Source organism: Mesorhizobium sp. WSM4806, from assembly GCF_055811635.1.
In genome coordinates, this window is record NZ_JBVVQZ010000010.1 from 55,118 (window position 1) to 107,334 (window position 52,217).

Sequence of the window (52,217 nt, forward strand, 5' to 3'; positions counted from 1 at the left end):
CTCCACCAGTTCCTCGACGTCCGCAATCTGGCGATCATCTTTCTCATCGGGGTTCTGACGTCGGCGGTGACCGGCGGTCTCTGGCCGGCTTTGTATGCCTGCCTCATCAGCGCCATTGCCTTCAACTTTTTCTTCCTGGAACCACGCTACACGCTGACGATCCAGGACCCGGAGAGCATCGTGGCGCTGGCTGCCTTCCTGGTTGTTGCGGTCATTGCCAGCAATCTGACAGCGCGGGTGCAGCGACAGGCGGTCGCTGCCCGCGCGCGGGCACGCGCCACGGAAGATATCTATCTTTTCTCGAAGAAGCTCGCCGGCGCCGGCACGCTAGACGACGTGCTCTGGGCGACTGCCTTCCAGATCGCCTCGATGCTGAAGCTGCGCGTGGTGCTGCTGCTGCCGGAAGACGGCACGATCACCGTCAAGGCCGGTTACCCACCCGACGACACGCTGGCCGAGGCCGACATCGCGGCCGCCCGTTGGGCCTGGGAGCACGATCGCCCCGCAGGCCGCGGCGCAGACACGCTTCCCGGAGCAAGACGCCTGTATCTGCCGTTGCGGACCGGTCGCACCGCGGTCGGCGTCGTCGGCCTCGACAATGACAAGCAAGGCCCGTTGCTGACCCCCGAACAGAAGCGCCTGCTCGACGCGCTCGCGGATCAGGCGGCGGTCGCGATCGAGCGCATCCAGCTTGTTGCCGACGTCGACCGGGCCAGGCTCGAGGCCGAGGCGGACCGCCTGCGCTCGGCGCTGCTGACCTCGATTTCCCATGACCTGAAAACGCCGCTTGCCGCAATCATGGGCGCCGCCGGCACATTGCGGGAATTTGCGCCGGCGCTTCCCGAAACGGACCGGGCGGACCTGCTGTCGACCGTGCTCGACGAATCGGAGCGGCTGAACCGCTTCATCGCCAATCTGCTTGACATGACCAAGATCGAATCCGGTGCGATGGAGCCGAACTACGCGTTCCACTATGTCGGCGACATTGTCGGCACCGCCTTGCATCGAGCCAGAAAAATCATCGGCGAACACAAGACCGAAATGGACATTCCCACGGATCTGCCGATGCTGAGGGTCGACCCCGTCCTGTTCGAGCAAGCGCTGTTCAATCTCCTCGACAATGCCGCTAAATTTGCCCCGCCAGCTTCGACGATCCGCCTGCAGGGCTGGGCCGACAATGGTTCCGTCATGCTGCAGATCATGGACGAGGGGCCAGGCGTTCCGCCAGCGGATCTGGAGCGCATTTTCGACACGTTCCACCGGGTGCGCAAGGGCGATCAGGTCCGTGCCGGCACCGGGCTCGGGCTCTCGATCTGCCGTGGCTTCATCGAGGCGATGGGCGGGACCATTTCGGCGGCCAACAGGACCGACCGCCCGGGTGCGGTTTTTACCATCAGGATGCCGGTAGCGGCAGACCAACATGTGGGCGACCCCGGCATGGATGACCTGCCATGACGAACTTGCCATGACGAACCTGGACGTCAGGATTTTGGTCGTCGATGACGAACCGCCGATCCGCAAGCTGCTCCGCGTCGGCCTTGGCAGCCAGGGCTATGCGATCAGCGAGGCGCCGAACGCCAAGACGGCGATCGAACTCGTGGAGACGGAAAAGCCGGACCTGATCCTGCTCGATCTCGGCCTGCCCGGCATGGGCGGTCACGAATTGCTGCGCAAATGGCGGGACGACGGCCTGGATGTTCCCGTCGTCATCCTTTCCAGCCGCACCGACGAGGCCGGCATCGTCTCGGCACTTGATCTCGGCGCCGACGACTATATCACCAAGCCGTTCGGCATGAACGAGCTTGTCGCGCGCATCCGCGTGGCGCTCCGCCACAAGTTCCAGCAGCAAGGCGAGAAGCCGGTCTTCCACACCGGCGATCTCACGGTCGATCTGGTGAAGCGCATCGTCATGATCGAGGACAGGGAGATAAAGCTCTCGCCGAAGGAGTACGACATCCTGCGCATCCTCGTGCAGCACGCCGGCAAGGTTCTCACCCACCAGTTTCTTTTGAAGCAGGTCTGGGGCGATTCGACCGACGTGCAGTATCTCAGGGTCTATGTGCGGCAGCTCAGGCAAAAGATCGAGAAAACGCCCGACCAGCCGCGTTACATCACCACCGAAACCGGCGTAGGATACCGCCTGCGCGAAGTCGACTGAAGCGAGGGCCACGGGCGGGCCCGTCTAACCCCACTGAGGGGCGCGCGTCTACCATCAGCCGCCTGTTGCAGCTGATCCAGCGCTCCACAACCAAGCGTCCCGGTTGCACGGCGAAGCCGACTTGATCAGCTTTTCGTTTAACGATCTTGACAGCGATCGAGACGGCCCGGCCACACGGGTCCCTGATGTCCAAGATCGGCGAACAACCTTCGGTTAATGGCAATGGTCGACGCGAGGCGTTCGGGACCGGACCGGGCGCCGTCCCGATCTGGATGCCGGCGGCATGCGGGTAAAGGACGAGAGCCCGACCTCTTGCCGGCGGCATAGCCGCGGCCGCCACTCTCAACTCGTCACGGCCTGGCGCGCACGTCGCGCATCGCGAGAACGCGCATAATTGAATGTCACACTTGCTGGTTGCATTACAATATGAAATTTCGTGTTATCGCATCCCCACAAATTCTCTTTAACAAAATCATGGTTAACAGCTGCTTGCCGCAGGTTAGCCACAGTCGGCTTTTACCAAGCGTGATTGGGAAATTCTACAGCTTGGCGGGACCGTCCAAAAACGAAACAGTGGAGCGACGATCTAATGCCGCAACATAGCGCACATGAACAATATCTACTTGAACTTATCAACGCGGAGAGGGCTAAGGCCGGCGTGCAGCCGCTGGCCTTCGATAATGATCTCAGCGAGGCGGCTGAGGGGCACAGCAGATGGATGCTTGCAACCGACACCTTTTCTCACACGGGGTCGGGAGGGTCCTCGCCCACCCAGCGTATGAAGGCTGCCGGCTACACCCTAACGGGCTCCTGGGCGACAGGAGAGAACATCGCATGGGCTACGACCAGGTCACCGACGGGCTACAATGACGAGATTCTGCTCCTGCACAACAACCTGATGAACTCCCCGGGTCATCGTGCCAACATCCTCAACGGGAACTTCCGCGAGGTAGGTCTTGGATTCGAGGTTGGCGATTACCAGGGGCGCTCCAGCGGTTTCGTGGCGGAGAATTTCGCCAAGACCGGATCAGACCTGTTCCTGACCGGTGTGGCGATCGACGACAAGGACGGGGATAGGTTCTACGATCCCGGTGAAGGTCTATCCGGTCTCACCATCACAGCGAAGAGTTCGACGGGCGCGACGTTTACGACGAAGACCATGGGCGCCGGCGGCTACGACCTCGCGCTCAAGCCCGGCACCTACACAGTAACCTTCTCGGGGGCGGGCATCGAAGCTTCGACGCGCACCGTCTCTGTCGGGAGCAAGAACGTCAAACTCGATCTCGTCGATCCGAAGCAGGGAGCCGTCGCTGCCGTTCAGGATGAACCGGCGGCAGTTTCCGATCCGGCGCCGCAGCAGGAACCAACGCCAACGGCGCAAGCTGAGCCGGCCCCGACACCAACGGCGCAAGCTGAACCGGCCCCGACAACGCCGCCGGATTCTGGGCAGCCGAATTCTGGCTCCCAGTGGCTTGCAACCTTCTTCGGCAAACAGGGCGTAAACTTCCGGTCTGACCAGACCCTGGCCGAACATGAGGAGGCTGAAGGAACGCCTGGCACGGCTAAGGAGAGTGGTGCACAGGTGGCGCTTGACGGCGATAACATCGTGTTTCCACAACTCGGGAACGCTCGGGGCCAACTCGACGACGCTATCGAGCAGGTCCGGGACAATGCGTCGACCGCGCTAGCAAATGCGGGCGATCCGAGACCGGCTTTTGATTGGGCAGAGTATGCACATACGCAAGCGGGCGATGCCGACGCGCTGGCTGCGAAACTCATCGAGCAACTGTCTGCGCATAACAACAGCGTGATCGCCGATCAGGCCGCGTAGCCAATGCCGGACGATGCGGGCCTGCAGTTATGGGCCCGCATCGCCTGCTGACGCATGCGGTTGATCGAGGGGACATCAATGTCACAATCTGGTTCAGAGAAGCTCCGCCCGCCGAGGGCGAAGTCCGAATTGGCTGCCTGCCTGGCGCATTTCCGGCGCGCCTTTTTGGCGGTGGCGGCTTTCAGCGGCCTTATCAACGTGCTGATGTTGTCCGGCTCGGTGTTTATGCTGCAGGTCTACGACAGGGTCCTGCCCAGCCGTAGCGTGCCGACGCTGGTGGCTCTGGTCCTGCTGATTTCGATTCTATATGTTTTTCAAAGTGCACTCGACGCGATCCGCGGCCGGGTGCTGGCGCGTATCGGCAGCGGACTCGACGAGCGCCTGAGTGAGCGGACCTACCGCGTGATGTCGCAATTGCCCTTGGCCAGAGGCCGTTCGGGCGAGGGCATGCAGCCGGTGCGCGATCTCGATCAAATCGGCGGTTTCCTGGCCAGCGGTGGTCCCGCCACTCTTTTCGACCTGCCGTGGATGCCGCTTTATCTCGCGCTCTGTTTTGCCTTCCATCCTTGGCTCGGCCTGGCTGCGCTGATTGGGGCGATCCTGCTTTTGGCATTGACCGTGCTCACGGAGAAAACTGTCCGCCATCCAGCAACTGAAATGTCTGGATATGCCGGAGCGCGCAGCAATATCGCACTGGCAAGCATCCGCAATGCCGAGGTGCTCGAAGCGATGGGCATGAGATCCACGGTGGCCTCGCGCTGGGCGGAAGCAAACGGCAAATACAGGCGGGCGCAGATGCGCGCCAGCGATGTCACGGGTTCATTCGGCGCGCTCTCCCGCGGCTTTAGGATGCTGCTGCAATCAGTCGTTCTCGCGATCGGAGCGTATTTGGTGATCGGCCAGGAAGCCACGCCTGGCATCATCATCGCAAGTTCTATTCTCACCGCGCGAGCGCTGGCGCCAGTCGAACTCGCAATTGCGCACTGGAAGAACTTTCTTGCCGCTAGACAAGGCTGGCATCGGCTGAGCGAACTTTTCAGGGAGTTCCCCGCCACAGAGGATCGCTTGCAGCTGCCGCCGCCGCGGACCGAACTCTCGGTTGAAGGGATCGGCGTCGTTCCGCCAGGCGAGCGCCGTTTTGTTGTACAGGACATTACGTTTTCGCTGAGCGCCGGCTCCGCGCTCGGTGTCATCGGTCCGAGTGCATCGGGCAAATCGTCACTGGCGCGGGCGCTCGTCGGCGTCTGGCCGGCAGCGCGCGGCAAAATCCGCCTGGACGGCGCCGCCATCGAACAGTGGCCGGCTGAGGCACTGGGGGGGCACATCGGGTATCTGCCGCAAGATGTCGAACTTTTCGCAGGTACCATTGCTCAAAACATTGCCCGCTTTGATCCTTCTCCGGATCCGGCAACCATTATCGCGGCGGCCAAGACCGCGGGCATGCACGAAATGATCCTGCGCTTGCCTCGCGGATATCAGACCGAGATCGGCGAGGGCGGCGCATCGCTTTCAGCAGGACAGCGGCAGCGCATCGGACTGGCCCGCGCGCTTTATGGTGATCCTTTCCTCGTTGTTTTGGATGAACCGAACTCGAATCTGGACGCTGGAGGCGAGCAGGCTTTGACCCAGGCGATCCTTGCAGTCAAACAGCGGCACGGCGTGGTTGTCGTCATCGCCCATCGTCCAAGCGCCCTGGCGGCAGTGGACCTTTTACTTGTTCTCGACTCCGGCCGTCAGCACGCATTTGGGGCGAGGGATCTGGTCGTCGGGGGCACGACGCGGAGTGCCTCCGTGGGAACGCTTCAAGCAGTTGCCCCGGAGGAAAAGGCATCAGGATGACGTTATTTCATGATCGATCGTTCTTTGGCGCGCGTAACGGCGTGAGGGGGATGATTCCGCATATTCGTGCCGGAGCGAGCCATCTGGCCGGCGTCAAGGGCAAAATCGGCGGGCTGCTGTTCGTTCGGGCTAACCTCCCTACCGATGTGCGATCGCAGCCGACGCAGAACGACTTATCCCTTCGCCGGTATATGCTTCTTGGCGCCGCAACCGTGGCGCTGCTTGTCGGCGGCCTTGGTGCATGGGCCGCAACGACGGAATTGTCAGGCGCCGTCATCGCTACCGGCCATATCGCAGTGGAATCCAACGTCAAGGCGGTTCAGCATCCAAGTGGCGGCGTTGTGGGTGAGATCAACGTGCGCAACGGCGATGAAGTCAGAGCAGGCGATATTTTGCTCCGTCTCGACGACACGCTTACACGCGCCAATCTCGCCGTCATAACCAATACCCTGGACGAACTCTCGGCGCGGGAGGCACGCCTCACAGCGGAGCGTGAGGGTGCCGAGGCGATAGCCTTTTCCGAGGATCTCACCAGCCGCTCCTCTGTTGGACATGTGGCGCGTGTGATCGGCGGGGAGCAGAAACTTTTCGCTTTGCGCCGGGGAGCTTACCGTGCCCAAATCGAGCAACGCAGGCAACGGGTGAGCCAGCTCAAGGAGGAGATAGCGGGCCTCGAGGCACAAAGGGCGGCCAAGGAGCACGAGATTGCGTTGGTCCGCGACGAGATCAAGGGCGTCAGGGGCCTTTGGGAAAAGAAACTCGTCCAGCGGTCGCGACTCCTGGACCTGGAGCGGGGCGAGGCTCAGATCGAGGGAGGGCGCGGCCAACTCGTCGCTGCGATAGCCGAAGCGAACGGCAGAATCAGCGAAACAGAAATGGCCATCATCCAGATCCAGCAGGATTGGCGCAGCGAGGTCGCGAAAGAATTACGCGAAACGGAGGCTCGAACCACAGAATTGGCAGAGCGAAAGATCGCCGCGGAGGAATTGCTTAGACAGACCGATATTCGTTCACCCCAGAACGGACGGGTGCATCAGCTTGCGATCCATACGGTCGGCGGCGTCGTCACGACCGGCGAGCCAATTATGATGATTGTCCCGACCGCTGACGAATTGACTGTGGACGCACGCATCGCGCCTCAAGACATCGATCAGGTCCAGCCCGGCCAGCTTGTCCATCTGCGGCTGTCGGCGTTCAGCCAGCAGGTCACGCCGGAACTCGAAGGACATGTAGCAACGGTTTCTCCCGACCTCGTCGAAGACGAGCGGAACGGACTATCCTACTACAGCGTGCGGATCAGGCTTGACGAAGGCAAGCTTGGCTCGTTGGATCCGGAAAGCCTCAAGCCGGGCATGCCGGTGGAGGCGTTCATGCGCACGACCGATCGCACCGTCATCTCGTTTCTGATGAAGCCATTGACCGACCAGATCAGCCGCGCATTCCGCGAATAGTCGCGCAGCTGGGCTATCGCCGTGCCGTGGCCAAAGGCTCCGGGGAACGCAGCGCCGCCCGTGCCGCGATTTTCAACTGTGCGATGTTGCGGTTCAAATTATCCAATCCAGGCCTGAAAGGCATGGAACTGCAGGATGCCCTCCAGCTTCTTGTCGTCGGCCTCGTATTGGTGCCCTTTGCCAGCACACATCGGTCGACGGGCTTTGCGCCCTGACTGGCTAGTCAGCCAATTCCGCTCCGGCGTGGGGTTTTAATCCATGGCATCATCAGACAAACGCCCTATATAATCGCAAGGTTCTGTTTCGTAAGGGAATGGATGGATGTCGCCGCTTCGCCTTTCGACGATCTTGATGTCGGCAACCCTGGCAACAGCGATGCTGTCGGGCGCGGCTGTCTCCGCGCAGAACGTCGCTCCCGCCAATCGCAAAACCGTGGTCCTGCAAGGCGAATTGCAGATGCTGGAGAACAGGCTGCGACGGCAGCAATTTCAGCAGCAGCAACAGCAGTTCCGTGCCCAGGATCGCGTGGTCGTGCCGCAACGGCCAGATGTGCCGCAGATGGCGCCTACTTGCCAGTTGCGGCGATCGGGCAGCCGCTTCATCAGCGTCTGCCGCTGATGGCCCGGCGTTTTCATTTATTTAGCTGATATGCTTGAACGCCGCTCTACTTAAAGTAGCATCAAAGGCGGTTTTGATTTCGCAACGTGCCTTTGCGCTTGGGCACTGCCCTGATTGGATCGTCGGCAATGGCAGCCACCAAGAAGAAGGTCGTGCGCAAGGCGAGGAAGGGCGAGCGGATCCGCCAGGTCGCGGCAATTCCCTTTCGGCTGGGCAGGCATGGCGGCGTCGAGGTGATGCTGGTCACCTCGATATCGACAAGGCGCTTTATCGTGCCCAAGGGCTGGCCGATGAAGGGCAAGAGTGGGCGCAAGGCAGCCACCATCGAAGCGCGGGAGGAAGCCGGCGTCCTCGGCAAGACGCTGAAGCAGCCGGCCGGCACCTATTCCTACTGGAAGCGGCTGACGAACCGCTTCGTCCGCGTCGACGTCACCGTCTACCTGCTGGCGGTGACGGAGGAACTGGCCAACTGGCAGGAAGCCAAAAGGCGGCAGCGGGCATGGCTGGCGCCGGAAGACGCAGCCGTGCTTATCGACGAGCCCGAACTTTCAACGCTGCTGAAGAACTTGAAAATTCCCCAGCCAGCGCCCGCTGGCGAACTTGAACCAAGGTCTCATTTGGCGTCGTCCTCTCCCTGAGGGAAAGACCGGACCGGCGTGCCGGTATAGGCCCACAACCATTCGCGCGGCAGTGGTCCTTTGTTGCGGTCGCTCTGTTGCGACTGTTCCCACGCATGCGCCAAGATGCCGACCGAGCGCGACAGCACGAAAAGGCCACGTGTCAGCGGCGGCGGAAAGCCGAGCTCGCCATAGATGACGGCGGTGGCGCCGTCGATGTTGAGCGGGATCTTCTTGCCCTTGCGCCGCGCGACCTCGGCCTCAACAGCCTCGGCGATGTCGGCGAAACGTCCGCTGACGACGCCGCGCGCGGCAAAATCGCGGGTCAGCTCGATGAGACGCGGCGCCCGCGGATCGACCGGGTGGAAGCGATGGCCGAGCCCCGGCACATAGGATTTTTCCTCGGCGAAGAAGCGATCGAGCCGCGACGCGACGGCATCGGCAAGCGTCACGCCTGCGTCCAGTGCCGCGGCGATGTCGCCGTAGAAGGCAAGCGCCTGCTCGCCGGCGCCGCCATGCACGTCGCCAAGCACATTGATGGCTGAAGCCATGGCGCTGTTGATGCCGACGCCGCAGGTGGCCGCCATGCGGGCAATGGCGATCGACGGCGCCTGCGGCCCGTGGTCGACGGCCGCCCCCAGCGCGATACCGAGCAGCGCCGCCTGCTCCTCGCCAGGCAGTTCGCCGCGCAGCATCAGCCAGATCATCGCCGGAAAGCTGACGCGGCCGATCAGGTCCTGGATCTCATAGCCACGCAGCCGGATCACGCCAGGGCGCATTTCGATGATATCGGTCTGCCACCATTCCTCACCGCGCTCGCGGCCGGTTTTTTTCTCAACGTTGCTCATGTTCTCGCGTCGCTCATGCCTGCGCCCTTTTCTTGACGCGCGGCGGCAGACTGGCAAACACCTCGTCCATATGCTCGCCCAGCGCCGGCGGCGGCTTGGTCGGCAACGGTGCTGCACCATCGACCATGAACCCGCCGCGCACGACGGTCAGCGGTCGGTCGATGTTCGGCATGCTATCGAAACGGGTGGTCATGTCGCGCTCGATCACTTGCTGCTCGGCCAGCACCTGCGGGATCGTCAGCACCCTGCCCGCCGGCACGCCTGCGCGATTGAGCGTCTCCTCCCAGGCCGCGGCCGAGCTGTTCGCCAGGGCATCCTCGATCAGCGCCTTCAAGGCGATGCGGTTGCGCTTGCGCGTCTCGCGCTCGGCAAAGCGCGGGTCCGACGCCAGCTCCGGCAGCCCGACCAGCCGGCAGAGCGTGACGAACTGCTCCTGCTTGTTGGCGGCGATGTTGAGCAGACCGTCGCCGGTGCGAAACGTGCCGGAAGGTGCCGCCGTCATGTTCTCGTTGCCCATCGGCTGCGGCTCGACGCCTGCCGTCAGATAGTTGGAAACCGGCCAGCCCAGCGCGGAAAGCGTGCATTCGAGCATCGACACGTCGAGGAAAGCGCCCTCGCCTGTCGTCTTCTGCTTCACAAGTGCCGCCGTGATGGCGAACGCCCCGACCAGCCCACCCAGCGTGTCGGCGACGGGGTATCCGACACGCAGCGGCGCGGTCTGCGCTGTGCCGGTGATGCTCATGATGCCCGAAAGACCCTGGATGATCTGGTCGTAGGCCGGATTGTCGCGCATCGGCCCGGTCTGGCCGAAGCCCGAAATCGCGCAATAGACAAGACTGGGGCGGACCTCTTTCAGCCTGGCATAGCCGAGCCCCAGCCGATCCATCACGCCGGGGCGGAAATTCTCGACCAGCGCGTCGGCGGAGGCGACCAGATCGAGGAAGCGTTCGCGATCGGCCTCTTTCTTGAGATCGAGCACCACCGATCGTTTGCCGGCGTTCTGCGCCAGGAACGAAGCGCCCATGCCGGTGCTGTTGAGTTCCGGCGAGCCGCCGAGCTGGCGCGCCAGATCGCCGCCTTGCGGCGCCTCGACCTTGATCACATCGGCCCCGAGCAGCGCCAGCTGATAGGCACAGTAGGGGCCAGCCAGAACATTGGTCAGGTCGAGGACGCGGATGCCGGACAGCAGATCGGTCATGATGTCACAAACAGGTCAGGCATCGCCCGGCACGTGTTCCGGTCCACGCATGCGGCGGCGTTCGATGTAAGCGTAGACATGCGGCCCGATCAGCCCGATGAACGCCAGCGTCAGCAGTGTCAGCGACAGCGGATGTTTGTAGAACACCGACCAGTCGCCGTTCGAGATGGTCATCGCGCGGCGGAACTGCGTTTCGGCGAGCGGCCAGAGGATCATGCCGATGATGACCGGCGCCGTTGGAAAATCGAAGCGCCGCATCAGGAACCCGGCCCCGCCGAGCAGATAGAGGATCACGAGGTCGGTCGGCGATTGAGAAATACCGTAGGTGCCGACCGTGGCGAACACCAGGATGCCGGCATAGAGCTGCGGCGGCGGGATTTTCAGCAGCCGCACCCACAACCCGATCAGCGGCAGGTTGAGGATGACGAGAATGATGTTGGCGATGAACAGGCTGGCGATCAGCCCCCAGACCAGATTGGCCTGCGTCATGAACAGCATCGGCCCGGGATTGATGCCATAGCTTTGGAAGGCCGACAGCATGATCGCGGCCGTCGCCGAGGTCGGCAACCCAAGCGTCAGCATCGGCACCAGCACGCCGGCGGCCGATGCGTTGTTGGCGGCTTCCGGCCCGGCAACGCCTTCGATGGCGCCGACTGTGCCGAACTCCTCCTTGTGTTTGGAGAGCTTTTTCTCGATTGCATAGGACAGAAAGGTCGGGATTTCGGCGCCGCCGGCCGGCAGCGCGCCGATCGGGAAGCCGAGCAGGGCGCCGCGCAGCCAAGCCTTCCACGAGCGTGCCCATTCGGCCGCCGTCATATAGAGCGAGCCCTTCAGCGGCACGATCTCGTCCTTGCCGGCATAGCGGCGCGAGGCCATGTAGAACGTCTCGCCGACCGCAAAGAGGCCGACGGCGACGACGATCACGTCGACGCCATCGAGCAATTGGCTCATGCCGAAGGTGAAGCGCGGTTGCCCGGTCTGCAGGTCGACGCCGATCATGCCGATGACGAAGCCGATGAACAGGCTGGTCAGGCCACGAACCGACGACGAGCCGAGCACCGCCGAAACCGTGATGAAGGCCAGCACCATCAGCGAGAAATATTCGGCCGGGCCGAAAGACAGGGCGAATTTGACGACGACCGGGGCCAGGAAGGCGACGCCCAGCGTGCCGAGTGTACCGGCGACGAAGGAGCCGATCGCCGAAGTGGCAAGTGCCGCGCCGCCGCGGCCGGAACGGGCCATCCTGTTGCCTTCCAGCGCAGTGACGATGGTCGCGCTTTCACCCGGCGTGTTGAGCAGGATCGATGTCGTCGAACCGCCATACATGGCGCCGTAATAGATGCCGGCAAACAGGATGAAGGACGCTTCCGGCGCCACCTGGTAGGTGATCGGCAAAAGCAGCGCGATGGTCAGTGCCGGTCCGAGGCCGGGCAGCACACCGATCGCTGTCCCCAGTGTCGTACCGAGCAGGCACCACATGAGATTGACCGGCGTGAAAGCGACCGAAAATCCGTGCGCGAGATGGCCAAGCGTTTCCATGGCTTCAGCCTCTCAACATACGGATAATCGAATCGAGACCCGTGTTCAGCTGGTTCTCGATGAAGCCGGCGCCGATGTTGACGCCGAGCGCCCTGGCGAAGCCGAAATAGGCGGCAAGCGCCAGGATCAGGCCGAGCAGCACGTCACGGAGCGGATGTCTGCTGCCGAATCCGTGGCAGATGAGAACGAACATGATCACCGAGGCTGCGGTGAAGCCAAGCGGCTGGATCAGAACAAGATTCGCGACCAGTCCGACGGCGACGATGCCCATCGCCTTCCAGTCGGTCGGGGTTTCCTTTTCTTCTTCCGGCTGCCAGCCGCCCCGCAGTGCGGCGACGATCAGCAGCAGGGAAAGGATCGTCATGCCGACCATGGTGATGTAGGGGAAGACGGTCGGGCCGACCTTGGAGTAGAGCGGCGACACCGGAATCGACAGAGTCTGCCAGGCCACTGCGCCGGCGCAGGCAAGAAGCCCGATGCCGATCAGCAATTCGGGCACGGCAAGGCGCGGCCGCGCCGCCTGCTGGTCGCTGGTGCTCATGATCATCCTCCCTGGATAGCCGGTCTCCCACGGCCGACCTCATCGCAGTTTCACTCGCGCCGGATCGTATGTCCATGCGGCTGGCGAACATCGGAAAGGGGCAGTGCAGACCGCCCCTCTCCGGGGACATCAGGCAAGGCCGAGGTCCTTGAGGATGGCTGCGATCCTAGCCGTGTCTTCGGTGAGAAATTTCGCGTAGTCGTCGCCGGTGAGCAGGATCTGCGTCCAGTTGCGGTTTTTGCATTCGGTGGCCCAGGCTTCGCTTTTGGCCATCGTCTCGACCAGCGTGATCATCGCCGCCTTGTCGGCGTCGGAAACGCCCGGCGGTGCGAAGACGCCGCGCCAGTTGAACAGTTCAACATCGATGCCGGCTTCCTTCATCGTCGGTGCGTCGATGCCTTCCTGGCGCTTGTCCGCGGAAATGGCAAGCAGCCGAAGCGCGCCTGCCTTGACCTGTTCGGAGAACTCGCCGTAGCCGGAGATGCCGGCCGCGACCTGGTTGCCGAGAAGCGCCGACAATGCCTCGCCGCCGCCGGCGAACGGCACGTAGGAGAGGTTGGCTGCCGGAACACCGGCCGTCTTGGCGATAAGGCCGAACAATATGTGGTCCGAGCCGCCGGCCGAACCGCCAGCCACCGGCACTTTGGTCGGATCGGCCTTGAGGGCGGCGACGAAATCCGCTGCTGTCTTGAACGGCGAAGCCGCCGGCACCACCAGCGCCTCGAATTCGCCGGTGAGGCGGGCGATCGGCGTGACCTCGGTGAGATTATTGGCCGATTTGTTGGCGATGATGGCGCCAACCATGACCATGCCGGCAACCATCAGCGAATTGCCCTTGCCGTTCCACTGGCTGATGAATTGCGGCAGGCCGACTGTGCCGCCGGCGCCGCCGACATTGGTGATCTGCGAACCGGAGATCAGCCTCTCACTGCGCAGCACCTGGTCCATCGTGCGCGCCGTCTGGTCCCAGCCGCCGCCGGGCGCTGCCGGCACAAAGATCTGGATCTGCGGTGCGTCCTGCGCGAAAGCGGGCGAGAGATGCAACGCTGCGAAACCGGCGGCGCCGGCAGCGGCGGTGCTCGTTAAAAATCTGCGTCTGTTCAGCATGGGGTTCCTCCAATCACGACACCTCCTCCGGTGCCTGCCAGCAACGTAGCCTGAATTCAGACCCGCTCGACAAAAATTCATGCAGTCTTTGCATCGTTCTGTCAACCGGAATGGCATTCTGCTGGACAGAACTTTCCGGATGCGGCACAATTGTTCCGATCGGCCCTTCTGTCCAACTGGGAACGCAACGACGTGGTCAAGCGGACAACCGTAACACAATCCAAGCCTGCGTCGACCAACGGCGTTGCCGCGCTCGATCGTGCGATCGCCATCCTCGACGCTTTCGCTGCTGCCGAGCACTCGCTCAGCCTGGCCGAAATCGCGGCGCGCACCGGCCTCTACAAGAGCACGATCCTGAGGCTGGCGAACTCGTTGCTGCGCGGGCAATTGCTGGAGCGTCTCGACGACGGCCGCTACCGTGTCGGCCCTGCCACCTTTCGGCTGGGCGCCCTATACCAGCGTTCGGTGGTGGCGATCGACATCCTGCTGCCGATCATGCGCGATCTGGCCGAGCGAAGCTGGGAAAGCGTCGCTTTCTATGTCCGTTCGGGCGACGTGCGCACCTGTCTTTACCGCGTCGAGTCCAAGCATCCCATCCGCTACACCATCCGGGAAGGCGACGTGCTGCCCCTGCTGGCCGGCACAGGCGGCCGCGTGCTTGCGGCGTTTTCCGGTCAGCAGGGCGAACCATACGAGACGATCCGCAAAACCTACCATTGTTTGTCGGTCGGCGATCGCGACCCCGAGACGGCGGGCGTCTCGGCACCAGTGTTCGGGCCGGGGCACATCCTGCTCGGTGCGTTGACGCTGTCCGGCCCGAGCACGCGCGTCGACGCGGCCTTTCTGCAGCGCATGAAAAATCCGCTGATCGAGGCGGCCGCGCGCGCCACCCGCGCTTTCGGCGAAGACGCCTCGATGCTCGAACAGGCGGCCCTAAAGGCCGAAGCGGAAGGCCCGGTGCTGAAGCGGCAGGCCTAGAAAGCCTCGATTCGGCCCGATCAGAACCACCGGATGACAGGCCGCAACCCCCTAGGGCTGCCGTTCCAGCAGGATCGTCGCGTCGTCGTGATAGGTGGTCCGCAACACTTCGCTGTAGCCGCATTTGGCCGCGACGCTCAGCGAAGCGGAGTTTTCCGGATCGATGATGCAGACAGTCCTTGCACGCCCGAATGCCTCGTCGCCCCAGGCGAGAGCCCGTCCGACGACTTCGCTGGCGAACCCTTGGCCATGTGCGCTCGGGGCCAGCGCCCAACCGGCTTCAGGAACGCCTTCGATCGACGGCACCATGTCGCGCTTCAGATCGTGGAAACCGGCCTCGCCGATGAAACGGCCGGATGCCTTGTCCTCGATCGCCCAGAAGCCGTAGCCCAGCAGCGACCACAGGCCGGCATGACGCAGGAAGCGCATCCAGCTTTCCTCGCGCGTGCGCGGCTTGCCGCCGATGAAGCGGGTGACGTCCGGATCGGCCCACATGGCAACATAGGCATCGAAATCATCGAGCTGGTGTGGCCGCAAGATGGTTCGCTTCGTCTCGATGACCGGTGCACTGGCTGCTCCTGGATTTCCCATAACTCTGCCTCGCGGCGCATGATCGCCGAAAAACCGCCTCCGAAACGATCATGCGCAAATTCAAAGTGTTTCTTTGCCGGTGCCTCATGCATGTCGCCCAAATGTCCAACAAGAGCCAGGACAGGGCAGATCATCTTCCAGCGCGAGAAACGAGGTCGAGGCGCTTCGACCGCGGGAAACTGTGACCTGACAAGCGCGATTTCAGCCGCGCCACGGCATGTTCATGTAGACGCCGCCACGCTTCAATTCGTCCAGCATCTGGTCGAGCCGCTTGTGTCTTGTCTCGGGGCGTTTGGCACGAGCGATCCAGCCGAGATAGTCGTTCTTCTGATAATCCGGTCTGTCATCATAGGCCGCCATCAAACCCTGCTTTGTCAAAGCGGTTCGGATGTCGTCCGGCATTGGGTTCAAGGCGCGTTTCAGTCTGGACATGGTCAAAATTTAGGCTGTCAGGATTTGGCGTCAACGTAGTCGCGAACTCCAGCTCCGGCATGGCAATCTTGCCGAACGATGCTACCCTTCGCATGAATTGATTCACGTCCGCTGTGCCGTCCGACGGAGGGAAAAGGGCATGGATACCACCGATCTTCTGCTTGCCATCTTTCATCATCTGCTGGTGTTTTCACTGGCCGGCATCATCGGCGCCGAATTTGTCCTGATCCGCGGCGATCTGCCCGCCGCGACGCTTCGGCGGCTTGTCGGCATCGATCGCCATTATGGCATCATCGCCATGCTGATCATCGTTGTCGGCATCGGACGCGTCATCTACGGCCTGAAGGGTTGGGAATTCTACGTCTACAACTGGGCGTTCTGGGCAAAGATGGTGGCCTTCGTCACCGTCGGCCTGCTGTCGATCGTCCCGACGGTCCGCTTTGCGTCCTGGAGCAGGCAGGCCTCGGCCAGTCCCGGCTTTCAAGTGCCGGCGGCACAACTTGCATCCGTTCGAACTTATGTCCGCGCCGAAGCCTTGATCTTCCTGCTGATCCCGGTCTTTGCCGCGGCGATGGCGCGCGGCTACGGCTACTGAATTTCGCTTACCGGTTCGAGCGGCGCAATTTCGACCAGCGGCGCCGGAACATCATTCGTCTTCTCCTCGGCCTTGCAGATGTCGGCGATGACACAGATCGGGCAATCCGGTTTGCGCGCCTTGCAGACATAGCGGCCATGCAGGATCAGCCAGTGATGCGCATGGCGCATGTATTCGTCCGGAATGATCCTCAACAGCCCCTGCTCGACCTGTTCCGGCGTCTTGCCGGGCGCCAGCCGCAGCCGGTTGCCGATGCGAAAGATATGCGTGTCGACCGCCATGGTGTGCTGGCCGAAGGCCATGTTGAGCACGACATTGGCGGTCTTGCGCCCGACGCCCGGCAGCTTGACCAATTGATCGCGGTCGTCGGGCACCTCGCCACCATGATCGCGGATCAGCGCCTCCGACAGCGCGATGACGTTCTTGGCCTTGTTGCGCCAGAGCCCAACGGTGCGGATATAGTCGCCGACCTTGGTTTCGCCGAGAGCCAGCATCTTTTGCGGCGTGTCGGCGACCTTGAACAGCGCCCGCGTCGCCTTGTTGACCCCGACATCGGTCGCCTGTGCCGAAAGCACCACCGCCACCAGCAGCGTGAAGGCGTTGATGTGTTCGAGCTCGCCCTTCGGCTCGGGCCGCTGAACGGAAAAGCGTCGGAAAATCTCGTGCACTTCGGCCGGGCTGTAGCGCGAATCGGACCGCACCGGCCGGGCACGCGGTTTGGCGTTCGCACCGTCGCGTCGGCCGGGGAGCAGTTCATTTTTGGGTGTAGCGGAATTTTTGGACTTGGGGCTCGTCATCCCCTTCCTATAATATCCCGGCATGAGCGACACAAACGCCTCATATCAGGCCGACGAGCCATTCTTCCAGGCGTTGCTGATACCGCATCGCTCGCTGGGCAAAACCGGCTTTGCCATCCTGATGGGCGCTCTGCTGTTCGGCTCGTTGGTCACCGGAGCGTTTTTCCTGTCGCGCGGCGCCTGGCCGGTGTTCGGCTTCCTAGGTCTCGACGTCATCGCCGTCTACATCGCCTTTCGCGCCAATTATCGTGCCGCCCGCGCCCGTGAGGAAGTGTCGGTCTCGCGCACCAGCCTCGATATCCGCAAGACCGCGCCATCAGGCAAATCGGAAGCACATCGCTTCAATCCGTTTTGGGCGCGTTTTTCGGTCGCCCGCCACGCCGAAATCGGCATCACCAGGATGGCGGTGGAAGCACAAGGCCAGAATGTGCCGATCGGCGGCTTCCTCAATCCCGATGACCGCGAGAGCTTTGCGTCAGCCTTTTCGCGCGCCCTGGCGACCGCGAAAGCGCGCTGAATGTGAGCGAACCGCCTCGTTCGCGAACCGGTTCTGCGGTGCCTCATAAACCGGCAATCGGCCAAGAACGGTAATCGGCAGCGTCTACTTCTCCCTGCTGGAATGCACCTTTTTGCCAACCCTCGTCGGCTCCTTCCTCAAGCCAGATCTATCTGGATGCACATGACGAGAAGGCAAGTTTCGGGTGGTGATCGGAGCCGCGAAGGACGATATTCACGATCAAGGAGATGGCCCGATGAACGCACAGACAGCTATTCTGAAGAAAGACATCACACCCGAAGGCGGTGACTACGAAGTTGTTCGGCGCGCGATCGAGAAGATCAGCCTTGACTATCGTGACCAGCCGTCGCTCGAGATATTGGCGGAGGAAGTCGGCGAGACACCGACCGGGTTGCAGAAGCTCTTCACTCGCTGGGCCGGCCTGTCGCCCAAGGCGTTTCTGCAGGCGGTCACGCTCGACCATGCGCGCAAACTGCTCGATTCCGGCATGCCGCTGCTCGAGGCTTCTTTCGAGGTCGGCATGTCAGGCCCCGGCCGGTTGCACGACCTTTTCGTCACCCACGAGGCGATGTCGCCGGGCGACTACAAGACGCGCGGCGCCGGGCTGACGATCCGCTGCGGCTATCATATCTCGCCTTTCGGCATCGCCCTGATTATGGTCACAGATCGTGGGCTTGCCGGCCTCGCCTTCAGCGATGCCGGCGACGAGCGCGCAGCCTTTGCCGACATGTCCGGCCGCTGGCCGAACGCAAACTATGTCGAGGACATGGCCGCGACGGCGCCCTATGCGGCGCGCATCTTCGACCCGGCACTGTGGCGCGCCGACCAGCCGCTGCGCGTCGTCTTGATCGGCACCGACTTCCAGGTCCGCGTCTGGGAGGCCCTGCTGCGCATCCCGATGGGCAAGGCCTGCACCTATTCCTCGATCGCCGCCGGCATCGGCGCACCGAGCGCCAGCCGGGCGGTGGGTGCCGCGGTCGGCGCCAATCCGATGTCCTTCGTGGTGCCGTGCCACCGGGCTCTCGGCAAGTCCGGCGCGCTCACAGGCTACCACTGGGGCCTGACGCGCAAACGCGCCATCCTTGGCTGGGAAGCGGGACAGGTCGGATCCTGAAATCGCGCGCCAATTGTCGATGTCGGCACCGCCGACGCCTGGAGTTGCGCTGAGAAGCGCGTTCAAACCTGACGCGATTAGATCGCGCGGTCTGGCAAGCGGCGGCCTTACGGAGTAGCTTCCCGCAGTCAGCAGGGAGGCACCACTTGATAATCGTTGTCGGCTCGATCAACCTCGACCTTATCGCCAATGTCGACCGCTTGCCCGCACCGGGCGAGACGGTCCGTGGCTCCGGTTTCGCCACCGCACCCGGCGGCAAGGGCGCCAACCAGGCGCTGGCCGCCGCGCGTGCCGGCGCCAAGGTGCGCATGGTCGGCGCGGTCGGCAAGGACAATTTCGCCACCGAAGCGCTGGCGCTGTTGCGGGACGGCAAGATCGACCTGTCCGGTGTCGGTGAAACCTTCGCCTCGACCGGCACGGCCTTGATCATGGTCGCCGACGACGGCGAGAATGTCATTGCGGTGGTGCCGGGCGCCAATGATTCGGTCGTCACAGGCGACCTCTCCAAGGCTTTCATGAAGAAGGGCGATGTCGTGCTCCTGCAGCAGGAGATCCCGCTGCAGACTGTCGATGCAGCACTGGACGCAGCACGGGCGGCAGGCGCGGTTACCGTGCTCAACACGGCACCGTTCCGCGCAGAGGCGGCCGCCTTCCTCGGCAAGGCCGATTATGTCGTCGCCAACGAAACCGAATTCGACCTCTATGGCGAGGCGCTGTCGCTGAGCGGCCGCGATCGCCCGGCGCGGATGCGCGATTTCGCGGGGACGACCGGTCGCACAATAGTCGTCACGCTCGGCGGTGACGGCGTTCTGGCCGCCACGCCAGCCGATCTCCTGATGGTTCCGGCGTTTAACATCACTCCGGTCGATACGGTCGGCGCTGGCGACACGTTCTGCGGCTATTTCGCCGCCGGGCTGTCATCGGGCCTGCCGCTCGACCAGGCGCTCGCCCGTGCTGCAGCCGCTGGTTCGCTCGCTTGCCTGAAGCCCGGCGCCCAGCCGGCGATCCCACTAGCGAAGGACGTCGAGGCGGCGCTCCAAAACACGCCAGCCAGGTGAGAGCCATGCGTCCGGCCACAAAACACGCCGTGCCGCCTGCCGGCAATATCTGCCGCCTGTCCGCCGTGGATCTTGCCGAGGCGATCGGGCGCAGGCGGTTGTCGGTGCGCGAGGTGGCGACGGCATTCCTCGACCGGATCGACGCGGTAAACCCGCTGGTCAACGCCATCGTCTCGCTGCGCGACCGTGCCGACATCTTGCGCGAGGCCGACAGGGCAGACGCCCATCTGGCGCATGCTGGGCATGCCGGACCGCTGTTCGGTCTGCCGATCGCCATCAAGGATCTCGCGCAGACCAAGGGCCTCAGGACCAGCTTCGGCTCGCCGATCTTCGCCGATTTCGTGCCGCAGGAAGACGATTTCTTCGTCGAGCGCATCCGCAAGGCCGGCGCCATCATCATCGGCAAGACCAACGTTCCCGAATTCGGCCTGGGCTCCAACACCTACAACACGGTGTTCGGTTCGACACTCAATGCTTTCGACCCGGCCTTGACCGCCGGCGGTTCGAGCGGCGGCGCGGCGGTCGCACTGGCGCTCGACATGGTGCCTGTCGCCGATGGCAGCGACTTTGGCGGCTCGCTGCGCAGCCCGGCCGCCTACAACAACGTCTATGGCTTCCGTCCGTCGCAGGGACTTGTCCCGGCCGGCCCCGAGCTTGACGTCTTCCACGCCCAGATGGGCGTCGAAGGGCCGATGGGCCGCAACGTTCGCGACATGGCGTTGCTGCTCGACGAGCAGGCTGGCTACGACCCTCGCGCGCCGCTCTCGCATCACAAACAGGGCTGCTTCCTGCAGGGACTGCAAACGCCGACGGCCGGCGGCCGCATCGCCTGGCTCGGCGATCTCGGTGGTCATCTGCCGGTCGAACCCGGCATCCTTAGTCTTTGCGAGGCCGCTCTCGGCCGGATCGCCGCGGCATCCTTTCAGACCGAAGCGCTGGTGCCGGATTTCGATTTCGAAGCGCTGTGGCAGGCCTTCGTGACGCTGCGCCAGGCGAGCAGCGGTTGTGCGCTCAAGGCGCATTACGACGATCCCTTGAAACGCGCTCTTCTGAAGCCGGAGGCCGTGTGGGAGGTGGAACAGGCGCTGCAACTCACGGCGCCGCAGATCCACGCCGCCACGGTGAGGCGCTCGTCCTGGCATCGAACGTTGCTGTCACTCTTCGACCGCTTCGACCTGATCGCGCTGCCAACCGCCCAGGTTTTTCCCTTCGATGTGCTCACCCACTGGCCGACCCAAGTGGCCGGGCGTGCCATGGACAGCTATCACCGCTGGATGCAGGTGTCAGCGCTCGCCACGCTGGGCGGCTGCCCGGCGGTCAGTGTACCGGCCGGCTTCGATGGCAGCGGCAGGCCGATGGGCATGCAATTGATCGGGCGGCCGCGCGGTGACATGGCCGTGCTGAGAGCGGCGGCAGCCTACGAGACGACGCTGCCGTGGCTGGCTGGAGCCTAAAATAATCCAGGTCAAGGTTGCCGGCGACATCTCCTGCCGGCTTGCAGCCGCGTTACTGTCATGCATTGATCGCGGTCAGCCGTGTCGCAAAGCCGCATACTGTTGAGGAAACCATGTCGCTGGAACTCTATGCCACCTATCTCGTCGCCTGCCTTGTCATCATCCTGGTACCCGGACCGACGGTCACGCTGATCATCGCCAACAGCATCCGCCATGGCTCTCGCGCCGGCCTCGCCAACGTCGCTGGCACACAGGCCGGACTGGCGATCATGATCGCCATTGTCGGCATCGGATTGACCTCGCTGATCGCGGGAATGGGCCATTGGTTGGAATGGGTCAGGCTGATCGGTGCCGCGTATCTGATCTGGATGGGTGTGCAGATGTTCCGCTCCAAGGGCAAGCTGAACGCCGACGGATCGGTAAAGACACCGCGCGGCGGCTTCTTCCTGCAGGGCCTGCTGGTGGCGATCAGCAATCCCAAGACGCTGGTGTTCTTCGGCGCCTTCTTTCCGCAGTTCATCGCCCCTGACGGCAACTATGGGTTGCAGATCGGCGTCATGGGTCTCACCGCCATGATCTTTGCCGCCGTATCGGATTCGACCTACGCGCTGGCCGCCGGCCGCGCCGGACGCCTGCTTTCGGCCGGCCGCGTCAAGCTGCTGTCGCGGATAAGCGGCAGCTTTCTGGTCGGCGGCGGGCTGTGGCTGGCGTTTTCAAAGGCGAAGTGAGCGGCACTCTTTTCCTTCTCCCCTCGTGGGAGAAGGTAGCCGCCCACGGGTCTTGCCTCCGGCAAGCCCGAGGACAGGCTCCGCGGCCGGATGAGGGGTGTTCCAGCTTGGCACCAACAGCGCTCCGGCCAACACCCTCAACCGTCTCGGCGCTGCACGCCGATCCCCCGCCCGGGGCGAGTCACGGGCCTCGCCCGCCCTTCGGGCCACAAGGCCCCACAAGGGGAGAAGGAAGCGGCCCTAAAGCCGGCCCAGCCTTTCCAGCAGCAGCGCGAACAACGCATCGTGGTCGATGTCGCGCATCACCATGGCGTTGCTCGGCCGTTTGGTCACGCCCCACCAGTCGATCACGGTCATGCCCATGGTGAGTTCCGAGGCGGTTTCCACAGCGACGTTGCAGTTGCGGCCCCTGAACAGCTCGGGTTTCAATAGATAGGCGATGACGCAAGGGTCATGCAGCGGACCGCCGTCGGTGCCGTATTTCTCTTCGTCGAATCGTTCGAAGAATTCCAGCATCTCCGCCGTGGCCGTGCCGACCCTGGTGCCGAGCTTGCGGTAGGCTTGGGTGCGCTTGGCCGTGGTCAGCGCCTTGTGGGTGACGTCGAGCGGCATCATGACGATCGGAATGCCGGATTTGAATACGACATCGGCGGCATGCGGGTCGACATAGATGTTGAATTCGGAGGTCGGGGTGACGTTGCCGCCTTCGAAGAAGCCGCCGCCCATCAGCACGATTTCCTTGATGCGCGGCGCAATGTTCGGCTCGCGGATCAGCGCCAGCGCTATGTTGGTGAGCGGGCCGAGTGCGCACAGGGTGATCGTGCCGCTCTCTTCCTTCATCAGCGTCTCGACGATGAAATCGACTGCGTACTGGGCCTGCAGCTCCATGGTTGGTTCGGGCAATTGCGGTCCGTTGAGCCCGGTCTCGCCGTGCACCTCCTCGGCGGTTACCAGTTCGCGCGCCAGCGGCCGGATGGCGCCGGCATAGACCTTGATGTCAGGCCGGCCGGCCAGCTCGCAGATCTTGCGTGCATTCTTTTCGGTGAGTCTCAGCGGCACGTTGCCGGCGACGGCGGTCATGCCGACGATCTCCAGCTCGGCGCTGCCGAGCGCCAGCAATATGGCGACGGCATCATCCTGGCCGGGATCCGTGTCGATGATGATCTTGCGAGATTGGGGCATTTCAATTCCTTGTTTAGGGAGTCTTTTTGGGCGGGGCTTTTGACGGCTTGAACTCGACCGCCGGGCGGACCATATCAAGACCATCGGGAAAAATGCCATCCGGGTTTTTCCGCTTTATGTCGCTCTTGAGAGGACAGTGTAACATGAGTCGAATGACGCCTTTTTCCAGCCCGCTTCTCCTGGGTTTCGACGCCATGGAAAAGACCCTGGAGCGTCTGGCGAAGTCAGGTGACAGCTACCCTCCCTACAACATCGAGCGCCTCAGCGGTGCCGACGGCAAGGCCGAAAGGCTGCGTATCACACTCGCTGTCGCCGGTTTCGCCGAAAACGATCTCGATGTGACCACGGAGGAGAACCAGTTGGTCGTGCGCGGCCGTCAGAACGATGACACCGAGCGCGAATTTCTGCACCGCGGCATTGCCGCGCGCCAGTTCCAGCGCTGTTTCGTGCTGGCCGACGGCATGCGGGTGATCGCGGCTGAGCTGAAGAACGGTCTTTTGTCGATCGATCTCGATCGGCCCGAGTCCGAACGGCTGGTACGGAAAATAAACATATCGGTGAAAGACTGATTTTTACCGATTGCTCTCATGCGAGGCGGCCTTGAACGGGGTCCTCGCAGCACGGAGGCTTAAATGACCAGAACTGACGAAAATCTTATCATGACCAGCGGCGAGTTCGCCCATCTCGGCGAAGGCTCGGTCGCCTATCTCAGGAAAATCTCGAGCGACGATCTGCGCGGCCGTTTCCCGGGCCTCGGCGAAATCGCGCCCGGGCTGGAACTGTGGGCCCTGTTTGCCGCCAACGGCCAGCCGATCCTGCTTTCCGACGCTCGCGAGCGGGCGCTGGCCGGCGCCCTGGAAAACGACCTGACCCCCGTCGCGATCCACTAAGTCGCGATCCACTAACAAGACGGCGCAGCGATCTGGTTAGAACGGACAGGGCCGCTCGCGGCGGCCCTTTAACCGAACTGATCGAAAAAACTCAGGCCGCGTGCGAGGCTTGTGTATCCGATAAAAGCGCATGGATCGCGGCGGCGTCGCGGGTGCCCCTGATCTTGGCCACCGTGTCGGCGTCGCGCAGCACCCGCGCAATGCGCGACAGCGCCTTGAGATGGTCGGCGCCGGCGCCTTCGGGCGCCAAAAGCAGGAACACCAGATCGACCGGCTGGTCGTCCAGCGCCTCGAAATCGACCGGCGTCTCCAGCCGGGCGAAAACCCCGGCGATCCGCTTCACCCCGGCCAGCTTGCCATGCGGAATGGCAATGCCGTTGCCGACACCGGTCGAGCCCAGCCGTTCACGCTGCAGGATGGTGTCGAACACCTCCCGTTCCGGAATGCCGGCAATCGCCGCCGCCCTTTCGGACAGCATTTGCAGCAGTTGCTTCTTGGAGTTCGCCTTCAACGCCGGCAAGATTGCCGGAACGTTGATAAGATCGCTCAGGTCCATACTTGAAATCCCTTGTTCGCCTGCCGTCGCCAGCCCTCACTCTCGCGTGCGGCTGGTGCCTTATCCCAGTGCGGCCTTGGCCGTCAGCCCAGTGCGGCCTTGGCCGTTAGCCCTGCGCGACCTTGGTCGTAGACGGGTCGATCCAGCCGATGTTTCCGTCCGGCCGACGATAGACGATATTGAGATGCTCGTTTCCGGCGTTGCGGAAGACGAGGACCGGGCTGTCCTTGGTGTCGAGTTCGATCACGGCTGACGCCACCGACATGGTCCGCAGCGTCATGGTTGATTCGGCGACGATGGCTGGCGCGAAATTCTCCGGCATTTCCTCGTCATCGTCGGCAAGCGGCGCCATCACCGTATAGGCGACGTCGGTGGGTTCGCCATTGGCGTTGCCTGAATTATGCGACTTCAGCCGACGCTTGTAGCGGCGAAGGCGGGTCTCGAGGCGATCCGCCGCCGCCTCGAAAGCGAGCGTCGGGTCCTGCGCTTCACCGGTCGCCTGCAGCGAAGCGCCGGAATCCAGCCGGATCATGCAATCGGCCGTGTAGCGCGATCCCGATTTGACGACTACAATTTGCCCAGAAAAGCCCCGATCGAAATATTTCCCGATCACCTCTCCGACACGGTCGTTGATGCGCGTACGGAACGCATCGCCGATATCCATGTGTTTTCCTGATATGCGCAGCGTCATCTGAATACTGACCTTCCTTGCTCAGGCTTCAAACTGTCCCGAGTTTATACCCGTGGTCTGAGCGCACAAGCTTTGCGGCGTCACTTGCGCCGATTTTAAATCCGAACTTTTCCGATTGATCACAAGCCGCCTTCTTGACCGTCCCGTGGCCAACGTCGTGACGGACCATCCGCATGCGGGCAGTAGCCCGTCCCATGCGGGCGGGCTTCTAGCCACTTCATTGCGGCTTGTCAATGAAGTGCGAAAGCTGTCGAAAATTCAGTCAGAGATCAGCGTCCGGCGCTGGCCAAAGCGCGTTTTTCACGCCGCCGCTGCACCGACGAGGGAATATTCATGCCCTCCCGATACTTGGCGACCGTGCGCCTGGCGATATCGACGCCGCTTTCCCGCAACATATCCACAATCGCGTCGTCGGAAAGCACGTCGGTAGGTTTCTCCTCGTCGATCAACTGCTTGATGCGGTCGCGCACCGCTTCAGACGAATGCGCGTCACCGCCACCCGACGAAGCGATCGAGGCGGTGAAGAAATAGCGCAGTTCGAACACGCCGCGCGGCGTCAGCATGTATTTGTTGGCGGTGACCCGGCTGACGGTCGATTCGTGCATGCCGATGGCGTCGGCCACCGTGCGCAGGTTGAGCGGCCTCAGGTGACGCACGCCATGGACGAGGAAGGCGTCCTGCTGGCGCACGATTTCTGAGGCAACCTTGAGGATAGTCTTCGCCCGCTGATCGAGGCTGCGCGTCAGCCAATTGGCGTTTTGCAGGCACTCCGCCAGGAAGTCCTTTTCCGTCTGATTTTTCGCATGCGGCGAAACCCGAGCGAAATAGATATGGTCGACCAGCACGCGCGGCAGCGTTTCGGGGTTGAGTTCGATCACCCAGCTCCCGTCATTGGCCGCACGCACTTCGACATCGGCGATGATCGCGTCGCTGGCGCCGCCCGAAAACGCCATCCCCGGGCGCGGATCGAGCGCACGTATCTCGGCCAGCATGTCGAGCAGATCCTCCTCATCGACCCCACAAATCCGTTTCAGGGTCTGGAAATCGCGCCGGGCCAGGAGTTCGAGATTGGCAATCAAAGCCTTCATCGCAGGGTCGAGACGGTCGCGGACGGCAAGCTGCAGCGACAGGCATTCGGCAAGGTCGCGGGCAAAGAGGCCGGTGGGCTCGAATGTCTGGCAGACCGCGAGCGCATTTGCCACCGCCGCTCTGTCGGTGCCGAGACGGGTGGCGATCTCAGCCATGTCGGCGCGCATGTAGCCGGCCTCGTCGAGGCCATCGGCCAGTTCGCTGGCGATCAGGCGTGCTGCCGGGTCGGCGAAGGCAAGCGCGACCTGCTCGGCGACATGCTCGCGCAGCGTGATGGCTCCGGCCGCCATGTCTCCGACGTCAAAACCGTCGGAAGAGGATGCGGAACCGTTGCCGGATGCCGATTTCCACTGGGCCGTCAGGTCGGGACCGAGCCGCTCGCTGGTACCGGGGTCGTCTGGAAACAGGTTTTCCAGCGAAGTATCGAGCTTTTCCGAGATCGCCTCGGCGCTCCACGCCGTTTCCTTCTCGAACCAGTCGCCGGCGGTGGCCGTTTCCGGTGCGGCATCGATCTTCTGCGCCTGGTCGCTGACGGCATCGTCTTGCGGCTCGGCGCGCTCGAGCAAAGGATTGCGCTCGATCTCGTCGTCGATGAAGCGTTCCAGCTCGATGTGGGTGAACTGCAGCAGCCGTATCGACTGCATGAGTTGCGGCGTCATCACCAGCGACTGGGACTGTCGTAGCTGTAGTTTTGCCGCCAACGCCATGGTTCGGTTTCAAACGCCCTGTCTACGCATCCGGACTGCCGGAAGGAGTTCGGCATAGAAACTGGCCCGGCTTTTGCTTGTCAAGGCGACGGCGATCAAAACTCGCCTGTCCGTGCGTATTCCGACGAGAAATCGAAGAAAAAGCTCTGTCTCGCGTCAAAAACCGCGTCTGGACAGAAATTTTCACGCTTAATGCATGTCATGCATGTCGCACAAAAGTGTGCAGCGGTTTTGCGATGACGACATGCCAAACAACAACCTAAAGCGCGTCGCGTGAGGTCAAACGCGATGCGCTTTAGAGTGTAAACCCCTCACCGAGATAAAGCCGCCGCACATCCGGGTTTGCGACCACTTCGTCGGCCCGGCCATGGGTCAACACCTGGCCGGCATGGATGATGTAGGCGCGGTCGATCAGGCCGAGCGTCTCGCGGACATTGTGATCGGTGATGAGCACGCCGATGCCGCGCGCCGTCAGATGGCGCACGAGTTGCTGGATGTCGGCGACGGCGATCGGATCGATGCCGGCGAAAGGCTCGTCGAGCAGCATGTATGCGGGGCGGGTCGCCAGGGCGCGCGCGATTTCAAGGCGCCGCCGCTCGCCGCCGGAAAGCGACAGCGACGGGGCCTTGCGCAGATGGCTGATGTGAAACTCCTCGAGCAGTTCGTCGAGAATACGTTCGCGTTCCTTGCGGCTCTTCTCGACCACTTCGAGCACGGCACGGATGTTTTGCTCGACGCTCAAGCCGCGAAAGATCGACGCCTCCTGCGGAAGGTAGCCGATGCCAAGGCGGGCGCGGCGGTACATAGGCATAGAGGTGACATCGAAGCCGTCGATTTCGATCGTGCCTTCGTCGACCGGCACCAGGCCGGTGACCATGTAGAAGCAGGTGGTCTTGCCGGCGCCGTTGGGACCGAGCAGCCCGACCGCCTCACCGGCGCGCACGCCGATCGTCACGCCGCTGACCACCTTGCGGCCCTTGTAGCTCTTGGTCAGCCCTTTGGCGATCAGGGTTCCCTTGAATTTTACCTGATCGAGGCTAATCGCGGCCGGTGCCGCAAGTTTGCTGGCGGCGCGTCCTGGAAGACGCGCCAACAGCGATGCTACGTCGACCATCAGGGGTTCGCCGCTCCCGACTTCGGCGGCGTGATCGACATCATGACGCGTCCACCGCCGCAGGGGTCGACCTGGGCCAGACCGCTCTTCATCTGCACGGTCAGCTTGCAGCCGACCAGTACATTGTCGCCTTGCGAGAGCACGACTTTGCTGCCTGAAAGCACCAGCACTTCCGTCTTCATGTCGAAGGTGCCGCTGTCGCCCGTGGCGACCTGGTCGTCCGATTTGATATAGACCTTGTTGGCGACCTCCAGACGGTCGATGTCGGCCGAGCCGGTCATCGCGGCACCCGAGGCCTGCTCACCCTTGGCGGCAGCGTCCGGGTCCTTGACGTAATAGACCGTCATCTTGCCGGCCTTGAGCAAGGTCGGACCCTGGACGACGTTTACATTGCCGGTGAACACGGCGACGCTGTCCGCCTGGCGGACCTCGAGCTTGTCGCTTTCGATCTGGATGGGCTTGTCGCCGGACAGTTTGAGGCCCGACAGCTGGCTGGTGGTCCTGGACTGCGCCAGAGCCGGCGCCGCCCCCAAAGCCAGCCCCAAAGCCAGCCCCAGGGCGGCCAGCCCTACGGCCGGCAACGCCGAAGCCGCGGCCACGAGCCGTGTCGAACTACTGAACCGCATTGGATTCTCCGCTCATTGCCTCTGCCGCCTTCAAGCTGGCGGGATCGATGTTGACACGCACTCTGTTCTCGAAGACCACGATCTTGCCGTTGTCCTGGACGAACATCGAATCCGCGGTAATCCGCGACCCGCCACGGCTGACGTCGACCGGATCGTTCGTCTTCATAGTGCCTTTGCCCATGTCGAGAAAGACCGATTTGAACTTTGCCGCCAGGCCATCTGTGGTGGTTATGGTGACATCGCTGGTCAGGCTCATCGTGTTGCCATCGCGATTGAAGCTACCGTGCGGGGCATTGATGGCCGCCACATTGTCGGTTGATATCGGCAGCTTGGCGTCGATGCCTTCCAGATTGATGATACCTTGCTGGCTCACGTCCTGTATGGCGCGCAAAGCCGTCATGGAATAGGGCAGTTTCTGCTTGGTGAACCCGTTGAGCTTGGGGTGGGCCATCACCAGCTTGCCGTTGGCGAACGCGCTGGCGTCGGCCTGGACCTGGATTGAGCCAGGTGCCACGAGATAGGAATAGACCGGGACGGCGACCGCGATCGCGGCAGCGGCCAGCGGCACCGCCAGCTTCAAGATACGCACGCGGCGCGAATGGCGCTGGGCGATGCCGAAGGCGTCGACTCGCGCCGGGCCTACGTCCGGGGAAGCCAACTCCGTCTCGGTGTTGGTCGGTTCGATCGGTCGCGCTAACATAACTGCTTTCTTCTAAACCCCTGCCGCCAAGCACCCCTATAGGTGGGATGCCGGCGCCCTCAAGCAAGCACAAGCGGAGGAAAACCGCAAAAGTGTGACGGTTGCTGTTGCACAAACGAAAATGAAACCGGCACAACTTGCACGTCATACCAGATACGGGCGGACAGCGTTAGGGGCTGTGGATTGGTCTTTTATGTTCTCTCGAAACGCCGGCTCGCCAGCGTCGAGAGCTTGTCTTTGGCGCAAGCTCGTCAGGAATCGGTAGCCGGGCGCGGGCGGTTGCTTTAAAAGCATCTGCTCCCCACCGACTATGAGGCTGACCATGGTACTGAGAGCCGACGACCTGATCGACCGCCGCCGCTTGCGTCGCAAGCTGACATTCTGGCGCGTTGCAGCGCTTGTCGTCGCAGCAGCCGGGCTGATTGCCTTTTCGACCTGGATTTACGGCGATGACTTCACTGGCGCGGCGGTCGACCATATCGCCAAGGTCAAGATCGAGGGCACCATCACCGAAGACGAAGACCTGATCAAGCAGCTGGACGCCATCCGTCAATCCTCCAGGGTGAAAGCTGTGATCCTGGCGATCGATTCACCTGGCGGCACCACCGTCGGCGGCGAATCGATCTACGAGGCAGTGCGCGAGCTGGCCGCCGAGAAGCCGGTGGTGGCCCAGGTCGGCACGCTGGCCGCATCGGCGGGCTATATGATCGCCACCGCGACCGATCATATCGTCGCGCGCAAATCGTCGATTGTCGGCTCGATAGGCGTGCTGATCCAGTATCCGGACGTCAGCGGCCTTATGAACAAACTCGGCGTCAAGCTCGAGGAAGTGAAATCGTCGCCGTTGAAAGCTTCGCCGTCGCCTTTCAAGCCGACCAATGACGACGAGCGCACCATGGTCCGCAAGCTCATTCTCGACAGCTACGACTGGTTCGTCGGCATCGTCGCCGAACGCCGCAAGATGACCAAACCGGAGGCGCTGGCGCTGGCGGACGGATCGATCTTCACCGGCCGGCAGGCCGTTGCCAACAAATTGGTCGACGCGGTCGGCGGCGAGACCGAAGCGATCGACTGGCTCGCAACCAAGGGCATCGACGCCAAGCTCAAGGTGGTGGAGTGGAAGGACGCGGAAAGCGGCGGCTTCCTGTTCTCGAAGGCGATGGCACGAACCATCGGCAGTGCGCTCGGCCTGCCCGACTATGGCGGCGACATCATTCACGAACTTGGTGCCGATCGCTTGTTTCTTGACGGTCTGGTTTCCGTCTGGCACCCTTGAGACGAGTGAAAAAGCAAATAAAATCATCCTCATAATTTGACCGCAGTGTTTTCACGGGGAGCCTTCTCATGATCAAATCCGAACTTGTGCAGATCATCGCCACACGCAACCCGCACCTTTTCCTGCGTGACGTTGAAAACATTGTCGGCGCGATTTTCGACGAGATCACCGACGCGCTTGCCGAAGGCAACCGGGTCGAACTGCGCGGTTTCGGCGCTTTCTCGGTGAAAAACCGCCCCGCCCGCACCGGCCGCAATCCGCGTACCGGCGAATCCGTCGAGGTCGAGGAGAAATGGGTGCCGTCCTTCAAGACCGGCAAGGAATTGCGTGAAAGGCTGAACAGCGGCAAATAAGCGCCGCGCGGGCTCATGCGCCATGCCGGCCTTTTCAGGAGGCCCGGCCTTTGGTAGAGCCCGCCTTCGACAGGAAATTCTATGTTCAATCGTTTCATGCTCATCGTGGTCTTCGTGCCGCTGGCCGTCATTCTGATTGCGCTGGCGGTCGCCAACCGCGATCCGGTTGCCTTCACCCTGGACCCATTCAACCCCGGCAATCCGGCGCTGACGATGACGCTGCCGCTTTTCATCTTCCTGTTCCTGGCCCTCGCCATCGGCATGATCGTCGGCAGCCTGGCGACCTGGATCAAGCAGGGCCGCTATCGCAAGCTGGCGCGCCAGCGCGGCGTCGAGGCCGAGAACTTGCGCCAGGCGGTCAGCCGGGCACCGGCCGCGCAACAAGGCCCCTCCTTGCCGAAGCCGACGGGCTGAGCCGGAACCGCCGCGCGTCCTTTTTGGGCGCGCAAAGGACGCTGTACCATTTTTGATTGCGCATGATCTTTGCAGAAAATCGCTTCTGATTTCGCGGTCATGCGTCAGGCGTATTTCTCTCGACGGAGTTTCTTATGCTGAGCATTTCGGCGGCCGAGGTCGATCAGGCGCTGACCTTTCCCGGCCTGGTCGAAACGCTGCGCGCGGCTTTTCGCGATGGCGCGGTACAGCCGGTCAGGCACCACCATACGGTCGAACGGCCCGACGGCGCGGCCTCGACCCTGCTCCTGATGCCGGCCTGGACCGACTTCAAAGCCGCCGGCTCGTCGGCAGGCGGCCATATCGGCGTCAAGATCGTCACCGTGTCGCCCGACAACAACGCCGTGGGCAAACCCGCTGTGATGGGGCTTTACCTCCTGCTCGACGGTGCGACCGGCGAGCCTGAAGCCATGATCGACGGCCAGCGGCTGACGCAGTGGCGCACGGCCTGCGCCTCGGCGCTGGCAGCCTCCTATCTGGCCCGCGAGGACGCTTCGCGGCTGCTGGTGGTCGGCGCCGGCGCGCTGTCGCCGTTCCTCGCCAGGGCGCATTGCGCGGTGCGGCCGATCACCGTCATCCGCATCTGGAACCGCACGCCCGCCAATGCAGAAAAGGTTGCGGCGGAATTGCGCGCCGAGGGCTTTGCGGCCACCGCCGCGAGCGATCTCGACGCCGAACTCGGCCAGGCCGACATCGTTTCGTCGGCGACGATCACGACCACGCCGCTGATCAAGGGCGCGCTGTTGAAGCCGGGGACCCATGTCGATCTGGTCGGCGGCTTCACGCCGGCCATGCGCGAAAGCGACGACGATGCGATTGCGCGCGCCCGCGTCTACGTCGACACCCGGGCCGGCGCCACCAAGGAAGCGGGCGACATCGTCCAGCCGCTGGCCTCGGGCGTGCTGGAGGCGCAAGCCATCGTCGCCGACCTGCATGAATTGGCACGCGACCAGAAGAAGGGCCGGCAGAGCCCCGGTGAGATCACGCTGTTCAAATCGGTCGGCGCAGCCCTCGAAGACCTCGCCGCCGGCATTGCGGTGTACAAGGCGATGGGGAAGTTAGGGGAGTAGGGGGAGTCGTACCATTGGATCGGCTTCGTGCAAGCCATCTTTCCCTATTCACTTACTGCTTTATGCCCTACTCCCCTACTCCCTTACTCCCTTCCGACGGGGAACGTCTCCGGCGTCACCCCGTTGTTCGGGCGTTATGGAGATACGCGGGTTCCTGTTGTTCTGGTCCATCTTGGCCGCCGTTGTCGCGGCGCTCAGCCTTGGACCATCCTTCGCCCATGTCCTGGAATCGGCTCCTCGGCTGACGAAGTGGTCGCCTTCTCTCTGGCGCGAGGCCACTGTCTTCAACGCCCAGTTCCAGCTGTTTGCCGTCATTGGCGCGCCACTGGACCTGGCCGCGATCGGCTGTCCGGGACTGCTCGCTTGGATGCTGCGCAATGACCGACCGGCGTTCTGGTACGCGTTGGCCGCTGCCGTACTCTATGCGGTGTCTCTTGCGATGTGGTTTGCTCTCGTCAAGCCGGCGAACGATATTCTGGCCACCCGGGTGCCTGGGCCGATTCCGGAGAATTTCGAAGCGATCCGGCTGCGTTGGGAAACCGGCCATATGATCGTCGCCGGCTTCAAGGCCGTCGGCTTCGTATCGCTGGTTGCCGCCCTGCTATTCATCAAGCGCGGCTGACCGTTTCGCGAATGTCCAGCGACTGCGTTTATTGCGCCGGTGAATGTGCTGTGGCAGAAGCGGGCCACGTCGCCCAGGAGATGCTCTTCTTGAAACCTTTTCGCGACAAACGCCGCGACAGCCGCTCGCATCAGCTCGCAAAGGGCGGGGCGGAACCGCGCGGAAGCGGCACAGCATCGCACCGCACCGAGCCGATAGCCGCGCCGCGCGTCCTTTCCCGCCGCGACGGCGCCCTGCCCGCCGAACACCTGCCGCTGATCCTCGAAGTCGCGCCCAACGCCGACTACGCGTTGCTCGACAGCGGTGCCGGACAGAAGCTCGAGCAGTACGGCCCCTATCGCATCGTTCGGCCTGAAGGCCAGGCGATCTGGCAAAAAGCGTTGCCGACCAAGGACTGGGACCGCGCCGACGCCATTTTCACCGGCGACACCGACGAGGAAGGCATCGGCCGCTGGCGTTTCCCCAGGACGCCGCTCGGCGAAACCTGGCCAATGAAGCATGACGGCATCGATTATCTCGGCCGCTTCACCTCGTTTCGCCATGTCGGCGTGTTCCCCGAGCAGGCCTCGCACTGGGATCACATGGCCGGGCTGATCGCGGCGGCAAAGCGGCCGGTCAAAGTGCTGAATCTGTTCGGCTATACCGGCCTTGCCTCGCTGGTGGCGGCGCGCGCCGGCGCCGAGGTCACCCATGTCGATGCTTCCAAGAAGGCGATCGGCTGGGCCAGGGAGAACCAGGAGATGGCGGGCCTGTCGCAAAAGCCGATCCGTTGGATCGTCGACGACGCCCTAAAATTCGCCGAGCGCGAGGAGCGCCGTGGCAGCCGTTACGACATCGTCCTGTTCGATCCGCCCGCCTATGGCCGTGGCCCTAGGGGCGAGGTCTGGCAATTGTTCGAGGATCTGCCTGCTCTGACCGACCTCTGCCGCTCGGTCCTGACGCCGAAGCCGCTCGCTGTCGTGCTGACCGCCTATTCGATCCGCGCTTCCTTCTTCGCCATCCATGCCTTGATGCGCGACACTTTTGCCGGCATGGGCGGCACGGTCGAATCCGGCGAACTGATTATCCGCGAGAAATCCGCCGGCCGGGCGCTGTCCACCTCGCTGTTTTCGCGCTGGGTGGCCTGAATGAGCGAGCGGCACGCCGGCGCGCCAGGGCAGGTGAAGGAAGTCACCAGCCTTGCCAATCCGTTGATCAAGGACATCAAGGCGCTCTCGCTGAAGAAATACCGCGACCAGCAGAACGCATTCATGGCCGAGGGGCTGAAGCTGGTCATCGACGCGCTCGACCTCGGGTGGTCGATCCGGACGCTGGTCTTCGCCAAAGCCGGACGCGGCAACGCGGCGGTCGAAAAGGTCGCGGCACGCACGGTTGCCGCCGGCGGCACCGTGCTCGAAGTTTCGGAAAAAGTCCTCGTCGCCATCACCCGCCGCGACAACCCGCAAATGGTGGTCGGCGTCTTTTCGCAAAAGTTCCTGCCGCTGAAGGACATCCGCGCTCAAGACGGCGATGTCTGGGTGGCGCTGGACCGCGTGCGCGATCCCGGCAATCTCGGTACCGTCATCCGCACCGTCGATGCCGTTGGCGCCAAGGGCATCATCCTGGTCGGCGAGACCACCGATCCTTTTTCCGTCGAGACCGTGCGCGCCACGATGGGTTCGATCTTCGCCGTGCCGGTCGCCAAGGCGACGCCGGAAGCCTTCCTTGCGTGGCGAAAAAGCTTTCCTGGCCTGGTTGCCGGCACACATCTGAAGGGTGCGGTCGATTACCGTTCGGTCGACTTTTCCAAAGGCCCGGTGCTGCTGATGATGGGCAACGAACAGCAGGGCCTGCCCGAAAGCCTGGCCGAAAGCTGCGACAGATTGCTGCGGATTCCACAGTCCGGTCGGGCCGATTCGCTCAATCTCGCGGTGGCCACCGGCATCATGCTGTTCGAGATCCGGCGCGGCGCGCTGAAACTTGCCCCGGAGGGCGCCTGACCGTGACATCCCGAATGGTGAAATCCCCAACGGCAAAATCCTGGTTGCCCTACGTCGTGCTGGTCGCCGCCGCGGTGACGCTCGACCAGTGGGTGAAATATCTGGTCGAGACCGGCCTCCCTTTTCAGGAAAAGGTCGATCTTGTCCCGTTCCTGGCATTGTATCGCACCTACAACACCGGCATCGCCTTCTCGATGTTTTCGTCCTTCGGTGACACCGGCCTGGTGGTCATCGCCGCTTTCGTCGTCGCTTTCGTGCTCTATCTCGCGGCCCGAACTCCGCCCGGCCACGTGCTTACCCGCATCGGCTTTGCGCTGATCGTCGGCGGCGCGCTCGGCAATCTGTTCGACCGCGTTACCTATGGTCACGTGATCGACTACATCCTGTTTCACACCCCAATATGGTCCTTCGCCATCTTCAACCTCGCCGACGCCTTCATCGCGGTCGGCGCGGTGGTGGTCGTCCTCGACGAACTCATTGGTTGGCGGCGTGAGGCCAAGCCCTCAAGCGATTGACCTGGCCTTCTGCCGCCATACAGTGTCCCATTCAAGAAGCCCGAGGAGAAGACATGCCCGAAACCTTCAAAGCCATCCTCGTTTCGCGCGACGCCGAGAAGAAGCAGTCGGTCGCGATCACCGACCTTACCGAAGCCGACCTAATGGAAGGCGACGTCACCGTCGCCGTCGAGGCGACGACGGTGAACTACAAGGACGGCCTCGCCATATCCGGCAAGGCGCCGGTGATCCGCCGCTGGCCGCTGGTGCCGGGCATTGATTTCGCCGGCACCGTGATCTCGTCCTCCCATGCCGACTGGCGCACGGGGGACAAGGTCATATTGAACGGCTGGGGCGTCGGCGAGACGCATTTTGGCGCCTATGCCGAGCGCGCCCGTGTCAGGGGCGACTGGCTGGTGCCGCTGCCCCAGGGCATGAGCCCGCATGATGCGATGGCGGTCGGCACGGCAGGTTACACAGCCATGCTTTGCGTTATCGCGCTGGAACGGCACGGCATCGTGCCGGAACGCGGCCCCGTCGTGGTGACGGGCGCGGCCGGCGGCGTCGGCTCGGTCGCGGTTTCGATTCTGTCCAGCCTCGGCTATCACGTCACCGCCTCGACCGGCCGCAGCGCTGAAAGTCCATACCTGACCGACCTGGGTGCTTCGGAAGTGATTTCGCGCGACGAGCTTGCCCAGCCGGCAAAGCCGCTCGCCAAGGAACGCTGGGCCGGCGGCGTCGACGCGGTCGGCAGTCACACCCTGGCCAACGTCCTTTCGATGACCTCCTATGGCGGCGCCGTCGCCGCCTGCGGCCTGGCCGGCGGCATGGATCTGCCGACGAGCGTCGCCCCGTTCATCCTGCGCGGCGTTTGTCTGCTCGGCATCGATTCGGTGATGGCGCCAAAAACGGTCCGCATGGAGGCGTGGCGCCGCATCGGCACGGACCTCGACCTCCAGAAGCTCGCCAAACTGTCCACGACCATTGGCTTCGATGGCATCATCGACGCCGCGCACGATATCGTCGAGGGCAAGGTCCGCGGTCGCGTGGTGGTGGACATGTGAGCTCTTCCTTCTCCGGTTTTTAATGCATGTCGAGCAAAAGTATGACCCAGGGTGTGCAGCGGTGAAGCGCCTCGCATGAGGCCGGCCAAACGCGACGCGCTTCAGGAGCGGAGAGGCAAAAACCGCGCGACCGCTAAAATTCGAACGATCCGCGGCAATTTTCCATAATCTCTGTCTGGCAAGGGTTTCCGCATGGTCACGGAATCCGGCATCAGAGAAACAGAGAGCGCCGAAAACGTCGACGGGATCGGCCCGGAGGCGCCAAGCCGGCAGCATATCGCGGCGCCGCCACTGGCGCCTGAATTGCCCGCCGCCAATCGCGAAGGCCTGCCGTTCCTGATGCTCGTCGCCATCGTCGTGCTGGCGGGCCTGTCGCATCTGACCGGCGCGCCGATCTTCATCACCGTCGGGCTTTTGTCGACTGGCATGGCAGGCCTTGCCGTGCATCTGCGTGCCAGGCGCACGGCGCGCCGCACGGTTGCGCTGCTTGGCGAGACCGCAGCGCGCAGCCGCGCCGAGGTTGAGAGCCTGGCCGACCGCGTGTGGGAGATGCAGGAGAGCGAGGAACGCTTTCGCGGGTTGATCGACGCGCTTGGCGATCTCGTCGTCCATCGCGACCGTGACGGCCACATCGTCTATGCCAACAAGGTTTTCGCCGAGCTTGTCGGAGCCGACCAGCGCGACCTTGCCGGCAAGGCCCTGGCCGACCTCGGCATCGACGTCGGCATCGTTCCCGATGCCGCTTTTTCCGATCATGAATGCCTGAGCTCCACCGACGTCGCCATTAGAACACCGAGCGGCCCGCGCTGGTTCTCATGGATCGAACTGTCCGTGCGCGACAAGGAGAGCGGTGCTGTCTCGCATCGCGCCATCGCCCGCGACATTACCGCCCGCAAGCACGCCGAAACGTCGCTGATCACCGCCCGCGAGCGAGCCGAATATGCAAGCCAGGCCAAATCGCGCTTCCTCGCCACCGTCAGCCACGAGATCCGCACGCCGATGAACGGCATCATGGGCATGGCCAAGCTGCTGGCGGACACCGGGCTCTCGCCGCAACAACGGACCTATGTCGGCGCCATCTCGACCTCGGCCAGCGCGCTGCTGGCGCTGATCGAGGACCTGCTCGACTATTCCAAGATCGAGGCCGGCCGCTTCGATCCCGAACCGCAGCCAATGTCGGTGCGCGAGATCGCCGACAACATCGTAGAACTCCTGGCGGCGCGTGCCTTCGCCAAGAACATCGGCCTTGGCTGCCATGTCGAACCCGACGTGCCGCAGATGATATCAGCCGATCCTGGAAGAGTCAGGCAGGTGCTGCTCAACCTCATCGGCAACGCCATCAAGTTCACCGACAGCGGCGGCGTGTTGGTGAGCATCGCTCGTGCCCGCACCGAAACCACCGACCGCATATGCTTCACCGTCACCGACACCGGTCCCGGCCTGCACGAGGACGACCTGGAGCGCATCTTCGAGGAATTCGAACAGGCTGACGGCACGTCGACTCGCGCGCATGGCGGCGCCGGGCTCGGTCTTGCCATCTCCAGGCGCCTGGTGATCGCCATGGGCGGCACGATCTCGGTGTCGAGCCAGCTCGGCCAGGGTTCGGAATTCGTCTTCGAAATCCCTGCAATATCGGCCACCGAGCCGCCGCAGAGCCGTCGGGATGCGCTGTCAGGGCGGCGCGCCGTGATCCTGTCGAAGAACGCCATCGAGGCCGACGCCATCGCCCGCACCATCCGCGCCAATGGCGGCAAGGTCGATCTGGCCACCACCGCCGCCCAGGCAGCGTCCTTCGCCGAAGGCTGCGACGCGCTTTTGGTCGATGCGGCCATGGAGGAAGGCGACGGCAGGTTGCTCAAGCGCCTTCGCCAGAGCGGCTTTGCCGATTGCGAGGCGATCACACTGATCGCGCCAACCGACCGCGGCATGCTGGGCGAGTTCCGCGCCAGCGGCTACGCCACCTTTCTGGCAAGGCCGGTGCGTGGCGAAACGTTGCTTCGCGTGCTTTTGACCAGCAGCGTGCCTGCCCTCACCCAGCCGCAGCCGGAAAAGCGCGGCGCACCAACCGCCCGCGCCATTGGCGGCCGGCGGCGGGGCCTGTCCGTGCTGATCGCCGAGGATAACGACATCAACGCCATGCTTGCCCGTGCCACGCTGCTAAAGGCCGGGCATCGCGTGAAACTGGTCGGCAACGGCAAGGCCGCCGTCGAGGCCATCACCGGCACCGACCACAAGTACCGCTTCGACGTGGTGCTGATGGACCTGCACATGCCTGTCATGGACGGGCTGGACGCGATCGCCGCCATCCGCCGGCACGAGGAGGAAACCGCCGTGTCGCCGGTTCCGATCATGGTGCTGTCGGCGGACAGTCAGGAAACGACCCGCCACGCAGTGCTCGCCCATGGCGCCAGCGGCTTCGTCACCAAGCCGCTCGACCCCGACGCGCTTGTCCATGCGGTCGAGGGTCACGTGGCCGCTTGATCCGCCGGCTGACCTTGCCTGGCTTACCTGCAGAACATAGCCGGTTGAAGGGTTGCCCAGCCGACGAAGTATTGCCGGCAGGGTCGTATCACGGTACTGTCACAATCCTGTTGCACCTACGCCGTATCCCCGTGCCAAGAGGGATGGCTCGAAGGAGAATCACTCGTGCATACAGTTATGCCGGAATGTGACGCTCGGCCGAACGCCAGGGGTGCTTTGCTCACCGGGCGCAACGTCGATGCTGTCATAAAAGGCGAAGCGCTTGGCCGTATCGGCAACCTCGAAGTGCGGCTCGCACGCAACGAGGCCGAGATCGCCGCCGCGCAGGAAGTGCGCTACCGGGTGTTCTATGACGAGCTCGGCGCCAAGAAAACCCTGTTTCAGGTGCAGGACCGCCGCGACGCCGACCATTTTGATCCGCTCTGTGATCATCTGCTGGTCTTCGACACCTCGCTGTCCGGTCCCGAGCATCGCCGCATTGTCGGCACCTACCGCCTGTTGCGGCAGGAGATCGCGGCAGCGGCCGGCGGCTTCTATTCCGAGGGCGAGTTTGAGCTGACCAATCTTATCGCCCGCCATCCCGGCCAGCGTTTCCTCGAGCTCGGCCGCTCCTGCGTCTTGCCGGAATACCGCTCGAAGCGCACCATCGAGGCGCTCTGGCAAGGTATCTGGGCCTATATCAACCACTATGGGATCGGCGTGATGACCGGTTGCGCCTCGTTCCCCGGCACCGTGCCGGCGGCACACGCCGAAGCGCTGACCTATCTCGCCCATCACTGCCGGACGAATTCGGCCTGGGACGTGCGCGCCGTCGCCGGCCGCTACTGTTCCATGGATTTGATGCCGATCGAGGCGCTCAACGCCAAGGCCGCGATCGCGGCGATGCCACCGCTGGTCAAGGGCTATCTGCGCGTCGGCGCGCGCATCGGCGACGGCTGCGTCATCGACCGCGAATTCTCGACGGTCGACGTGTTCGTGGTGATGCCGGTCAAGGAGATCGGCGCCCGCTACGTCAGCTATTATGGCGGGGAAGCCCAGCGCTTCGCCGCCTGAGATTCCAATGAGTAGCGAATAGGGAGTAGCGAGTAGCGGGAGTTCCGCCAATTCGCTGCGGATCGTTGTCCCTATTCGCTACTCGCCCTCATTTCACGGAATATCTTCCGGCCGCCGGCCGGGCCGGCTCTTGTAGGACGGAAAGGCCCAGCCGAACTTAAGCGCGCCGCCACGCACGCAGAAAGCGGCTATGAAGCCCACCAGGCCCGAGGCGAGCGGCGGCAGTCCGGCGAGATCGCCTGTTGTAAACAGGATGGCGCCCGCAAGGGCGGCGGTGACATAGATTTCTGGTCTCAAGAGCACCGAAGCCTCACCGGCCAGCAGGTCGCGCAAGATCCCGCCGAACGTGGCGGTGAGCACGCCGGTAACAACGGACACGACCGGCGAGCCGGTGATGGCCAGGCCCTTGGCGGCACCCATCACCGAAAACGCGGCGAGGCCGACGGCGTCGAGCCAGAGCAGTAATTTCCAGCGGGATTCGAGACGGTGCGCCCCGAAAAAGACAAGCATCGCCACCACCGCGCAGATCAGCACATAGCCAGAGTTGGTAACCCAGAAGACCGGCAGATTGAGGATGACGTCACGAAACGTGCCACCGCCGATGCCGGTGACGCTGGCCAGGAACAGAAAGCCGATGATGTCGAGCTGCTTGCGCGAAGCGGCCAGCGCACCGGTCGCCGCGAAGACGGCGACACCGGCATAGTCGAGAAGCTCGATCGGGTTCAAGGGCATAGCGGAGTAGGAGAGCGGGTGAATAGGGATGTATGAATAGCACGAAGCCGTACGATTGGTACGGCTCCTTTACCCTACTGCCCCTACTGCTCCTACTGCCCTATTCCCTTAACTTACGCATCCTTCTCAGCTTGCTCATTCACCGGCCCTGGCTCGACCGGCGCTTCGCTTGCCACATGCTTGGGACCGCCCTTGGCAACGCCGACCATGGCCGGCCGCAACACCCGCTCACCGATCGAATAGCCTGGCTGCACGACCTGGACCACCGTGTTGGCCGGCACCTCCGGATTGGGCACCTCGAACATCGCCTGATGGAAATTCGGGTCGAATTTCTCGCCTTCCGGCTCGAGCTTCTTCACTCCGTGCCGCTCGAGCGCCGATAGCATGGCGCGCTCGGTGAGCTCGACGCCCTCGATCAGTGACTTCAAACCGGCATCACCTGACGCCTTGGACTCAGCCGGGATCGCATCCAGTGCGCGGCGCAGATTGTCCGATACCGACAGCATGTCACGGGCGAAATTGGCAACCGCATAGGCGCGTGCATCGTGCACGTCACGGGCGGTACGGCGGCGCAGATTCTCCATCTCGGCTGCGACGCGGAGCGCGCGGTCCTTCAACTCGTCGTTTTCCTTCAGCAGCCGCACAAGCGCTTCATAGTCGCCGTCGGCGCTGCCTTGCGTGTGTTCGGTGGCAGCCCCGGCCGTCTCGGCTTCATCGGGCGCGCGTTCGTCTTTTGCCTGGTCGCTCATCGCCGTTTCCCGTCATTTCAAATGATGTGGATTTTGTGCGATATCGAGGTTTGGCGGCCAAAAATCAAGGGGCAAGCGATACTGGACAGGCCGCTCGCGCTTTTGACGACGCATCATGGAGACCTTTCGATATTAATTCAAATTTTACTGTAACCACCGGCTTTGCTTGCCAAGATGCTGCGATAGGGGAACCATTCGTCTGCTGGAAGAGTTTCGAAACCGACACAGGATTTTGAGATGGCGACCCGCAACGACGGCGACCGTAAGAATGGCGCCCCCAACGATGACGAAAGACGTGAAAGGCTGGCGGCCGGCATCAGGCGCCAGTTCGGCACCGAGGCAACGATGCACTTTCTGCGCGCGTTGCCGGCGTTCCGGACGGAGAACGACATTCCCGATCGTTTCAGGGAATTGCTTGACCGCCTGGACGGCATCGAAAGCAGCGTAGCCGCCGCTGGCAACCGGCGATAGACAACACACACGCCTGTCGCTGCGCGCCATTGGCATGCCTTTTGCCGCAGCTTGCGCGTCGCGCGACAATTACCCGCAGTAACTTTGCGTGATGCCTGGCTTGCGGCGACGAAATGGTCCGTCTATGCTTCCTGATGAACATGATTTCCCCCGAAGCTGTAGCGAACAGCAAGCGTGCCTGGTTGAAGATCCTGGCGCGCTACAAGAAACCTGACAGGCGGCGCAGCGCCGTCGAACTTGCCATCACCCTCATCCCCTTTGCCACGCTGTGGGCACTGTCCTCGGCTGCCTATGCCTATGGCCATTGGTGGGGTCTGATCCTCATCCTTCCGGCCGCCGGCTTTCTGGTGCGGATCTTCATGATCCAGCACGATTGCGGCCACGGCTCGTTCTTCGCCAATCGCACCGCCGACGACTGGATCGGCCGCGGGCTGGGCATCCTGACCTTGACGCCTTACGATTGCTGGCGGCGTGCCCACGCAACCCATCACGCCAGCGCCGGCAATCTCGATGAGCGCGGCACGGGCGACATCAGGACGCTGACTGTCGCGGAATATCGGCAAATGTCCTGGCGGGGCCGCCTTGCCTATCGCCTCTACCGCCATCCGCTCGTCATGTTCGGCCTCGGCCCCATTTGGCTTTTCATCTTTGAACAGAGACTGCCAGTCGGCATGATGCGAGGCGGCCTCACGCCCTGGGTGTCGTCGATGGCCACCAACGCGGCCATCGCGGTCGCCGCCGCCGCCCTTGTCTGGTTCGTCGGTCTCGAAGCGTTCCTGGTCGTCCATTTGCCCATCGTCGTTCTCGCCGGTTCTGCCGGCATCTGGCTGTTCTATGTCCAGCACCAGTTCGAAGAGACAGAGTGGGCAAAGGACTCCGAATGGGAGTTCCAGCATGCGGCCCTGCACGGCTCGTCCTATTATGACCTGCCGCCGGTACTGAACTGGTTCACCGGCAATATCGGCGTCCATCACGTGCACCACCTCTCCGCCAAGGTGCCGTGCTATCGGCTCCAGGAGGTCCTGAGGGACTATCCGGAACTGCGCGAAATCGGCCGCGTCACGCTTCTCGACAGCCTGCGCTGCGTCAAGCTGGCGCTGTGGGATGAGAGCCGCAGCAAGCTGGTATCGTTTCGCGAAGCGCGGATGACTGCATAAAGCACATCCCAAAAACGAACGCGCGGCGCTGTAAAGCCGCCGCACCACAGGTGCGGCGGCTTTTATAATGTGTGGCTCAAGCCGCCTGGCGTTCGTCGCGCATCAGGATCTCGCCGTGGCGGATCTCGGTGCCAAGCACTTTCAGGCATTCGCGCATGAAGGCGGCCAGCCCCGGCCAGCCCTTGGCCGACACCAGATTGCCGTCGACATGGGCGCCGGTCGGCGCGACATCGATGTAGGTGCCGCCAGCGAGCGTGACTTCCGGCTCGCAATACTGCAGCGCCGCGACTTCCCTGCCACGCAGCACGCCGTCGACCGCCATCAGGATCTGGGCGCCGTGGCAAATGGTGAAGATCGGCTTGCCGGTCTCGTGGAAATGCCGCACCAGCGCCTGCACGCGCTTGTCGATGCGGATATATTCCGGCCCGCGCCCGCCTGCCGCATAGACGGCATCGTATTCAGCCGGATTGACCTCGGAAAACGTCTTGTTGAGGATGTAGTCGTGGCCGAGCTTTTCCGTATAGGTCTGGTGACCCTCGAAGTCGTGCAGCGACGTCTTCAGGATATCGCCTGCCTTCTTGTCGGGACACACGACATGCACGGTGTGGCCGACCGCATGCAAGGCCTGTTCAAAGACGAAAATCTCGTATTCCTCGCTGAACTCGCCAACGAGCATCAATATCTTCTTACCAGCCATTCCCGGTTCCTCCCTTGGTGGCGAATTTATTTCGGATCACGAAATAATAGGCCGTATCTTAAGGGGCGGATGCCGAAAATAAAAGATTGAATCGGCAAAGTGGTCCGACCAGATGCGACTTGCTCGGTGGGGAGATCAACCGGTGCGCACCCGCCGCCAGGAATATTTGGGGCCTTTGGCCTCCGGCTTCACGGTCGGCTGGTAGGACAGCGGCAGACCGCCGGTGCGGCCTTCCTCGAGCCGTTTCAGCAACACTGGATTTGATACTTCGAACTCGTCGAAGCCGAGGCGCAGCATATGCGGAAGCTGGTCGACCAGAACCTGTCCGGTGGCGCGGACCGCGCCCTCGAAACGGTAGCGGCTGCGCAGCAGTTCGCCCTTGGAGAAGGAGCGGCCGTCACTGAAAGCCGGGAAGGCCAGCGCCACCAGCGATATCTGGTCGAGCAGGTCCGCGATCTTTTCGAGCTGATCGCCGGGCTGAAGCAGCACGCCGAGGCGCTCCTTCGCCGACCGGCGCACCGCCGGATCGAGGTCGAGAAACACCTGCAGCGGCAGGATGAAGCGGCCATTGCCGGACAGTGCGTCGGCGCTCTCGGCATGGCTCCACTCGTCCTCGCTAAAACCTGTCGGGGTCCAGAGGCGGGTGGTGTTTTTCACTATCGATTCACTCATCGAGAAATCCCCAAGTCCCCAAATTCTAAAGTTGAAAACGCTCGAGGGTGTGTTGAGATTCAGGACAGGCCGAGCCGAGAATGGTGGCTTCCGAGAACCGGAGCGGAGCGTACTTTGGGTACGTGCCGCCATTCGCAGGCCAGCCTCACCTGAATATCGACATACCCTAAAGCGATGCGTCGGTCAGCGACTTCTCCAGCCCCGACAAATGGATGCCGCACTCTGTCTTGGCGTGCCCCACCCAGCGGCCGCTGCGTGCATCCTCGCCCGGCTGCACCGGCTGCGTGCACGGGAAGCAGCCTATCGAGAGATAGCCATAGGCGACCAGCGGATTCTCACGCAGCGCATGCGCGCGCATATAGTTAGCCTGGTCTGATGTCGTCCAATGCGCCAGCGGATTGATGCGAATGCGCGATCCGACCGCCTCGAACACCGGCAGAGATGCCCGCGTCGTCGCCTGAAAACGCTTGCGGCCGGTGAACCAAGCGCGGAACGGCTCGACGCCGCGCGCCAGCGGCTCGACCTTGCGGACCTCGCAGCAGGCGTCGGTGTCGGTTTCGTTCAGATTACCGGCCGGATCGATCCGTTCGAGCGCCGCTTCTTCGGGCATGATCACCCTTATATCGGTCAGCCCGAAATCGGCAACCAGCGCGTCGCGATAGCCAAGCGTCTCCTCGAAGTGCTTGCCGGTGTCGAGGAAGATGACCGGCAGCGTCCGGTCGATCTTGGCGATCATGTGCAGAAGCACTGCAGAATCCGCCCCGAACGACGAAACTGCGGCGATTTCACCTTGAAAGAATTCCCGGGCCGACCGCTCGATGATCTCCAGCGGCTTCAGATGACCATAGAGCGCATCGAGCCCCGCCGCTTCGGCGGCGATGCCGGCCTCGACGTCGACGATACGATCAAGCGGCCTTGGCTTCGCCAGCATAGAGCGCCTCCTTGAACGGCGCGGGACCGACACGGCGGTAGGCGTCGATGAATTTTTCGTTTCTGTCGAGCCGGAGGCCGAGATAGGTCTCGACGATCTGCTCGATGGCGTCGGTGATCTCTGCCGAGCTGAAGCCGCGGCCGATGATCTCGCCGACCGAGGTGTTCTCGTCGGCCGAGCCGCCGAGCGTGACCTGGTAGAGTTCGGCGCCCTTCTTCTCGACGCCGAGGATGCCGATATGGCCGACATGGTGATGGCCGCAGGCATTGATGCAGCCGGAAATCTTCAGCTTCAATTCGCCGATCTCGCGCTGACGCTCGAGCGAAGCGAAACGACGCGAGATTTCCTGCGCCACCGGAATCGAGCGCGCCGTGGCCAGCGCGCAATAGTCGAGGCCCGGGCACGAGATGATGTCTGATATCAGGTTGGAATTGGCGGTCGCCAGTCCGATGTCGACCAGCGCGTCATAGACCGCCTTGAGGTCGGCCCGCGCGACATGCGGCAGGATCAGGTTCTGCTCATGGCTGACGCGCAGCTCGTCGAAAGCATATTTTTCGGCAAGGTCGGCGACCGCTTCCATCTGGCTGTCGGAGGCGTCGCCCGGCGCTTCGCCAATGGCCTTGAGCGAGATGGTCACGGCGGCATAATCGGGGTGACGGTGGGTCACCACGTTCTGGTCGAGCCACTCCGAAAAGCTCTTCGAATCGAGGCGGGCGAGCTTGACGGCCTCGTCGCCTTCCGGCCGATCGACCAGCGCCGGCGGCGCGAAATAGGCATCGATGGCGCGGATGTCGGCTTCCGGCAGTTTTAGATCCGCATCCTTCAGCTCCTGCCATTCGGCCTCGACCTGGCGGGTGATCTCCTCGACGCCGGTCTCGTGGACGAGGATCTTGATGCGCGCCTTGTATTTGTTGTCGCGGCGGCCGTAGAGGTTGTAAACGCGCAGGATCGCCGTGCAATAGGACAGAAGGTCGGCCTCGGGCAGGAAGTCGCGGATCTTCTTGGCGATCATCGGCGTACGGCCCTGGCCGCCGCCGACATAGACGGCGAAACCGAGTTCGCCGGCAGCGTTCTTCTTCAAATGCAGGCCGATGTCATGCGTCTGGATGGCGGCGCGGTCGCGCTCCGCGCCGGTCACCGCGATCTTGAATTTTCTCGGCAGGAACGAGAATTCCGGATGCACCGACGACCATTGGCGCAGGATTTCCGCATAAGGACGCGGATCGGCCACCTCGTCGGCGGCGGCACCGGCAAAATGGTCGGCGGTGACGTTGCGGATGCAGTTGCCGCTGGTCTGGATGGCGTGCATCTCGACGCTCGCCAGATCGGCCAGGATCGCCGGAATGTCCGACAGCGCCGGCCAGTTGAACTGGATGTTCTGGCGCGTCGTGAAATGGCCGTAGCCCTTGTCGTATTTGCGGGCGATGTGGCCAAGCATGCGCAACTGCTTGCTGTTCAGCGTGCCGTAAGGCACCGCGATGCGCAGCATGTAGGCGTGCAACTGCAGGTAGACGCCATTCATCAGCCGCAGCGGCCGGAACTGATCCTCGGTGATCTCGCCGGCAAGCCGCCGCGCGACCTGATCGCTGAACTCGGCGACGCGGGCCTGGACGAAATCGTGATCGAACTCATCGTAACGGTACATGTCTGGTCTTTCCGGGCGCGTCCGCCCGTTGTCTTCAATGTGTCGTTTACGCCGCCCGGGCGGCTACCGGGCGGGCCTGCTTGCCCAGGTCGTTGCGGTTGGTCGGGCCGGCGGCGCGGATCTTTTCGCGCAGCCGGACCGGCTCGACGACACCATTGGCGACGGTCACGTCGATCAGATTGACGTCGACCACTTCATTGTTGGCAGAGGCCGTGGCGCCGATCGCCTCCAGCCGGTCTTCAGCCGCCTTGTCATAGGCGATATCGGCATTGTCGATGGCCTCGGCCCAGCCGCCATTGGCGTACCAGACGGCCTCGCCGTCGGCGAGGCGGTTTGCTGTCAGAACTTTCATCGATCAGCTCCTTCGGCGGCTGTTTGGGCCGCGCCTTCATGCCTGTGTGCCGCCAGCGGCTCGGAACGTTCAAAATTGGCGCCGGCGACCGCATCGCCGATGATGGTCATGACCGGACCGGTAAGGTCGGCGCGAATCTCCAGCGACGGCAGGTCGGCGAGCGTGCCGTGGAAACGGCGGCGGTTGGCAAGGCTGGCATTCTCGACCACGGCGACCGCCGTATCCGGCGACAGGCCGGCCTCGATCAGCCGGCCGGCAACCTCGGCCGCGACCGAGCGGCCCATATAGACGGCGACCGTGGCGCCGGAAATGGCGAGCTTGGCCCAGTCGGGCAGCGAATTTCCCTTGAGGTCGTGGCCGGTGGTGAACACCATCGACGACGACACGCCGCGCAGCGTCAGCGGCAGCTCGAAATCGGCGGCGGCGGCGAAGGCCGCGGTGACGCCCGGAACCACCTCATAGGCGATGCCGGCATCGCGCAGCGCTGCCATTTCCTCGCCCGCCCGGCCGAACACCAGCGGATCGCCGGATTTCAGCCGCACGACGCGCTTGCCGTCGCGGCCGAGCTCGATCAGCAGCGCATTGATCTCGGCCTGGCTCTTGGTGTGGCAGCCCTTGCGTTTGCCTACCGGCAGACGCTCGGCGTCGCGACGGCCCATGGCGACGATCGCCTCCGGCACCAGCGCATCATGGACGATGACATCGGCTTCCATCAGCAGCCGGTGGGCGCGCAGCGTCAGCAGGTCTTCGGCGCCGGGACCCGCGCCAACCAGGGCAATGTGACCCGATGCCGGCGCGTTCGAAAGCAACAGGTCGACGGCGGCACCGTGCGCCTGCGAAAGCTGGCCAGCCTCCATGGCGCGGGCCGGCGCGCCGCCGAAAAACTCGCTCCAGAAGCGGCGGCGGGCATTGCCTTTCGGCAGCAATCTCTCAACAGTGCCGCGCAACGAGGCAGCAAGCGAAGCAAGCGGCCCGAGCGACGGCGACAGCATGCGGTCGATGCGGCTGCGCAGCATCTGGGCAAGCACCGGTCCGGCCCCTTCCGTGCCGATGGCAATGGCGACCGGCGCGCGGTTGACCAGCGCCGGGGTGAAGAAATCGCACAGCTCCGGCCGGTCGACGGCATTGACCGGAATGCCCAGCCGGCGCGCATCCTCGGCAACGCGGCGGTCAAGCGCCTCGTTGCCGCTGGCAGCAAACACCATCACCGCGCTTTCGAGATGCGCGGCCTCATAGGCGGCAGCGATGTGGACGGCGCCATTCGCGGCGATGAAGGCCAGCAAATCATGCTCGGGGGCATCGGCTATGATGCGCAAGACGGCGCTCGACTGGCCGATCAGCCGCGCCTTGGCCAGAGCCTCCTCGCCGCCGCCGACGATGGCCACAGCTTCGCCAGCGAGCCGCATAAAGACGGGAAAGGCGTTGAGCTTGGCGGCGGCCTGCGGCATACGAGCGGAATCCTGAATACGCTGTCGGTTTTACGCGCGGGCGCGAAAAAACAGAAGGAACGCACTCGCGCATCGCTTCGTGCGAAGCAATCGCTTTTCCGCAAGCACCAGAGGCAGGAGAAAAAAATTCCACACCCACCAGTGGAGCGGATCCAAGCCGCTGTTGCGAGCCTTGATCTGCGGCCGTTCTAGCGACAAGCGAGATATATTACAAAACACTTTTTTCTAAATTCTACCAATCTAGTAGATTAAAGCCGACATGCGCTGAGCACCGTCATCCCCGTTGGTTGGCTTGCTCGCCGTGCTTGTCGTCATCGGAACATTCCTGCCTCGGCGCGCGTTTGCCTGTGCGAATCCGAGCCTGGCTGTCCAGCTGCGGCAATGGCTCCAGAGACGGGGCCTGGAAAACCATGAAAAACAGAAAAAGGAGCGCTCCGGTGAACAACCTCAAGCTGAAACGCGGACTGTGGGTCGTGGTCGCCGACGGCGAGAAGGCACTGTTCCTCGAGAACCGCGGCGACACCCAATATCCCGACCTTCAGGTCGTGCAGGAGATGGAACAGGAAAATCCGGCAACGCGAGAGCAAGGTTCGGACCGCCCGGGTCGCTACAGCGACGGCCCATCCGTCCACCGCAGCGCAGTCGAGGACACTGACTGGCATCGCCTCGGCAAGGAGCGTTTCGCCGACGAAGTTGCCGAGCGGCTGTGCAAGCTCGCGCATCGCGGCGCCTTCAAGGAGATGGTGCTGATCGCACCGCCGCAGGTACTGGGTGACATGCGTCGAAAACTGCACAAGGAAGTTGCCGAGAAAATCACAGCGGAAATTCCCAAGACGCTGACCAACCACACCATCGTCGACATCGAAAACCTGCTGCAGGCCGCCTGATCGGGCATCAGGCGCGCAGGCCATCTCTTTTTAGCAGCGACCATTGCCAGCCCGAGGCGACCCGCCTTCTGCCACCCTTGTCGTCGGTCCATGGCATTTGCGGGTTGCCGCGCGGCCATCCGGGCCGCCATATTGCAAGGCGGCTGCTTCGGGCGGTGCATATCCGACATCGTAATTTTGAAAGGCGCTCCATAGACAATGCCGCATGACACGCCGCTTATCGCCACCATCGTCGCCGGTTTGGGGCTGGCTTTCGTCTTCGGCGCAATTGCCAATCGCTTCCGCATCCCGCCGCTGGTCGGTTACCTCGTCGCCGGCGTCCTGGTCGGGCCGAACACGCCGGGCTTCGTCGCCGATACCGGCCTCGCCAATGAACTGGCCGAAATCGGCGTGATCCTGTTGATGTTCGGCGTCGGCCTGCATTTCTCGCTGAAGGACTTGTTGTCGGTCCGCGCCATCGCCGTGCCCGGCGCCATCGTGCAGATCGGCTTCGCGACGGCTCTCGGCGCCGGCCTTGCCTGGATGCTCGGCTGGTCGATGGGCGGGGGGCTGGTGTTCGGGCTGGCGCTTTCCGTCGCCTCGACCGTTGTGCTGCTGCGTGCCTTGCAGGAGCGGCGGCTGATCGAGACCGAGCGCGGCCGCATCGCCGTCGGCTGGCTGATTGTCGAGGATCTGGCCATGGTGCTGGCGCTGGTATTGCTGCCGGCGTTGGCCGGCGTGCTGGGTGGCCAGCAGCAAGTGGAGAGCCACAGCAGGTCGCTGCCGGCGAGCTTCGGCGTCTGGGGCATCGTCGGCATGACGTTGGCCAAGGTCGCGGCCTTTGTCGTGGTTATGCTGGTGGTCGGCCGCCGGGTCATCCCCTGGATCCTGCACTACGTCGCCCATACCGGGTCGCGTGAATTGTTTCGGCTGGCGGTGCTGGCCATCGCGCTCGGGGTCGCCTTCGGCGCGGCCAAGCTATTCGGCGTCTCGCTGGCGCTGGGCGCATTCTTTGCCGGCATGATCATGAGCGAATCCGAACTCAGCCATCGGGCGGCCGAGGAATCGCTGCCGCTGCGCGACGCGTTCTCCGTGCTGTTCTTCGTTTCGGTCGGCATGCTGTTCGACCCGTTCAGCCTGATCAGCAATGGCTGGCCTATCCTGGCGGCACTGGCCATCATCGTCATCGGCAAATCGCTGGCGGCCTTCGTCATCGTCGTCGCCTTCCGTTATCCGATCGCGACCGCGTTGATGATTTCGGCAAGCTTGGCCCAGATCGGCGAATTCTCCTTCATTCTGGCCGAGCTCGGCGTCGGGCTGAAGCTGCTGCCCGAACAAGGACGCGACCTCATCCTCGCCGGTGCTATCCTGTCGATCGTCCTCAACCCGCTGATGTTCCTTGCCGTCGACTGGATGAAACCATGGCTGGAGAGGCGCGCCGGCAAGACGGCGCCGCTCGATGAGGCAAAGCCGATCGGCCCCGCGACGGAGCCAAGCCAGTTGGCTTCGGTTGCGGCACCGGTGAAAGAGGACGGCCCGCCGCCCAGCACAGCGCTTACCGGCCACTCCATCCTGGTCGGCTATGGCCGTGTCGGCAGCCTTGTCGGCGCGTCATTGAAGGAGGCCGCCCTGCCCTTCCTCGTCATCGAGGATGCCGACAAGACGCTGGCGAAGCTCAAGGACGACGGCATCGAAACCGTATCCGGCAATGCGGCGAATAGCGAGGTGTTCGCCGCAGCCAATCCCAAGGGCGCGAAGCGGCTGATCCTCGCCATCCCCAACGCCTTCGAGGCGGGACAGATCGTGCTGCGCGCCCGCGCCGCCAACCCGAAGATCAACGTCATCGCCCGCGCCCACTCCGATGCGGAGGTCGAGCATCTCAAGGGGCTCGGAGCCGACACGGTCATCATGGGTGAGCGCGAGATCGCGCGCGGGATCGTGGAAGAGGTTTTGGCAGCACCGAAAGCCTTCAGCAGCCTAAGCCTACGCCGCCCCTCACCCTCACCCTCACCCTTACCCTTACCCTTACCCTTACCCTTACCCTTACCCTTACCCTTACCCTTACCCTTACCCTTACCCTTACCCT

The 52,217-nt window shown here is 63.2% G+C and carries 54 protein-coding genes (1 of these 54 cut by a window edge); 31 read left to right on the forward strand and 23 right to left on the reverse strand.

What is annotated here, in order from left to right; translation table 11 throughout:
* The 7 genes from AC0L2M_RS16685 to AC0L2M_RS16715 all read left to right on the forward strand — a co-directional run.
* A protein-coding gene (locus tag AC0L2M_RS16685; RefSeq protein ID WP_473535398.1) for a DUF4118 domain-containing protein crosses the window boundary here: on the forward strand, window positions 1-1,455 show its 3' portion. The gene continues 1,263 nt to the left of window position 1, outside the view; 1,455 of the gene's 2,718 nt are visible here — the last part of the coding sequence; its start codon lies off the left edge, out of view; it ends in the stop codon at window positions 1,453-1,455.
* A 10-nt stretch (window positions 1,456-1,465) separates the two neighbouring features.
* A complete protein-coding gene (locus tag AC0L2M_RS16690) occupies window positions 1,466-2,158 on the forward strand; it encodes a response regulator transcription factor (RefSeq protein WP_077379451.1) in 693 nt (230 codons plus the stop codon).
* A 589-nt stretch (window positions 2,159-2,747) separates the two neighbouring features.
* Window positions 2,748-3,989, forward strand: a complete 1,242-nt coding sequence (locus tag AC0L2M_RS16695) for a CAP domain-containing protein (RefSeq protein ID WP_473535399.1) — start codon at window positions 2,748-2,750, stop codon at window positions 3,987-3,989.
* Between the two features lie 78 nt (window positions 3,990-4,067).
* Complete coding sequence (locus AC0L2M_RS16700) at window positions 4,068-5,828, forward strand: type I secretion system permease/ATPase (RefSeq protein ID WP_473535400.1); 1,761 nt, start codon at window positions 4,068-4,070, stop codon at window positions 5,826-5,828.
* A complete protein-coding gene (locus tag AC0L2M_RS16705) occupies window positions 5,825-7,279 on the forward strand; it encodes an HlyD family type I secretion periplasmic adaptor subunit (protein ID WP_473535401.1) in 1,455 nt (484 codons plus the stop codon). Before AC0L2M_RS16700 ends, AC0L2M_RS16705 begins: the two co-directional genes overlap by 4 nt.
* A gap of 321 nt (window positions 7,280-7,600) precedes the next feature.
* Window positions 7,601-7,897: a hypothetical protein gene (locus AC0L2M_RS16710; RefSeq protein ID WP_473523542.1), complete on the forward strand. Its 297-nt coding sequence runs from the start codon at window positions 7,601-7,603 to the stop codon at window positions 7,895-7,897.
* A 128-nt stretch (window positions 7,898-8,025) separates the two neighbouring features.
* A complete protein-coding gene (locus tag AC0L2M_RS16715) occupies window positions 8,026-8,535 on the forward strand; it encodes an NUDIX hydrolase (protein WP_128173503.1) in 510 nt (169 codons plus the stop codon).
* On the opposite strand, the gene AC0L2M_RS16720 is transcribed toward AC0L2M_RS16715, so the two are convergent.
* The 5 genes from AC0L2M_RS16720 to AC0L2M_RS16740 all read right to left on the reverse strand — a co-directional run bounded on the left by AC0L2M_RS16720 (window position 8,511) and on the right by AC0L2M_RS16740 (window position 13,747).
* Entirely contained in the window at window positions 8,511-9,362 is an 852-nt protein-coding gene (locus AC0L2M_RS16720; RefSeq protein WP_023797466.1) for a citryl-CoA lyase, read from the reverse strand. The two genes, AC0L2M_RS16715 and AC0L2M_RS16720, sit on opposite strands and share 25 nt — an antisense overlap.
* A 13-nt stretch (window positions 9,363-9,375) precedes the next feature.
* Window positions 9,376-10,560: a CaiB/BaiF CoA transferase family protein gene (locus AC0L2M_RS16725; RefSeq protein ID WP_287196178.1), complete on the reverse strand. Its 1,185-nt coding sequence runs from the start codon at window positions 10,558-10,560 to the stop codon at window positions 9,376-9,378.
* Window positions 10,561-10,575: 15 nt separating this feature from the next.
* Complete coding sequence (locus AC0L2M_RS16730) at window positions 10,576-12,099, reverse strand: tripartite tricarboxylate transporter permease (protein ID WP_473535402.1); 1,524 nt, start codon at window positions 12,097-12,099, stop codon at window positions 10,576-10,578.
* 4 nt (window positions 12,100-12,103) lie between these two features.
* On the reverse strand, window positions 12,104-12,640 hold the full coding sequence (locus AC0L2M_RS16735; protein ID WP_023797463.1) for a tripartite tricarboxylate transporter TctB family protein: 537 nt from the start codon (window positions 12,638-12,640) through the stop codon (window positions 12,104-12,106).
* Between the two features lie 129 nt (window positions 12,641-12,769).
* Window positions 12,770-13,747, reverse strand: a complete 978-nt coding sequence (locus AC0L2M_RS16740) for a Bug family tripartite tricarboxylate transporter substrate binding protein (RefSeq protein WP_473532021.1) — start codon at window positions 13,745-13,747, stop codon at window positions 12,770-12,772.
* Between the two features lie 192 nt (window positions 13,748-13,939).
* Here AC0L2M_RS16740 and AC0L2M_RS16745 point away from each other — a divergent pair, with 192 nt between their 5' ends.
* A complete protein-coding gene (locus AC0L2M_RS16745) occupies window positions 13,940-14,725 on the forward strand; it encodes an IclR family transcriptional regulator (RefSeq protein ID WP_128169896.1) in 786 nt (261 codons plus the stop codon).
* Between the two features lie 51 nt (window positions 14,726-14,776).
* Here AC0L2M_RS16745 and AC0L2M_RS16750 read toward each other — a convergent pair whose 3' ends face one another.
* Both AC0L2M_RS16750 and AC0L2M_RS16755 read right to left on the reverse strand, forming a co-directional pair.
* Entirely contained in the window at window positions 14,777-15,316 is a 540-nt protein-coding gene (locus AC0L2M_RS16750; protein WP_128169895.1) for a GNAT family N-acetyltransferase, read from the reverse strand.
* A 201-nt stretch (window positions 15,317-15,517) separates the two neighbouring features.
* On the reverse strand, window positions 15,518-15,748 hold the full coding sequence (locus AC0L2M_RS16755; protein ID WP_287319468.1) for a YdeI/OmpD-associated family protein: 231 nt from the start codon (window positions 15,746-15,748) through the stop codon (window positions 15,518-15,520).
* A gap of 139 nt (window positions 15,749-15,887) precedes the next feature.
* Between AC0L2M_RS16755 and AC0L2M_RS16760 the strand changes: the two genes are divergently transcribed.
* Entirely contained in the window at window positions 15,888-16,343 is a 456-nt protein-coding gene (locus AC0L2M_RS16760) for a DUF2214 family protein (protein ID WP_128169894.1), read from the forward strand.
* Here the strand turns inward: AC0L2M_RS16760 and nth are convergent.
* Complete coding sequence (gene nth / locus AC0L2M_RS16765) at window positions 16,337-17,140, reverse strand: endonuclease III (protein ID WP_473535403.1); 804 nt, start codon at window positions 17,138-17,140, stop codon at window positions 16,337-16,339. The two genes, AC0L2M_RS16760 and nth, sit on opposite strands and share 7 nt — an antisense overlap.
* A gap of 22 nt (window positions 17,141-17,162) precedes the next feature.
* Here nth and AC0L2M_RS16770 point away from each other — a divergent pair, with 22 nt between their 5' ends.
* From AC0L2M_RS16770 to AC0L2M_RS16790, 5 genes are all read left to right on the forward strand, one after another.
* Window positions 17,163-17,657 carry a DUF2244 domain-containing protein gene (locus AC0L2M_RS16770; protein WP_023797457.1) on the forward strand — a complete coding sequence of 165 codons (495 nt, stop codon included), beginning with the start codon at window positions 17,163-17,165 and terminating at the stop codon, window positions 17,655-17,657.
* Window positions 17,658-17,892: 235 nt separating this feature from the next.
* The gene (locus tag AC0L2M_RS16775) at window positions 17,893-18,771 is read left to right on the forward strand and encodes a methylated-DNA--[protein]-cysteine S-methyltransferase (protein WP_473535404.1); all 879 of its coding nucleotides are present in this window, start codon (window positions 17,893-17,895) and stop codon (window positions 18,769-18,771) included.
* A gap of 146 nt (window positions 18,772-18,917) precedes the next feature.
* A complete protein-coding gene (locus tag AC0L2M_RS16780; RefSeq protein ID WP_473532022.1) occupies window positions 18,918-19,829 on the forward strand; it encodes a ribokinase in 912 nt (303 codons plus the stop codon).
* 5 nt (window positions 19,830-19,834) lie between these two features.
* Window positions 19,835-21,283: an amidase gene (locus AC0L2M_RS16785; RefSeq protein ID WP_473535405.1), complete on the forward strand. Its 1,449-nt coding sequence runs from the start codon at window positions 19,835-19,837 to the stop codon at window positions 21,281-21,283.
* 113 nt (window positions 21,284-21,396) lie between these two features.
* Window positions 21,397-22,011 (forward strand): LysE family translocator, encoded by a 615-nt coding sequence (locus tag AC0L2M_RS16790; RefSeq protein ID WP_473535406.1) that lies wholly within the window; start codon window positions 21,397-21,399, stop codon window positions 22,009-22,011.
* A gap of 240 nt (window positions 22,012-22,251) precedes the next feature.
* On the opposite strand, the gene AC0L2M_RS16795 is transcribed toward AC0L2M_RS16790, so the two are convergent.
* Entirely contained in the window at window positions 22,252-23,193 is a 942-nt protein-coding gene (locus AC0L2M_RS16795) for a nucleoside hydrolase (RefSeq protein ID WP_023797452.1), read from the reverse strand.
* Window positions 23,194-23,336: 143 nt separating this feature from the next.
* Between AC0L2M_RS16795 and AC0L2M_RS16800 the strand changes: the two genes are divergently transcribed.
* Window positions 23,337-23,762: an Hsp20 family protein gene (locus AC0L2M_RS16800; RefSeq protein WP_023797450.1), complete on the forward strand. Its 426-nt coding sequence runs from the start codon at window positions 23,337-23,339 to the stop codon at window positions 23,760-23,762.
* A 63-nt stretch (window positions 23,763-23,825) separates the two neighbouring features.
* Window positions 23,826-24,083: a BQ00720 family protein gene (locus tag AC0L2M_RS16805; protein ID WP_023797449.1), complete on the forward strand. Its 258-nt coding sequence runs from the start codon at window positions 23,826-23,828 to the stop codon at window positions 24,081-24,083.
* A gap of 91 nt (window positions 24,084-24,174) precedes the next feature.
* Here the strand turns inward: AC0L2M_RS16805 and ptsN are convergent, their stop codons facing one another.
* The 6 genes from ptsN to lptC form a co-directional block, all read right to left on the reverse strand.
* Window positions 24,175-24,639, reverse strand: coding sequence for a PTS IIA-like nitrogen regulatory protein PtsN (gene ptsN / locus AC0L2M_RS16810; RefSeq protein ID WP_023797448.1), 465 nt, complete (start codon window positions 24,637-24,639; stop codon window positions 24,175-24,177).
* Between the two features lie 106 nt (window positions 24,640-24,745).
* The gene (gene hpf, locus AC0L2M_RS16815) at window positions 24,746-25,330 is read right to left on the reverse strand and encodes a ribosome hibernation-promoting factor, HPF/YfiA family (protein WP_023797447.1); all 585 of its coding nucleotides are present in this window, start codon (window positions 25,328-25,330) and stop codon (window positions 24,746-24,748) included.
* Between the two features lie 269 nt (window positions 25,331-25,599).
* Window positions 25,600-27,126 carry an RNA polymerase factor sigma-54 gene (gene rpoN / locus AC0L2M_RS16820; protein ID WP_128173493.1) on the reverse strand — a complete coding sequence of 509 codons (1,527 nt, stop codon included), beginning with the start codon at window positions 27,124-27,126 and terminating at the stop codon, window positions 25,600-25,602.
* A 295-nt stretch (window positions 27,127-27,421) separates the two neighbouring features.
* Window positions 27,422-28,240 carry an LPS export ABC transporter ATP-binding protein gene (gene lptB, locus AC0L2M_RS16825; RefSeq protein ID WP_287230420.1) on the reverse strand — a complete coding sequence of 273 codons (819 nt, stop codon included), beginning with the start codon at window positions 28,238-28,240 and terminating at the stop codon, window positions 27,422-27,424.
* Window positions 28,240-28,866 carry an LptA/OstA family protein gene (locus AC0L2M_RS16830; protein WP_128173492.1) on the reverse strand — a complete coding sequence of 209 codons (627 nt, stop codon included), beginning with the start codon at window positions 28,864-28,866 and terminating at the stop codon, window positions 28,240-28,242. The genes lptB and AC0L2M_RS16830 overlap by 1 nt, the downstream gene beginning before the upstream one ends.
* Entirely contained in the window at window positions 28,853-29,566 is a 714-nt protein-coding gene (lptC, locus tag AC0L2M_RS16835; RefSeq protein WP_128247354.1) for an LPS export ABC transporter periplasmic protein LptC, read from the reverse strand. The genes AC0L2M_RS16830 and lptC overlap by 14 nt, the downstream gene beginning before the upstream one ends.
* Window positions 29,567-29,888: 322 nt before the next feature.
* On the opposite strand from lptC, the gene sppA reads away from it, so the two are divergent.
* From sppA to olsB, 11 genes are all read left to right on the forward strand, one after another.
* Complete coding sequence (gene sppA, locus AC0L2M_RS16840; RefSeq protein WP_128171126.1) at window positions 29,889-30,842, forward strand: signal peptide peptidase SppA; 954 nt, start codon at window positions 29,889-29,891, stop codon at window positions 30,840-30,842.
* Between the two features lie 68 nt (window positions 30,843-30,910).
* Window positions 30,911-31,195 (forward strand): integration host factor subunit beta, encoded by a 285-nt coding sequence (locus AC0L2M_RS16845; RefSeq protein WP_473535407.1) that lies wholly within the window; start codon window positions 30,911-30,913, stop codon window positions 31,193-31,195.
* A gap of 81 nt (window positions 31,196-31,276) precedes the next feature.
* Window positions 31,277-31,609: a LapA family protein gene (locus AC0L2M_RS16850; protein ID WP_027153064.1), complete on the forward strand. Its 333-nt coding sequence runs from the start codon at window positions 31,277-31,279 to the stop codon at window positions 31,607-31,609.
* A gap of 134 nt (window positions 31,610-31,743) precedes the next feature.
* A complete protein-coding gene (gene lhpI / locus AC0L2M_RS16855) occupies window positions 31,744-32,718 on the forward strand; it encodes a bifunctional Delta(1)-pyrroline-2-carboxylate/Delta(1)-piperideine-2-carboxylate reductase (protein WP_473535408.1) in 975 nt (324 codons plus the stop codon).
* A 136-nt stretch (window positions 32,719-32,854) separates the two neighbouring features.
* A complete protein-coding gene (locus AC0L2M_RS16860) occupies window positions 32,855-33,340 on the forward strand; it encodes a DUF1772 domain-containing protein (RefSeq protein WP_473535409.1) in 486 nt (161 codons plus the stop codon).
* 89 nt (window positions 33,341-33,429) lie between these two features.
* Window positions 33,430-34,467 carry an RsmD family RNA methyltransferase gene (locus AC0L2M_RS16865; RefSeq protein ID WP_023797438.1) on the forward strand — a complete coding sequence of 346 codons (1,038 nt, stop codon included), beginning with the start codon at window positions 33,430-33,432 and terminating at the stop codon, window positions 34,465-34,467.
* Window positions 34,468-35,319, forward strand: coding sequence for a TrmH family RNA methyltransferase (locus tag AC0L2M_RS16870; protein WP_023797437.1), 852 nt, complete (start codon window positions 34,468-34,470; stop codon window positions 35,317-35,319).
* A gap of 14 nt (window positions 35,320-35,333) precedes the next feature.
* Window positions 35,334-35,834, forward strand: coding sequence for a signal peptidase II (gene lspA, locus AC0L2M_RS16875; RefSeq protein ID WP_031254192.1), 501 nt, complete (start codon window positions 35,334-35,336; stop codon window positions 35,832-35,834).
* A 53-nt stretch (window positions 35,835-35,887) separates the two neighbouring features.
* On the forward strand, window positions 35,888-36,877 hold the full coding sequence (gene acuI, locus AC0L2M_RS16880; protein ID WP_128247350.1) for an acrylyl-CoA reductase (NADPH): 990 nt from the start codon (window positions 35,888-35,890) through the stop codon (window positions 36,875-36,877).
* A gap of 192 nt (window positions 36,878-37,069) precedes the next feature.
* A complete protein-coding gene (locus AC0L2M_RS16885; RefSeq protein WP_473535410.1) occupies window positions 37,070-39,358 on the forward strand; it encodes an ATP-binding protein in 2,289 nt (762 codons plus the stop codon).
* A 165-nt stretch (window positions 39,359-39,523) separates the two neighbouring features.
* Window positions 39,524-40,411 (forward strand): l-ornithine N(alpha)-acyltransferase, encoded by an 888-nt coding sequence (gene olsB / locus AC0L2M_RS16890; RefSeq protein WP_473535411.1) that lies wholly within the window; start codon window positions 39,524-39,526, stop codon window positions 40,409-40,411.
* A 93-nt stretch (window positions 40,412-40,504) separates the two neighbouring features.
* Here olsB and AC0L2M_RS16895 read toward each other — a convergent pair whose 3' ends face one another.
* Window positions 40,505-41,137, reverse strand: a complete 633-nt coding sequence (locus AC0L2M_RS16895) for a trimeric intracellular cation channel family protein (RefSeq protein ID WP_023797432.1) — start codon at window positions 41,135-41,137, stop codon at window positions 40,505-40,507.
* A gap of 119 nt (window positions 41,138-41,256) precedes the next feature.
* A complete protein-coding gene (gene grpE, locus AC0L2M_RS16900; RefSeq protein ID WP_091595557.1) occupies window positions 41,257-41,892 on the reverse strand; it encodes a nucleotide exchange factor GrpE in 636 nt (211 codons plus the stop codon).
* A 237-nt stretch (window positions 41,893-42,129) separates the two neighbouring features.
* Between grpE and AC0L2M_RS16905 the strand changes: the two genes are divergently transcribed.
* Together AC0L2M_RS16905 and AC0L2M_RS16910 are read left to right on the forward strand one after the other, a co-directional pair.
* Window positions 42,130-42,363 (forward strand): hypothetical protein, encoded by a 234-nt coding sequence (locus AC0L2M_RS16905; RefSeq protein WP_287230102.1) that lies wholly within the window; start codon window positions 42,130-42,132, stop codon window positions 42,361-42,363.
* A 134-nt stretch (window positions 42,364-42,497) separates the two neighbouring features.
* Entirely contained in the window at window positions 42,498-43,520 is a 1,023-nt protein-coding gene (locus tag AC0L2M_RS16910) for a fatty acid desaturase (RefSeq protein WP_128171074.1), read from the forward strand.
* A 76-nt stretch (window positions 43,521-43,596) separates the two neighbouring features.
* Here the strand turns inward: AC0L2M_RS16910 and AC0L2M_RS16915 are convergent, their stop codons facing one another.
* The 6 genes from AC0L2M_RS16915 to cysG form a co-directional block, all read right to left on the reverse strand.
* On the reverse strand, window positions 43,597-44,217 hold the full coding sequence (locus tag AC0L2M_RS16915; protein WP_473535412.1) for a DJ-1/PfpI family protein: 621 nt from the start codon (window positions 44,215-44,217) through the stop codon (window positions 43,597-43,599).
* Window positions 44,218-44,352: 135 nt separating this feature from the next.
* Entirely contained in the window at window positions 44,353-44,889 is a 537-nt protein-coding gene (locus AC0L2M_RS16920) for a DUF934 domain-containing protein (RefSeq protein ID WP_473535413.1), read from the reverse strand.
* Window positions 44,890-45,055: 166 nt separating this feature from the next.
* Window positions 45,056-45,820 (reverse strand): phosphoadenylyl-sulfate reductase, encoded by a 765-nt coding sequence (locus AC0L2M_RS16925; protein WP_473535414.1) that lies wholly within the window; start codon window positions 45,818-45,820, stop codon window positions 45,056-45,058.
* Window positions 45,795-47,465, reverse strand: a complete 1,671-nt coding sequence (locus AC0L2M_RS16930) for a nitrite/sulfite reductase (RefSeq protein WP_473535415.1) — start codon at window positions 47,463-47,465, stop codon at window positions 45,795-45,797. Before AC0L2M_RS16930 ends, AC0L2M_RS16925 begins: the two co-directional genes overlap by 26 nt.
* Window positions 47,466-47,511: 46 nt before the next feature.
* A complete protein-coding gene (locus tag AC0L2M_RS16935; protein ID WP_473535416.1) occupies window positions 47,512-47,817 on the reverse strand; it encodes a DUF2849 domain-containing protein in 306 nt (101 codons plus the stop codon).
* A complete protein-coding gene (gene cysG / locus AC0L2M_RS16940) occupies window positions 47,814-49,265 on the reverse strand; it encodes a siroheme synthase CysG (RefSeq protein WP_473535417.1) in 1,452 nt (483 codons plus the stop codon). Before cysG ends, AC0L2M_RS16935 begins: the two co-directional genes overlap by 4 nt.
* A gap of 437 nt (window positions 49,266-49,702) precedes the next feature.
* Here cysG and AC0L2M_RS16945 point away from each other — a divergent pair, with 437 nt between their 5' ends.
* Entirely contained in the window at window positions 49,703-50,152 is a 450-nt protein-coding gene (locus tag AC0L2M_RS16945) for a baeRF12 domain-containing protein (RefSeq protein ID WP_473535418.1), read from the forward strand.
* Window positions 50,153-50,350: 198 nt separating this feature from the next.
* Window positions 50,351-52,217, forward strand: a 1,867-nt coding sequence (ybaL, locus tag AC0L2M_RS16950) for a YbaL family putative K(+) efflux transporter (protein WP_473535419.1), incomplete at its 3' end; no start/stop codon positions are given.

Excerpts from the sequence above, each read along its gene's own strand:
- cysG (WP_473535417.1), bottom strand. The coding sequence starts at position 49,265 with ATGCCGCAGGCCGCCGCCAAGCTCAACGCCTTTCCCGTCTTTATGCGG.
- AC0L2M_RS16730 (WP_473535402.1), bottom strand. The coding sequence starts at position 12,099 with ATGGAAACGCTTGGCCATCTCGCGCACGGATTTTCGGTCGCTTTCACG.
- lptB (WP_287230420.1), bottom strand. The coding sequence starts at position 28,240 with ATGGTCGACGTAGCATCGCTGTTGGCGCGTCTTCCAGGACGCGCCGCC.
- AC0L2M_RS16720 (WP_023797466.1), bottom strand. The coding sequence starts at position 9,362 with ATGAGCAACGTTGAGAAAAAAACCGGCCGCGAGCGCGGTGAGGAATGG.
- AC0L2M_RS16920 (WP_473535413.1), bottom strand. The coding sequence starts at position 44,889 with ATGAGTGAATCGATAGTGAAAAACACCACCCGCCTCTGGACCCCGACA.
- hpf (WP_023797447.1), bottom strand. The coding sequence starts at position 25,330 with ATGACGCTGCGCATATCAGGAAAACACATGGATATCGGCGATGCGTTC.
- AC0L2M_RS16740 (WP_473532021.1), bottom strand. The coding sequence starts at position 13,747 with ATGCTGAACAGACGCAGATTTTTAACGAGCACCGCCGCTGCCGGCGCC.
- AC0L2M_RS16710 (WP_473523542.1), top strand. The coding sequence starts at position 7,601 with ATGTCGCCGCTTCGCCTTTCGACGATCTTGATGTCGGCAACCCTGGCA.
- lptC (WP_128247354.1), bottom strand. The coding sequence starts at position 29,566 with ATGTTAGCGCGACCGATCGAACCGACCAACACCGAGACGGAGTTGGCT.
- AC0L2M_RS16860 (WP_473535409.1), top strand. The coding sequence starts at position 32,855 with ATGGAGATACGCGGGTTCCTGTTGTTCTGGTCCATCTTGGCCGCCGTT.
- AC0L2M_RS16885 (WP_473535410.1), top strand. The coding sequence starts at position 37,070 with ATGGTCACGGAATCCGGCATCAGAGAAACAGAGAGCGCCGAAAACGTC.
- lhpI (WP_473535408.1), top strand. The coding sequence starts at position 31,744 with ATGCTGAGCATTTCGGCGGCCGAGGTCGATCAGGCGCTGACCTTTCCC.
- AC0L2M_RS16725 (WP_287196178.1), bottom strand. The coding sequence starts at position 10,560 with ATGACCGATCTGCTGTCCGGCATCCGCGTCCTCGACCTGACCAATGTT.
- nth (WP_473535403.1), bottom strand. The coding sequence starts at position 17,140 with ATGACGAGCCCCAAGTCCAAAAATTCCGCTACACCCAAAAATGAACTG.
- AC0L2M_RS16805 (WP_023797449.1), top strand. The coding sequence starts at position 23,826 with ATGACCAGAACTGACGAAAATCTTATCATGACCAGCGGCGAGTTCGCC.
- AC0L2M_RS16845 (WP_473535407.1), top strand. The coding sequence starts at position 30,911 with ATGATCAAATCCGAACTTGTGCAGATCATCGCCACACGCAACCCGCAC.
- grpE (WP_091595557.1), bottom strand. The coding sequence starts at position 41,892 with ATGAGCGACCAGGCAAAAGACGAACGCGCGCCCGATGAAGCCGAGACG.
- AC0L2M_RS16750 (WP_128169895.1), bottom strand. The coding sequence starts at position 15,316 with ATGGGAAATCCAGGAGCAGCCAGTGCACCGGTCATCGAGACGAAGCGA.
- AC0L2M_RS16690 (WP_077379451.1), top strand. The coding sequence starts at position 1,466 with ATGACGAACCTGGACGTCAGGATTTTGGTCGTCGATGACGAACCGCCG.
- AC0L2M_RS16800 (WP_023797450.1), top strand. The coding sequence starts at position 23,337 with ATGAGTCGAATGACGCCTTTTTCCAGCCCGCTTCTCCTGGGTTTCGAC.
- ptsN (WP_023797448.1), bottom strand. The coding sequence starts at position 24,639 with ATGGACCTGAGCGATCTTATCAACGTTCCGGCAATCTTGCCGGCGTTG.
- AC0L2M_RS16715 (WP_128173503.1), top strand. The coding sequence starts at position 8,026 with ATGGCAGCCACCAAGAAGAAGGTCGTGCGCAAGGCGAGGAAGGGCGAG.
- acuI (WP_128247350.1), top strand. The coding sequence starts at position 35,888 with ATGCCCGAAACCTTCAAAGCCATCCTCGTTTCGCGCGACGCCGAGAAG.
- rpoN (WP_128173493.1), bottom strand. The coding sequence starts at position 27,126 with ATGGCGTTGGCGGCAAAACTACAGCTACGACAGTCCCAGTCGCTGGTG.
- AC0L2M_RS16830 (WP_128173492.1), bottom strand. The coding sequence starts at position 28,866 with ATGCGGTTCAGTAGTTCGACACGGCTCGTGGCCGCGGCTTCGGCGTTG.
- AC0L2M_RS16785 (WP_473535405.1), top strand. The coding sequence starts at position 19,835 with ATGCGTCCGGCCACAAAACACGCCGTGCCGCCTGCCGGCAATATCTGC.
- AC0L2M_RS16735 (WP_023797463.1), bottom strand. The coding sequence starts at position 12,640 with ATGAGCACCAGCGACCAGCAGGCGGCGCGGCCGCGCCTTGCCGTGCCC.
- AC0L2M_RS16705 (WP_473535401.1), top strand. The coding sequence starts at position 5,825 with ATGACGTTATTTCATGATCGATCGTTCTTTGGCGCGCGTAACGGCGTG.
- AC0L2M_RS16905 (WP_287230102.1), top strand. The coding sequence starts at position 42,130 with ATGGCGACCCGCAACGACGGCGACCGTAAGAATGGCGCCCCCAACGAT.
- AC0L2M_RS16695 (WP_473535399.1), top strand. The coding sequence starts at position 2,748 with ATGCCGCAACATAGCGCACATGAACAATATCTACTTGAACTTATCAAC.
- AC0L2M_RS16760 (WP_128169894.1), top strand. The coding sequence starts at position 15,888 with ATGGATACCACCGATCTTCTGCTTGCCATCTTTCATCATCTGCTGGTG.
- lspA (WP_031254192.1), top strand. The coding sequence starts at position 35,334 with ATGGTGAAATCCCCAACGGCAAAATCCTGGTTGCCCTACGTCGTGCTG.
- AC0L2M_RS16925 (WP_473535414.1), bottom strand. The coding sequence starts at position 45,820 with ATGCTGGCGAAGCCAAGGCCGCTTGATCGTATCGTCGACGTCGAGGCC.
- AC0L2M_RS16795 (WP_023797452.1), bottom strand. The coding sequence starts at position 23,193 with ATGCCCCAATCTCGCAAGATCATCATCGACACGGATCCCGGCCAGGAT.
- AC0L2M_RS16755 (WP_287319468.1), bottom strand. The coding sequence starts at position 15,748 with ATGTCCAGACTGAAACGCGCCTTGAACCCAATGCCGGACGACATCCGA.
- sppA (WP_128171126.1), top strand. The coding sequence starts at position 29,889 with ATGGTACTGAGAGCCGACGACCTGATCGACCGCCGCCGCTTGCGTCGC.
- AC0L2M_RS16915 (WP_473535412.1), bottom strand. The coding sequence starts at position 44,217 with ATGGCTGGTAAGAAGATATTGATGCTCGTTGGCGAGTTCAGCGAGGAA.
- AC0L2M_RS16775 (WP_473535404.1), top strand. The coding sequence starts at position 17,893 with ATGAACGCACAGACAGCTATTCTGAAGAAAGACATCACACCCGAAGGC.
- AC0L2M_RS16870 (WP_023797437.1), top strand. The coding sequence starts at position 34,468 with ATGAGCGAGCGGCACGCCGGCGCGCCAGGGCAGGTGAAGGAAGTCACC.
- AC0L2M_RS16790 (WP_473535406.1), top strand. The coding sequence starts at position 21,397 with ATGTCGCTGGAACTCTATGCCACCTATCTCGTCGCCTGCCTTGTCATC.
- AC0L2M_RS16935 (WP_473535416.1), bottom strand. The coding sequence starts at position 47,817 with ATGAAAGTTCTGACAGCAAACCGCCTCGCCGACGGCGAGGCCGTCTGG.
- AC0L2M_RS16930 (WP_473535415.1), bottom strand. The coding sequence starts at position 47,465 with ATGTACCGTTACGATGAGTTCGATCACGATTTCGTCCAGGCCCGCGTC.
- AC0L2M_RS16910 (WP_128171074.1), top strand. The coding sequence starts at position 42,498 with ATGAACATGATTTCCCCCGAAGCTGTAGCGAACAGCAAGCGTGCCTGG.
- AC0L2M_RS16770 (WP_023797457.1), top strand. The coding sequence starts at position 17,163 with ATGAGCGACACAAACGCCTCATATCAGGCCGACGAGCCATTCTTCCAG.
- AC0L2M_RS16700 (WP_473535400.1), top strand. The coding sequence starts at position 4,068 with ATGTCACAATCTGGTTCAGAGAAGCTCCGCCCGCCGAGGGCGAAGTCC.
- AC0L2M_RS16850 (WP_027153064.1), top strand. The coding sequence starts at position 31,277 with ATGTTCAATCGTTTCATGCTCATCGTGGTCTTCGTGCCGCTGGCCGTC.